51 protein-coding genes and 1 tRNA gene (2 of these 52 running past the window's edge) are annotated in these 54957 nt (G+C 68.5%); 28 read left to right on the top strand and 24 right to left on the bottom strand.

Annotation, left to right across the window (positions count from 1 at the left end; all coding sequences use genetic code 11):
- A protein-coding gene (locus J7654_RS00790) for a sulfate/molybdate ABC transporter ATP-binding protein (protein WP_209737378.1) crosses the window boundary here: on the top strand, positions 1 to 777 show its 3' portion. 240 nt of this gene lie to the left of the window's left edge; the window shows 777 of its 1017 coding nt (coding positions 241-1017); the start codon falls outside the window, past its left edge; its stop codon occupies positions 775 to 777.
- Between the two features lie 13 nt (positions 778 to 790).
- On the opposite strand, the gene J7654_RS00785 is transcribed toward J7654_RS00790, so the two are convergent.
- The 5 genes from J7654_RS00785 to J7654_RS00765 form a co-directional block, all read right to left on the bottom strand.
- A complete protein-coding gene (locus J7654_RS00785) occupies positions 791 to 2413 on the bottom strand; it encodes an ABC transporter ATP-binding protein (RefSeq protein WP_209737377.1) in 1623 nt (540 codons plus the stop codon).
- Between the two features lie 2 nt (positions 2414 to 2415).
- The gene (locus J7654_RS00780; protein WP_209737376.1) at positions 2416 to 3579 is read right to left on the bottom strand and encodes an ABC transporter permease subunit; all 1164 of its coding nucleotides are present in this window, start codon (positions 3577 to 3579) and stop codon (positions 2416 to 2418) included.
- Positions 3572 to 4495, bottom strand: coding sequence for an oligopeptide ABC transporter permease OppB (gene oppB, locus J7654_RS00775; RefSeq protein WP_209737375.1), 924 nt, complete (start codon positions 4493 to 4495; stop codon positions 3572 to 3574). The genes J7654_RS00780 and oppB overlap by 8 nt, the downstream gene beginning before the upstream one ends.
- Before the next feature lie 60 nt (positions 4496 to 4555).
- Positions 4556 to 6151 (bottom strand): peptide ABC transporter substrate-binding protein, encoded by a 1596-nt coding sequence (locus J7654_RS00770; RefSeq protein WP_209737374.1) that lies wholly within the window; start codon positions 6149 to 6151, stop codon positions 4556 to 4558.
- Positions 6152 to 6327: 176 nt separating this feature from the next.
- On the bottom strand, positions 6328 to 7116 hold the full coding sequence (locus J7654_RS00765) for an SDR family NAD(P)-dependent oxidoreductase (protein WP_209737373.1): 789 nt from the start codon (positions 7114 to 7116) through the stop codon (positions 6328 to 6330).
- 170 nt (positions 7117 to 7286) lie between these two features.
- Here J7654_RS00765 and J7654_RS00760 point away from each other — a divergent pair, with 170 nt between their 5' ends.
- Positions 7287 to 7895, top strand: a complete 609-nt coding sequence (locus J7654_RS00760) for a cysteine hydrolase family protein (protein ID WP_209737372.1) — start codon at positions 7287 to 7289, stop codon at positions 7893 to 7895.
- A 3-nt stretch (positions 7896 to 7898) separates the two neighbouring features.
- Here the strand turns inward: J7654_RS00760 and J7654_RS00755 are convergent, their stop codons facing one another.
- Positions 7899 to 9965 (bottom strand): NAD(+) synthase, encoded by a 2067-nt coding sequence (locus J7654_RS00755; protein ID WP_209737371.1) that lies wholly within the window; start codon positions 9963 to 9965, stop codon positions 7899 to 7901.
- 227 nt (positions 9966 to 10192) lie between these two features.
- On the opposite strand from J7654_RS00755, the gene J7654_RS00750 reads away from it, so the two are divergent.
- The gene (locus J7654_RS00750; RefSeq protein ID WP_209737370.1) at positions 10193 to 11611 is read left to right on the top strand and encodes an NAD(P)-dependent oxidoreductase; all 1419 of its coding nucleotides are present in this window, start codon (positions 10193 to 10195) and stop codon (positions 11609 to 11611) included.
- A gap of 12 nt (positions 11612 to 11623) precedes the next feature.
- A complete protein-coding gene (gene preA / locus J7654_RS00745; protein WP_209737369.1) occupies positions 11624 to 12970 on the top strand; it encodes an NAD-dependent dihydropyrimidine dehydrogenase subunit PreA in 1347 nt (448 codons plus the stop codon).
- Positions 12971 to 12978: 8 nt separating this feature from the next.
- Here preA and J7654_RS00740 read toward each other — a convergent pair whose 3' ends face one another.
- Complete coding sequence (locus J7654_RS00740) at positions 12979 to 13626, bottom strand: TetR family transcriptional regulator C-terminal domain-containing protein (RefSeq protein WP_209737368.1); 648 nt, start codon at positions 13624 to 13626, stop codon at positions 12979 to 12981.
- 288 nt (positions 13627 to 13914) lie between these two features.
- On the opposite strand from J7654_RS00740, the gene J7654_RS00735 reads away from it, so the two are divergent.
- The 7 genes from J7654_RS00735 to J7654_RS00705 all read left to right on the top strand — a co-directional run bounded on the left by J7654_RS00735 (position 13915) and on the right by J7654_RS00705 (position 21044).
- Entirely contained in the window at positions 13915 to 15162 is a 1248-nt protein-coding gene (locus J7654_RS00735; protein ID WP_209737367.1) for a Zn-dependent hydrolase, read from the top strand.
- A gap of 13 nt (positions 15163 to 15175) precedes the next feature.
- Positions 15176 to 15811 carry a LysE family translocator gene (locus tag J7654_RS00730; RefSeq protein ID WP_209737366.1) on the top strand — a complete coding sequence of 212 codons (636 nt, stop codon included), beginning with the start codon at positions 15176 to 15178 and terminating at the stop codon, positions 15809 to 15811.
- A gap of 31 nt (positions 15812 to 15842) precedes the next feature.
- On the top strand, positions 15843 to 17291 hold the full coding sequence (gene hydA, locus J7654_RS00725; RefSeq protein WP_209737365.1) for a dihydropyrimidinase: 1449 nt from the start codon (positions 15843 to 15845) through the stop codon (positions 17289 to 17291).
- On the top strand, positions 17291 to 18130 hold the full coding sequence (locus J7654_RS00720; RefSeq protein WP_209737364.1) for an ABC transporter ATP-binding protein: 840 nt from the start codon (positions 17291 to 17293) through the stop codon (positions 18128 to 18130). Before hydA ends, J7654_RS00720 begins: the two co-directional genes overlap by 1 nt.
- Positions 18131 to 18220: 90 nt before the next feature.
- Positions 18221 to 19090 (top strand): ABC transporter permease, encoded by an 870-nt coding sequence (locus J7654_RS00715; RefSeq protein ID WP_245195802.1) that lies wholly within the window; start codon positions 18221 to 18223, stop codon positions 19088 to 19090.
- Positions 19087 to 20037, top strand: a complete 951-nt coding sequence (locus J7654_RS00710) for an ABC transporter permease (protein WP_209737363.1) — start codon at positions 19087 to 19089, stop codon at positions 20035 to 20037. Before J7654_RS00715 ends, J7654_RS00710 begins: the two co-directional genes overlap by 4 nt.
- Positions 20038 to 20048: 11 nt before the next feature.
- Positions 20049 to 21044 (top strand): ABC transporter substrate-binding protein, encoded by a 996-nt coding sequence (locus J7654_RS00705; protein ID WP_209737362.1) that lies wholly within the window; start codon positions 20049 to 20051, stop codon positions 21042 to 21044.
- A 127-nt stretch (positions 21045 to 21171) separates the two neighbouring features.
- Here the strand turns inward: J7654_RS00705 and hmuQ are convergent, their stop codons facing one another.
- Positions 21172 to 21486: a heme-degrading protein HmuQ gene (hmuQ, locus tag J7654_RS00700; protein ID WP_209737361.1), complete on the bottom strand. Its 315-nt coding sequence runs from the start codon at positions 21484 to 21486 to the stop codon at positions 21172 to 21174.
- Between the two features lie 177 nt (positions 21487 to 21663).
- Between hmuQ and J7654_RS00695 the strand changes: the two genes are divergently transcribed.
- Positions 21664 to 23394 (top strand): ABC transporter ATP-binding protein, encoded by a 1731-nt coding sequence (locus tag J7654_RS00695; protein ID WP_209737360.1) that lies wholly within the window; start codon positions 21664 to 21666, stop codon positions 23392 to 23394.
- Here the strand turns inward: J7654_RS00695 and J7654_RS00690 are convergent.
- Positions 23391 to 24314 (bottom strand): LysR family transcriptional regulator, encoded by a 924-nt coding sequence (locus tag J7654_RS00690; RefSeq protein WP_377946552.1) that lies wholly within the window; start codon positions 24312 to 24314, stop codon positions 23391 to 23393. The two genes, J7654_RS00695 and J7654_RS00690, sit on opposite strands and share 4 nt — an antisense overlap.
- Positions 24315 to 24454: 140 nt before the next feature.
- Between J7654_RS00690 and J7654_RS00685 the strand changes: the two genes are divergently transcribed.
- The 4 genes from J7654_RS00685 (at position 24455) to J7654_RS00670 (ending at position 28558) form a co-directional block, all read left to right on the top strand.
- A complete protein-coding gene (locus J7654_RS00685; RefSeq protein ID WP_209737358.1) occupies positions 24455 to 24901 on the top strand; it encodes a DoxX family protein in 447 nt (148 codons plus the stop codon).
- Between the two features lie 319 nt (positions 24902 to 25220).
- Positions 25221 to 25745, top strand: coding sequence for a cell wall hydrolase (locus J7654_RS00680; protein WP_209737357.1), 525 nt, complete (start codon positions 25221 to 25223; stop codon positions 25743 to 25745).
- A 165-nt stretch (positions 25746 to 25910) separates the two neighbouring features.
- The gene (locus tag J7654_RS00675; RefSeq protein WP_209737356.1) at positions 25911 to 27083 is read left to right on the top strand and encodes a peptidase C39 family protein; all 1173 of its coding nucleotides are present in this window, start codon (positions 25911 to 25913) and stop codon (positions 27081 to 27083) included.
- A 20-nt stretch (positions 27084 to 27103) separates the two neighbouring features.
- Positions 27104 to 28558 carry a RimK family protein gene (locus J7654_RS00670; protein ID WP_209737355.1) on the top strand — a complete coding sequence of 485 codons (1455 nt, stop codon included), beginning with the start codon at positions 27104 to 27106 and terminating at the stop codon, positions 28556 to 28558.
- Here the strand turns inward: J7654_RS00670 and J7654_RS00665 are convergent.
- From J7654_RS00665 to J7654_RS00655, 3 genes are all read right to left on the bottom strand, one after another.
- Entirely contained in the window at positions 28536 to 29513 is a 978-nt protein-coding gene (locus J7654_RS00665; RefSeq protein ID WP_245195580.1) for an SDR family oxidoreductase, read from the bottom strand. The genes J7654_RS00670 and J7654_RS00665 overlap by 23 nt on opposite strands.
- On the bottom strand, positions 29497 to 30633 hold the full coding sequence (queG, locus tag J7654_RS00660; protein ID WP_209740078.1) for a tRNA epoxyqueuosine(34) reductase QueG: 1137 nt from the start codon (positions 30631 to 30633) through the stop codon (positions 29497 to 29499). Before queG ends, J7654_RS00665 begins: the two co-directional genes overlap by 17 nt.
- 109 nt (positions 30634 to 30742) lie before the next feature.
- Positions 30743 to 31435, bottom strand: coding sequence for a glutathione S-transferase family protein (locus J7654_RS00655; protein ID WP_209737354.1), 693 nt, complete (start codon positions 31433 to 31435; stop codon positions 30743 to 30745).
- Between the two features lie 208 nt (positions 31436 to 31643).
- On the opposite strand from J7654_RS00655, the gene J7654_RS00650 reads away from it, so the two are divergent.
- Positions 31644 to 32447 carry an undecaprenyl-diphosphate phosphatase gene (locus tag J7654_RS00650; RefSeq protein WP_209737353.1) on the top strand — a complete coding sequence of 268 codons (804 nt, stop codon included), beginning with the start codon at positions 31644 to 31646 and terminating at the stop codon, positions 32445 to 32447.
- A 6-nt stretch (positions 32448 to 32453) separates the two neighbouring features.
- Here the strand turns inward: J7654_RS00650 and J7654_RS00645 are convergent, their stop codons facing one another.
- The gene (locus J7654_RS00645; RefSeq protein ID WP_209737352.1) at positions 32454 to 33458 is read right to left on the bottom strand and encodes a complex I NDUFA9 subunit family protein; all 1005 of its coding nucleotides are present in this window, start codon (positions 33456 to 33458) and stop codon (positions 32454 to 32456) included.
- 145 nt (positions 33459 to 33603) lie between these two features.
- Between J7654_RS00645 and J7654_RS00640 the strand changes: the two genes are divergently transcribed.
- A tRNA-Leu gene (locus J7654_RS00640) sits at positions 33604 to 33688 on the top strand.
- 166 nt (positions 33689 to 33854) lie between these two features.
- Positions 33855 to 34481 (top strand): ribonuclease D, encoded by a 627-nt coding sequence (locus J7654_RS00635; RefSeq protein WP_209737351.1) that lies wholly within the window; start codon positions 33855 to 33857, stop codon positions 34479 to 34481.
- A 22-nt stretch (positions 34482 to 34503) separates the two neighbouring features.
- Here the strand turns inward: J7654_RS00635 and J7654_RS00630 are convergent, their stop codons facing one another.
- Complete coding sequence (locus tag J7654_RS00630; protein WP_245195579.1) at positions 34504 to 35115, bottom strand: GNAT family N-acetyltransferase; 612 nt, start codon at positions 35113 to 35115, stop codon at positions 34504 to 34506.
- A 214-nt stretch (positions 35116 to 35329) separates the two neighbouring features.
- On the opposite strand from J7654_RS00630, the gene J7654_RS00625 reads away from it, so the two are divergent.
- Genes J7654_RS00625 through J7654_RS00615 form a run of 3 tightly spaced genes read left to right on the top strand, consistent with a single transcriptional unit; the run spans position 35330 to position 37893 of the window.
- Entirely contained in the window at positions 35330 to 36424 is a 1095-nt protein-coding gene (locus J7654_RS00625; protein WP_377946568.1) for a methionine ABC transporter ATP-binding protein, read from the top strand.
- A complete protein-coding gene (locus J7654_RS00620) occupies positions 36414 to 37079 on the top strand; it encodes a methionine ABC transporter permease (RefSeq protein ID WP_209737350.1) in 666 nt (221 codons plus the stop codon). Before J7654_RS00625 ends, J7654_RS00620 begins: the two co-directional genes overlap by 11 nt.
- Positions 37080 to 37110: 31 nt before the next feature.
- Positions 37111 to 37893, top strand: coding sequence for a MetQ/NlpA family ABC transporter substrate-binding protein (locus J7654_RS00615; protein ID WP_209737349.1), 783 nt, complete (start codon positions 37111 to 37113; stop codon positions 37891 to 37893).
- 48 nt (positions 37894 to 37941) lie between these two features.
- Here the strand turns inward: J7654_RS00615 and J7654_RS00610 are convergent, their stop codons facing one another.
- From J7654_RS00610 to J7654_RS00590, 5 genes are all read right to left on the bottom strand, one after another.
- Positions 37942 to 38787, bottom strand: coding sequence for an alpha/beta hydrolase (locus J7654_RS00610; protein ID WP_209737348.1), 846 nt, complete (start codon positions 38785 to 38787; stop codon positions 37942 to 37944).
- The gene (locus tag J7654_RS18405) at positions 38780 to 39733 is read right to left on the bottom strand and encodes an energy transducer TonB (RefSeq protein ID WP_209737347.1); all 954 of its coding nucleotides are present in this window, start codon (positions 39731 to 39733) and stop codon (positions 38780 to 38782) included. Before J7654_RS18405 ends, J7654_RS00610 begins: the two co-directional genes overlap by 8 nt.
- Before the next feature lie 19 nt (positions 39734 to 39752).
- Positions 39753 to 40229 (bottom strand): TonB system transport protein ExbD, encoded by a 477-nt coding sequence (gene exbD / locus J7654_RS00600; protein WP_209737346.1) that lies wholly within the window; start codon positions 40227 to 40229, stop codon positions 39753 to 39755.
- Between the two features lie 5 nt (positions 40230 to 40234).
- Complete coding sequence (gene exbB / locus J7654_RS00595) at positions 40235 to 41335, bottom strand: tonB-system energizer ExbB (protein ID WP_209737345.1); 1101 nt, start codon at positions 41333 to 41335, stop codon at positions 40235 to 40237.
- A 292-nt stretch (positions 41336 to 41627) separates the two neighbouring features.
- A complete protein-coding gene (locus J7654_RS00590; RefSeq protein WP_245195577.1) occupies positions 41628 to 42728 on the bottom strand; it encodes a glycosyltransferase family 4 protein in 1101 nt (366 codons plus the stop codon).
- Positions 42729 to 42815: 87 nt separating this feature from the next.
- On the opposite strand from J7654_RS00590, the gene J7654_RS00585 reads away from it, so the two are divergent.
- Positions 42816 to 44006, top strand: a complete 1191-nt coding sequence (locus tag J7654_RS00585) for an NAD-dependent epimerase/dehydratase family protein (RefSeq protein ID WP_209737344.1) — start codon at positions 42816 to 42818, stop codon at positions 44004 to 44006.
- Positions 44007 to 44041: 35 nt separating this feature from the next.
- Here J7654_RS00585 and J7654_RS00580 read toward each other — a convergent pair whose 3' ends face one another.
- Positions 44042 to 46225: a malate synthase G gene (locus tag J7654_RS00580; RefSeq protein ID WP_209737343.1), complete on the bottom strand. Its 2184-nt coding sequence runs from the start codon at positions 46223 to 46225 to the stop codon at positions 44042 to 44044.
- Positions 46226 to 46408: 183 nt separating this feature from the next.
- Between J7654_RS00580 and J7654_RS00575 the strand changes: the two genes are divergently transcribed.
- The 3 genes from J7654_RS00575 to J7654_RS00565 all read left to right on the top strand — a co-directional run bounded on the left by J7654_RS00575 (position 46409) and on the right by J7654_RS00565 (position 49923).
- Entirely contained in the window at positions 46409 to 48004 is a 1596-nt protein-coding gene (locus J7654_RS00575) for a bifunctional metallophosphatase/5'-nucleotidase (RefSeq protein WP_209737342.1), read from the top strand.
- Positions 48005 to 48085: 81 nt separating this feature from the next.
- A complete protein-coding gene (locus J7654_RS00570; RefSeq protein ID WP_377946548.1) occupies positions 48086 to 49201 on the top strand; it encodes a catalase family protein in 1116 nt (371 codons plus the stop codon).
- Positions 49201 to 49923 carry a glutathione S-transferase gene (locus tag J7654_RS00565; RefSeq protein ID WP_209737341.1) on the top strand — a complete coding sequence of 241 codons (723 nt, stop codon included), beginning with the start codon at positions 49201 to 49203 and terminating at the stop codon, positions 49921 to 49923. The genes J7654_RS00570 and J7654_RS00565 overlap by 1 nt, the downstream gene beginning before the upstream one ends.
- A 40-nt stretch (positions 49924 to 49963) precedes the next feature.
- On the opposite strand, the gene J7654_RS00560 is transcribed toward J7654_RS00565, so the two are convergent.
- From J7654_RS00560 to J7654_RS00550, 3 genes are all read right to left on the bottom strand, one after another.
- Complete coding sequence (locus J7654_RS00560; protein ID WP_209737340.1) at positions 49964 to 50785, bottom strand: lytic murein transglycosylase; 822 nt, start codon at positions 50783 to 50785, stop codon at positions 49964 to 49966.
- A gap of 142 nt (positions 50786 to 50927) precedes the next feature.
- Positions 50928 to 52448: an SLC13 family permease gene (locus J7654_RS00555; protein ID WP_209737339.1), complete on the bottom strand. Its 1521-nt coding sequence runs from the start codon at positions 52446 to 52448 to the stop codon at positions 50928 to 50930.
- 193 nt (positions 52449 to 52641) lie between these two features.
- Positions 52642 to 53394 (bottom strand): L,D-transpeptidase, encoded by a 753-nt coding sequence (locus tag J7654_RS00550; RefSeq protein ID WP_245195576.1) that lies wholly within the window; start codon positions 53392 to 53394, stop codon positions 52642 to 52644.
- 235 nt (positions 53395 to 53629) lie between these two features.
- On the opposite strand from J7654_RS00550, the gene cueR reads away from it, so the two are divergent.
- Both cueR and J7654_RS00540 read left to right on the top strand, forming a co-directional pair.
- The gene (cueR, locus tag J7654_RS00545) at positions 53630 to 54043 is read left to right on the top strand and encodes a Cu(I)-responsive transcriptional regulator (RefSeq protein ID WP_209737338.1); all 414 of its coding nucleotides are present in this window, start codon (positions 53630 to 53632) and stop codon (positions 54041 to 54043) included.
- A gap of 59 nt (positions 54044 to 54102) precedes the next feature.
- Entirely contained in the window at positions 54103 to 54600 is a 498-nt protein-coding gene (locus J7654_RS00540; RefSeq protein ID WP_209737337.1) for an MmcB family DNA repair protein, read from the top strand.
- A gap of 4 nt (positions 54601 to 54604) precedes the next feature.
- Here J7654_RS00540 and J7654_RS00535 read toward each other — a convergent pair whose 3' ends face one another.
- A protein-coding gene (locus J7654_RS00535) for an ActR/PrrA/RegA family redox response regulator transcription factor (RefSeq protein WP_209740070.1) crosses the window boundary here: on the bottom strand, positions 54605 to 54957 show its 3' portion. Its footprint extends 208 nt past the window's final position; 353 of the gene's 561 nt are visible here — the last part of the coding sequence; its start codon lies beyond the right edge, outside the window — the gene reads right to left on this strand; the stop codon is at positions 54605 to 54607.

Here is a 54957-nt window from a genome sequence, read left to right as displayed (position 1 = left end):
CAGCATTATGCGCTGTTTCCGCATATGAGCGTTTCGCAGAACATCGCCTTCGGCATGGAGGCGCGGGGCGGGCGGTCCAAGGCGCAAATCCGGGAAAGGGCGCGAGAGCTCCTCTCCGTCGTGCGGCTGGACGGGCTGGGGGACCGCTATCCGAACCAGATTTCCGGCGGCCAGCGCCAGCGCGTGGCGCTGGCGCGCGCGCTGGCCGTCGATCCGAGCGTGCTGCTTCTCGACGAGCCCTTCGGGGCGCTGGACGCGGCCGTGCGCCGGGACCTTCGCCGCTGGCTGCGCGAGCTGCACGAAGAGATGCCGATCACCACGCTCTTCGTCACGCACGACCAGGAGGAGGCGCTGGACCTGGCCGACGAGGTGGTGATCCTCGACCAGGGCGGCATCGTCCAGCGCGGCACGCCGGAGGAGGTGACGCGCCGACCGGCCTCGCGCTTCGTGATGGGCTTTCTGGGCGACGCCAACAGCTTTTCCGCCACCGTGGAGGGCGGGCAGGCGCGTGTCGGCGAATTCCGCTGGCCGGCGCCCGGCCTGGCGGACGGGCCGGCCGACCTTTTCGCCCGGCCGCGCGACCTCGACTGGGCCAAGGCCGGGCCGGGCATTCCCGCCCGCGTGCTGCGCGTTCTGGACCGGCCCGATTCCCGCCGCGTGGTGGCGCAGGCCCAGGGCGGCGAGACGGTGGAGCTCGATGCGCCCTTCGACCTTGCGATCGCCAGGGGCGAGGAGGGCGTGCTGGCGGTCTCGCGCGCGCAGGTCTTCGCGCGCTGACGCTCCGCGCTTTCTACGCAGCGATCCCGCGCGGGCGCTTGGCGTCGAATGCCGCGGCGATCAGCGTTCGCGTATAATCCTGCCGGGGGTCGGTGAAAATCTGCGGCGTCTGGCCTTCCTCCACCACCTTCCCGTCCTTCATCACCAGAATGTAGTCGGAGAGTGCGCGCACCACGCCCAGATCGTGGCTGATGAAGAGGTAGGAGAGGCCGTGGTCGCGCTGGAGCCGGCGCAGAAGCTCCACGATCTGCACCTGCACCGAGCGATCCAGCGCCGAGGTTGGCTCGTCCAGCACCACGACGCTGGGCTTGAGGATCATGGCGCGCGCGATGGCGATGCGCTGGCGCTGGCCGCCGGAGAATTCGTGAGGGTAGCGGTTGCGCACCGAGGCGGTGAGTCCGACCTCTTCCAGCGCCGAGCCCGCCCGCCTGTCCCGCTCGGCCCGCGAAAGCTGCGGCTCGTGCACGAGCAGGCCCTCGGTGATGATCTCGCCCACGGTCAGGCGCGGGGAGAGCGAGCCGTAGGGGTCCTGGAACATGAGCTGGAGCCGGCGCCGCAGGGGGCGCATACCGGCACGGTCGAGATGGGTGATGTCGCGGCCGGCGAAGGCGTAGGTGCCCCCGCTCGGCAGGAGGCGCAGCACGGCGCGCCCGAGCGTGGACTTGCCCGAGCCCGATTCGCCGACGACGCCCACCGTCTGCCCCTCGGCGAGGCGCAGCGACACGTCATCCACCGCGCGGAAGGTCCTGGCGCCGCCCCCGAAGAGGCCCTTGCTGCGAAGGTCGTAATCGACCGTCACGTTCCGGGCGACGAGGATGGGGGCCGCGCCCGATGGCGGCGGGGCTTTCTCGCCCTCCGGCTCGGCGGCCAGCAGCATCTTCGTGTAGTCATGCCCCGGGCGCTCGAAGATGTCCTCCGTCGAGCCCGTCTCCACCACTTCGCCGCGCCGCATGACGACCACGCGCCCGGCGAAATGGCGCACCACGCCCAGATCGTGCGTGATGAGCAGGATCGCCATGCCCAGCCGCTTCTGGAGATCGGCCAGCAGGGCCAGGATCTGCGCCTGCACCGTCACGTCGAGCGCCGTCGTCGGCTCGTCGGCGATCAGCAGCTCGGGATCGTTGGCGAGCGCCATGGCGATCATCACGCGCTGGCGCTGGCCGCCGGAAAGTTCGTGCGGGTAGGAATCCACGCGCCGCGCGGGATCGGGAATGCCGACGAGTTCCAGAAGTTCCAGCGTGCGGGCCCGTGCCGCCCGGCCCTTGAGCCCGCGATGGTGGCGGATGACCTCGCCGATCTGGCGCCCGACCGAATAGAGCGGGTCGAGCGAGGTCATGGGCTCCTGGAAGATCATCGAGATCCTGGCGCCGCGATAGCGGTTCAGCGCGCGGGGCTTCAGCCCGATCAACTCGTCGCCGCGATAGGTGGCGGAGCCCTGCGCGCGGCCGTTGGCGGCCAGCAGGCCCATCACCGCCATCATGGTCTGGCTCTTGCCCGAGCCGGATTCGCCCACGACCGCCAGCGTCTCTCCGGGATACACGTCGAAGGAGACGCCCTTCACCGCGTCGAGCAGCCCGTCCTCCGTGTCGAAGGAGACGCGAAGGTCGCGCAGGGAGAGAACCGTTTCAGCGCCCATCGTCAGCGATCCTTGGGGTCGAAGGCGTCGCGCAGGCCGTCGCCTATGAAGTTGAGCGCGAACAGCGTGACGCAGAAGAAGGTGGCGGGGAACACCAGCAGCCACGGCGCGGCCTGGATCGTCTGCGCGCCGTCGGAGATGAGCGCGCCCCAGCTCGTCAGTGGCGCCTGCACGCCGAGGCCGAGGAAGGAGAGGAAGCTCTCCAGCAAGATCACCTTGGGCACGACGATGGTGACGAAGACCACCACGGGGCCGATCGTGTTGGGCACGATGTGGCGGCGAATGATCTGCCGGTCGGTGAGGCCCATGGCCTCGGCGGCGGCCACGAATTCGCGCCGCTTGAGCGAGAGCGTCTGGCCGCGCACGATGCGCGCCATGTCCAGCCACTCCACCATGCCGATGACGATGAAGATCAGGACGAAGGAGCGCCCGAAGAACACCACCAGCATGATCACGAGGAAAACGAAGGGCAGGGAGTAGAGAATCTCCACGAAGCGCATCATCACATTGTCGACCCGCCCGCCGACATAGCCCGCGATGGCGCCGTAGGTGACGCCGATGGCGAGCGCCACGAGCGAGGCGAGGATGCCGATCACCAGCGAGATCTGCCCGCCCACCATGACGCGCACCATCAGGTCGCGCCCGTTGCGGTCCGTGCCGAAGGGGAAGAACTGGCGCGCGACGGTGCCTTCCACCACGGCCAGGCGCCCCTCCTCGCCGGTCTCGACGATCCGGCTGCCGGTGCCGAACTCGTTCACCCTGTCGAAATAGCGCGTGGTGCGCGGGTCCACCGGTTCCGCCCCGCGCACGGTGGCGCGGAAAATGGAGCCCTCCACGTCGAACTCCACGAGATCGACCCGCGCGCGGGTGGCGACGCCCTCCACCACGCGCTGCAGGTCGGCCTCGCGGGGCAGGGGCTCGAGGCTGGGCGGCACGGCGACGTAGGAGGTGAACACCTGGTCGTAGCGGTGGCTCACGAAAGAGGGACCGGCGAAGCAGAACACCGCGACGAGCGCGAGCACGAGGAAGCCGGCCATGGCCGCGCGGTTGCGGCGAAGGCGCAGCAGCGCGAGCTGGAACAGGCTGCGCCCGCCGCCATCGCGCGCCGCCGCGGTGTCGCCCGGCAGCGGGCCCGGATCGGGCGTGGTGGAGGACAGGTCAGTCATGGCGAATCCTCGGGTCGAGAAGGGCATAGAGGATGTCGACCAGGAGATTGAAGACGATGATGAAGACCGAGATCATGATGACGGTGCCCATCACCAGCGTGTAATCGCGGTTCAGCGCTCCCTCTACGAAGTAGCGGCCGACGCCGGGAATGGTGAAGATCGTCTCCACCACCGTGGAGCCGGTGAGGAGCGCCGCGCAGCAGGGCGCGAGATAGGAGACGGCCGGCAGCATCGCGCCGCGCATGGCGTGGACCACGACCACGCTGCGGGCCGGCAGGCCGTAGGCCTTGGCGGTGCGCACATGGTCGGTGCGCATGGCCTCGATCATCGAGCCGCGCACGAGCCGCGCGAAGACGGCGAGCTGCGGAAGCGCGAGCGCGATCACCGGCAGGACCAGATTGGAGAAGCCGCCCGGCCCCCAGCCGCCCGCCGGCACGAGCGAGAGCGTGATGGCGAAGACGAGGGTGAGCACCGGGCCGACGACGAAGTTGGGAATGGTGATGCCGATAGTGGCGACGCCCATCACCAGATAGTCGACCCAGCCGTTCTGGCGCAGCGCCGCCGTGACGCCGGCCGCCACGCCCCCCACGATGGCGACCACCAGCGCCCAGAGGCCGAGGGTGATCGAATAGGGCAGCGCCTGGCCGATCAGCTCGGCTATGGAATAGTCGCGATAGATGAAGCTCGGCCCGAAATCGCCGCGCAGCGCGTTGGTGATGTAGGTCCAGTACTGGACGTAGAGGGGCTGGTCGAGCTGGAACGTGGCCATCAGATTGGCCATGGTCTGCGGCGGCAGGGGGCGTTCGAGATTGAACGGCCCGCCGGGCGCAAGCCGCATCAGGAAGAACGAGATGGTCACGACGATGAAGATCGTCGGCACCGCGCTCAAAAGGCGGTTCAGTACGAAACGAAGCATCGGAGACCTTCGAGAGCAAAGGGTGCGGCGGGCCGGCCCGGCCCGCCGCCTCGCGGCGCCTTAGCGCTCGACCGAGAGATACTTGGAAAGATGCTCGTCGGACGAATTGTCCGCCCAGCCCGTCACCCGGTCGGAGACGAGCCAGAGCGAGGCGGAGTTCAGGATCGGCGCGTTGGGCTGCTCGGCGAGGAGGATCGCCTCTGCTTCATGCAGCAGTGCCATGCGGCGCTCCGGGTCCTGCTCGTCGTAGCTTTCGGCGACAAGCCGGTCATACTCCGCGTTGGACCATTTGGAATAGTTGAAGGTGCCGTTGGCCGTGGTCGCCAGCGCCAGGAAGTTCTCAGGGTCCGCATAGTCGCCGACCCAACCGGCGCGCGCCACGTTGAACGTGCCGCCTTCCTGCAGGTAGGCGTAGTGGGAGGACACGTCGAGATTGGTCATGGTGACGTTGGCGCCCAGCGCGGTGGACCAGTTGTCGGCGATGGCGGTGGCCACGCGCTCGTGGTCGGTATTGGTGTTGTAGCGGATCTCGATGTTCAGCGGCTGGCCGCCCGGGCCGTAGCCGGCCTCCTCCAGCAGCCGCAGCGCCTCGTCCTCGCGGTCGAGCTGGTCGAGTTCGGCGAAATCGGGCTGCGACGGTTCCTCGTAGCCCTCGATGCCCGGAGGCACCATGGAGTATTGCGGCAGGCGGGCGCCGTTGAAAATCTCGTCCGAAAGGAACTGACGGTCGATGACCATCGAGAGGGCGCGGCGCACGTTCGCGTTGTCGAACGGCGCGGTGCGGGTGTCGAAGGCATAGTATTCGGTCGAAAGGCGCGGCGCGACGCGCACCTGCTCGCCGAACTGCTCGCGCAGGAAGTCGATCTGGTCCGCCGCGAAATTGAGGACGACGTCCAGTTCGCCAGCCTGGAAACGACGCTGCGATGCGGCGACGTCGTCGATGGGATAGAACATCACCGCTTCGAGCTGGACGTTCTCGGCATCCCAGTATTCGGGGTTCTTCTCCACGCGGATATGGTCGTTGGCGACCTGGGCGGCGAGGGTGAAGGCGCCGTTCGAGACCATGGTGCCGGGGCGCACGAAGTTCGCCCCTTGCGCCTCCACCGTGGCGGGGTGCACCGGCAGGCCCGTCTGGTGGGTCAGAAGCTCGATGAAGAAGGGAGTGGGGCGCTCCAGCGTGATCTCGAGCGTCTTGTCGTCCACGGCGCGCACGCCGAGCTCCTCGACCGGCGTCTCGCCCTTGTTGACGCTTTCGGCGTTCTTGATCGGGTAGAGGATATTGGCGTAGCCGGCCGCCGTTTCGGGGTTCTGCAGGCGGCGCATGGAATAGACGAAGTCCTCGGCCACCACCGGGTCGCCGTTCGACCAGTTGGCGTCGGCGCGGATGGTGAAGGTGTAGACCGTTCCGTCCTCCGAAATCTCCCAGCTTTCCGCCGCCCCGGGCACAACCTCGCCATCGGCGCTGTAGATCACCAGTCCCTCGTAGAGATCCTTCAGGATGAACGCCTCGACATTGATCGAGGTCTGAGCCTGGTCGAGCGTCTGCGGTTCGCCGCCATTCCCCCGATGGAGGGTCTGCGCCATGGCCTGGGAGGCCATCATCGTCGAGGAAAGAAGCGCCGCGACGGCAAGGCGGGACAGAAGTCTAGAGGTCATCGGGAAGGCTCCAACTCTTGCGCAAAGCCGAATCGGCCGCGCGTACCGCAAGATGCCGCCACGAAGCCATGGCCGACGCAAGCCTTCGTTCCTTAAAGTCTTCCGCCAGCCTAAGCAAATCCCCAACGCGTCCCGGATCGACGGATTCGTTACGCCCCTTGATTCGGTCGGATGCCTCAATCCTGGCCGGAACCGGGCTCTGCCATCTTCCGGTGATGCTGCGCGAGGATCGCCTGCGGCGTGATGTTGGCCACGGCCGACTGGATCTTGTTCTTCCAGCCGCTCGCCGCGTCCGCCTCGCCCTTCATCATCGCGTCGAAGCCGGTGCGGGCCACGTCGGCCGGATCGTCCTTGCCGGCCTGGCCGACATCGGTGTCCAGCATGTCCGCCCGGCGGAAGAACTCGGTCTCGGTCGGCCCGGGCATCAGCACGGTGACGCTGACCTTCGTGTCCTTCAACTCGTTGCGCAGGGCGAGGGCGAAGCTGTTGAGGAACGCCTTCGTGCCGTTGTAGACGGCCTGGAAGGCGCCCGGAATGAAGCCGGCGATCGAGCCGGTGACGAGGATGCGCCCGGCATCGCGGGCGCGCATGTCCTGCCCGATCTTCTGGATGAGGTAGAGGGTGCCGGTGATGTTGGTGTCCACCACCCGGCGCGCCGTGGCGAAGTCCTGGTCGAGAAAGCCGTGGCCGAGGCCCCGCCCGGCATTGGCCAGCAGCGCGTCCACGCGGCGCCCGCCGAGGCAGGCCAGCAGCGCATCGACGCCCTCGACGCTCGCAAGATCGGTCTCGATCGCCTCGACATTGCCTCCCGCGCGTCGAAGCTCGGCGGCCGCTTCCTCGATCTGCGGCTCGTCCGCCGCGATGAGGAGGTCATACCCCTCGGCGGCGCAGATCCGGGCGAGCTCGAAGCCGATGCCGGTGGAAGCGCCGGTGACGACGGCGAGCGGTGTTGCGGTGGCGGACATGCCGATTCTCCTCGAAGACACCGCAGGGGGAACGCTCCGATGCGCGAAAGGCGCGAGGAGGCCGTTGGGGGTCGAGAGGGGAACGCGCCGACGGGCGCCCGGTTGCCGAGGCTCCGCCTGTTCGTTGGCGGCATGGCGAACCGAGGGGGGGTGCCGAACGTTTCCCCTCCATGCCCGATCACCTGGAACAGACCCAAGCCTTCCTTGCCTTCCCCACGGTGCATCTTTGCGTCGACATGCAGCGCATGTTCGCCGAAGAGACGGACTGGCGCACGCCCTGGATGAGCCGCGTGCTGCCGCGCGTCGAGCGCCTCGTGGCGCATCGGCTGGCCGACACGGTGTTCACCCGCTTCATCCCGCCGCGAACGGCACAGGAGGCGAAGGGCGCGTGGTGCGAATATTTTACGCGCTGGCACCAGTTCACCCGCGCCGAGATGGACGAGGGGCTGACCGAGCTGGTGCCGGAGCTTGCCCGTTTCGCTCCCCCCGCCATGGTGGTCGACAAGGTGGTGTACTCGCCTTTCCAGACGGGCGATCTCGATGCGCTGCTTGAAGAGCGCGGGGCGCAGACGCTGATCGTCACCGGTGCGGAGACCGATGTCTGCGTGCTGGCCGCCGTGATGGGGGCGGTGGATCACGGCTACCGCGTGGTGCTGCCCAGGGACGCGCTCTGCTCCTCCACCGACGAGACGCATGACGCGCTGATCGCGCTTTACGACCGGCGCTACAGCCAGCAGATCGCGCTCACCGATGTGGAGACGGTCCTCTCCCTGTGGTGAGCCTCACGCGAGGGGCACGCGCTCCAGCTCCCGGAGCCAGGCGTCCGCCCGCGCGTCCGAGGGGGCCCGCCAGTCGCCGCGCGGGGAGAGGGCGCCGCCGGCCGAGACCTTCGGCCCATTCGGCAGAGCCGAGCGCTTGAACTGCGAGGTGGCGAAGAAGCGGATCAGGAACTTCTCCAGCCAGTGGCGGATGGTGGCGAGGTTGTAGGCGTTCTTCGCCTCCTCGGGAAAGCCGGCGGGCCACAATCCGGCCGAGGCATCGCGCCAGGCGTGAAGGGCGAGGAAGGCCACCTTGGAGGGCCGCTGGCCGTTGCGCAGGATGTGGAACAGAAAGAAGTCGTTCAGCTCATAGGGCCCGACCTTCGATTCCGTGCTCTGGATCAACCCGTCCTCGCCGGGCGGCACCAGCTCGGGCGAAATCTCTGTGTCGAGGATGGCGGTCAGCACCTCGCCGGTCTCCCCGTCGAACTGGCGCGAGGACACGGTCCAGCGAATGAGATACTGGATCAGGGTCTTGGGCACGCCGGCATTGACGCCGTAGTGACTCATATGGTCGCCCACGCCGTAGGTGCACCAGCCGAGCGCCAGCTCCGACAGGTCGCCCGTGCCGATGACGAAGCCGTGGCGCTGGTTGGCGAGGCGGAAGAGGTAGTCGGTGCGAAGCCCCGCCTGCACGTTCTCGAAGGTCACGTCGTAAGCGGGCTCGCCGCTGGCGAAGGGGTGGTCCATATCGGCGAGCATCTGGCGGGCGGCGGGGCGAATGTCGATCTCCTGCGCCTCGACGCCGAGCGCGGTCATCAGCCTCCAGGCGTTCGCCTTCGTCGTCTCGCCGGTGGCAAAGCCCGGCATGGTGAAGCCGAGGATGGTCTGGCGCGGCAGGCCCAGCAGGTCGCAGGCCTTGGCGGCGACGATGAGGGCATGGGTGGAATCGAGCCCGCCCGAAACGCCGATCACCATGTGCCGGCCGGGCGTCGATTCGAAGCGCCGGGCGAGCGCGCAGACCTGGATGTTGAACGCCTCGTAGCAGTCGAGATCGAGGCGCTCGGGCGCGTTCGGCACGAAGGGGAAGCGCCGCAAGGGGCGCTTGAGGCCGAGATCGGCAAAGCTCGGCCGGTGTTCGAAGGAGATGCGGCGGAATGCTTTTTCCGGGTCGTCGGCGAGCGCGGCGGCGTCGTCGAAGGTCGGCATCCGCATCCGCTCCTGGCGCAGGCGCGAGAGGTCGACATCGGCGACGATGCGCTGCGGCTCGCGCGAGAAGCGCTTCGATTCGGCCAGGAGGTCGCCGAGTTCGGAGATCGCGCCCTGCCCGTCCCACGAAAGGTCGGTGGAGCTTTCGCCCGTCCCGGCCGCCGAGTAGACATAGGCCGAGAGGGTGCGCATGGCCTGGCTGGCGCACAGCAGATGCCGGTCCGCCGCCTTGCCGACGGTGATGTTGGAGGCCGACAGATTGCACAGCACCAGCGCGCCGGCGAGCGCCCCTCGGCTGGAGGGCGGCAGCGGCGCCCAGAAGTCCTCGCAGATCTCCACATGGAAGACGAAGTCGGCAAGGTCGCTCGCCTCGAACACGAGGTCGGGGCCGAAGGGCACGCTCTGCCCCAGGAGGGAGATGGAGAGGCCCGTCAGCCCGCCGCCGGAGGCGAACCAGCGCTTCTCGTAGAATTCCCGGTAATTGGGCAGATAGGTCTTGGGAACCACGCCGAGAATGGAGCCGCGCGAGATGGCGACGGCGCAATTGTAGAGCCGCCCGTTGCGGCGCAGCGGCGCGCCGACGAGGAGGACGGGGCTCAGCTCGCCGCTCGCCTCCACCACCTGCGCCAGCGCCTCCTCCACGCCGTCGAGCAGCGCATCCTGCAGATGCAGGTCGTCGATGGCGTAGGCGGAAAGGTTCAGTTCGGGAAAGACGAGAAGGTCGCAGCCCTCCCCGCTGGCGAGCCGAGCCTCCATGATGGTGGCTTCGGCGTTGCGGGCGGGGTCGGCCACGAAGACGCGCGGCGTAGAGACGCCCACGCGCAGGAAGCCATGCGCATGCAAGGCATGGAAATCGCCACGTGTTGAGGGGGTCGAACGCATCCGCGTGATCTCCGGGAAGAAGAGTCGGGGTTTCCGCAGTTGTAGGCTTCGGAGCGCGTGGCGCAAAGGTGGCGCAGTGCTGGGCGTTCTTCTGCCGATTTTTCGATCATTTTGCATGATCGGCTCGCACATCGGCATTTCTTGATCGGATGGTCAAAAAACGCGTTGACGCGATTCGCTCTTTGGGACCAATCTACCTTGGAACGGTTCGAAGAAGGCGCATCCGCATGAACGAGCTTTCTCCCCCTCTTCCCGACATCGCCGCAGGCCGTCTCGACGCCGAGACGCTGGCGGGCAACTTCTCGGACCTGCATCCTCCCCTGGAGGGCCACGAGGCGCTGGTCGAGGCGGATCGCTGCTATTTCTGCTTCGACGCGCCCTGCATGCAGGCCTGCCCGACCTCCATCGACATCCCGCTCTTCATCCGCGAAATCCAGTCGGGCAACCCGGTGGGCGCGGCCAAGACGATCCTGCGCTCCAACATACTGGGCGGCATGTGCGCCCGCGTCTGCCCGGTGGAGACGCTGTGCGAGGAGGCCTGCGTGCGCGAGAAGGCGGAGGGCAAGCCGGTGAAGATCGGTATGCTCCAGCGCCATGCGACCGACAGCGTGGTCGGCGTGCGCGAGCATCCCTTCACGCGCGCCGAGCCCACGGGCAAGCGTGTGGCGGTGGTGGGCGCGGGCCCCGCCGGCCTTTCCTGCGCCCATCGCCTCGCCATGCTGGGCCACGAGGTCGTGCTCTACGACGCGCGCCCCAAGGCCGGCGGGCTGAACGAGTACGGGATCGCCTCCTACAAGGCGACGGGCGATTTCGCGCAGAGGGAAGTGGAGTTCGTCCTTTCCATCGGCGGCATCACGCTGGAGACGGGCAAGCGGCTCGGCCGCGACCTCGATCTCGACGATCTGCGCGACATGTACGATGCGGTTTTCCTCGGGATCGGCCTTGCGGGCGTCAACGCGCTGGGCGGGGAGGCGGGCGAGGCCGCAGGCCAGCACGACGCCGTCGCCTGGATCGCGGAGCTTCGCCAGACGCTCGACCTTTCGCGACTGCCCATCGGCCGCCGCGTCGCCGTGATCGGCGGCGGCATGACGGCGATCGATGTCGCCGTGCAGGCCAAGGCCCTCGGCGCCGAGGAGGTGACGCTTCTCTACCGGCGGGGCCGCGAGGCGATGAGCGCCTCGCGATACGAGCAGGAGATCGCCGCCGCGCGAGGGGTTCATATCCGCTGCAACCTCAGCCCGAGGCGCATTCTGGCCGAGAACGGCCATGTGCGCGGCATAGAGATGGAGCGCACGCGCCAGGACGAGGGGCGGCTCGTCCAGACCGGCGAGACGACCCTGATCGAGGCCGACCAGGTGTTCCGGGCCATCGGCCAGAGCTTCCGGCTGGAGGGCGTCGATCTGGAGGAAGTGGGCGTCAGGACGGAAGACGGGCGCATCGCGGTGGACGAGGAGCGGCGCACAAGCCTTCCCGGCGTTTGGGCGGGCGGCGATTGCGTCGCCGGAGGCGAGGATCTGACCGTCGTGGCGGTGGAAGACGGCAAGCGCGCCGCCCTGTCCATCCACGCAGCCCTTTCGCGCGAGGCGCCGGGCTTCCTGGCGCGCGCGAGCCAGACGCTGTCCGGCCTCGTCCACGGCCGGCTTTAGGAGATCGCGACCATGGCAGACCTCTCCACCAATTTCATCGGCGTCTCTTCCCCGAACCCTTTCTGGCTGGCCTCCGCGCCGCCGACCGACAAGGAATACAACGTCCAGCGCGCCTTCGAGGCGGGCTGGGGCGGCGTGGTGTGGAAGACGCTGGGCGCGGCCGGCTCGCCGGTCGTCAACGTGAACGGGCCCCGCTACGGCGCCATCCACGGCCCGGACCGCCGCCTGCTCGGCCTCAACAATATCGAGCTGATCACCGACCGGGACCTGGAGATCAACCTGGAGGAGATCGCGCGCGTGAAGCGCAACTGGCCCGACCGGGCCATGATCGTCTCGCTGATGGTGCCGTGCGAGGAGGAGGAGTGGAAATCCATCCTCGCCCGCGTGATGGAGACCGGCTGCGATGCGGTGGAGCTGAATTTCGGCTGCCCGCACGGCATGAGCGAGCGCGGTATGGGCTCGGCGGTGGGGCAGGTGCCCGACTATATCGAGATGGTGGCGCGCTGGTGCAAGCAGCACTCGAACCTGCCCGTCATCGTCAAGCTGACGCCCAACATCACCGATATCCGCTACCCGGCGCGTGCGGCCAGGAAGGGCGGGGCGGACGCGGTGTCGCTCATCAACACCATCTCCTCCATCGTCTCGGTGGACCTCGACAATTTCGCCCCCACACCCACCATCGACGGCAAGGGCAGCCATGGTGGCTATTGCGGGCCGGCGGTGAAGCCCATCGCGCTCAACATGGTGGCCGAGATCGCGCGCGACCGCGAGACCTACGGCCTGCCGATCTCCGGCATCGGCGGGGTGACGACATGGCGCGACGCGGCCGAGTTCATCGCGCTCGGATGCGGCACGGTGCAGGTCTGCACCGCCGCCATGACCTACGGTTTCAAGGTGGTGCAGGAGATGGCCTCGGGCCTGTCCGAGTGGATGGACGAGAAGGGCTATGCCTCGATCGAGGACTTCCGCGGCAAGGCGGTGCGCAACGTCACCGACTGGCAGTACCTCAACCTCAGCTACGTCACCAAGGCGCGGATCGACCAGGATCTGTGCATCGAATGCGGGCGATGCCACATCGCCTGCGAGGACACCTCGCATCAGGCGATCACCGCCATGGTGGACGGCAGGCGCCATTTCGAGGTGATCGACGAGGAATGCGTCGGCTGCAATCTGTGCGTGAATGTGTGTCCGGTGGAGGACTGCATCACCATGGAGCGGATCGAGGGGACGGACCCGCGCACCGGCAAGCCCATCCCCGCCGCCTATTCCAACTGGACGGCGCACCCGAACAACCCGATGCGCAAGGAAGCGATGCAGTTCGCGCCCGAGCCCGTGACGCTGCCCGAGCCGGCGGAGTGAGGCTCATGTCAGCGCGGGGAGACGCCGTTCATCACGATGGAGAGGACGGCCCTCGCGGCCTCCTCGCCGAAGGTCGGGCGATCGACGCGCTCATCGAGGATCGCGCGGACCTGCACGTCGAAATCGGCGTAATGCTGGGTCATCGCCCAGATCATGAAGAGAAGATGCACGGGGTCGACGGGCGCGAGCCGCCCCTCGTCGATCCAGCGCGTCAGGACGGCGGCCTTCTGCGCGACGAGCGCCTTCAACCGCGTCCTGAGGAAGGTGCCGACCACCGGCGCGCCATGCAGGATCTCGTTGGCGAAGAGCCGCGAGGCTTCGGGCTGCTCGGCCGAGAGGCGCATCTTGGCCAGGATGTATCCGCGCAGCTCGTCGAGCGGGTCGCCGGCGGCATCGAGTGCTTCCAGCGGCGCCAGCCAGGCCTCCAGCGTGCGCTCCAGAACGGCGGCGTACACGTCTTCCTTGCGGCGGAAATAGTAGAGGAGGTTCGGCTTGGACATGCCGGCCGCCTGCGCGATTCGCTCCACGGTCGCGCCCCGGAAGCCGTGCGAGGAGAAGACCGGCAGCGCCGCCTCCAGGATCAGCTCGCGGTTGGCGGCCTGGATGCGCGTGGCCGCGCGCGGCCTGGCGGCTTTTGTCCCGGTCAAGAGCGACATGGCATCCTGCCTCAAAAACTTGCGCCGTGGATCGCTGCCTTGAAAGGATGCAAAGCCGCTTGACCACCCTCTGGCGACCTTCTAGCCTCCCTTTTGACCGGATAGTCAATAACGCTTCGCGGCCCAGGCGAAAGCGCCTTCCGGCTTCCGGGATGGAACGGATGAACGATCAGCCCCCTCTGACCGAAGCGTTCGGGACGACGCTCGCCGCCAAGGCGCGGGCGGGCTCGTCGAGCCGCTTCGCCCCGTCCTGAGGCCGCAGAGAAAACGCGAAGGAAAGCGGCACCCATGAGCCTTGCCACCAATCTCCAGACCGACGGCGACCGGCTTTGGGACACGCTGGCCGAGATGGCGAGGATCGGCCCGGGCGTGGCCGGGGGCAACAACCGGCAGGCGCTGACGGACGAGGACGGGCAGGCGCGGCGTCTCTTCCAGTCCTGGTGCGAGGCTGCGGGCCTTTCGATGGCCGTGGACACGATGGGCAACATGTTCTTCCGCCGCGAAGGCGCCGAGCCGGAGCTGCCCCCCGTCTATATGGGCTCGCATCTCGACACCCAGCCCACGGGCGGAAAATATGACGGGGTTCTGGGCGTGCTCGGCGCGCTGGAGGTGGCGCGCACGCTGAACGATGCGGACATCCGCACCAGGCACCCTATCGTCGTCGTGAACTGGACGAACGAGGAGGGCGCGCGCTTCGCGCCCGCGATGCTGGCCTCCGGCGTCTTCGCCGGCCTGCACGAGGAGGCCTGGGCCAAGGAGCGCGTGGACGCCAAGGGCAAGAGCTTCGGCGAGGAGCTGAGGCGCATCGGCTGGGAAGGCGACGAGCCGGTCGGCCTGCGGCCCATCCATGCGCTGTTCGAGCTGCATATCGAGCAGGGGCCGATCCTGGAGGACGAGGGGATCGACATCGGCGTCGTCACCCACGGGCAGGGGCTCTACTGGCTGGAGGTCACGCTGACCGGCCGGGACACGCACACCGGTTCCACGCCCATGCTCAAGCGCCGCAATGCCGGGCTCGGCATGGCGCGCGTCACCGAGCTGGTCCACGCGGTGGCGATGAGCCACCAGCCCCATGCGGTGGGGGCCGTCGGGCATGTGGACGTCTATCCCAACTCGCGCAACGTGGTGCCGGGCAGGGTGGTCTTCACGGTGGACATCCGCTCTCCGGATAAGGTGGTGCTGGACGACATGCGCGCCCGCATCGAGGCGGGCATCGCCGAGATCGCGGAGGAGCTCGGCCTTCAGTCGAGCGTGGAGGAGGTGGGGCATTTCGACCCCGTGGCCTTCGACGAGGGCTGCGTGGCGGCGGTGCGCGATGCCGCCGGCAAGCTCGGCTACTCCCACCGGGACATCGTCTCGGGCGCGGGCCACGACGCCTGCTGGATCAACCGCGTGGCGCCCACCGCCATGATCTTCTGCCCCTGCGTGGAAGGGCTGTCGCACAACGAGGCCGAGGAGATCACGAAGGAGTGGGCCAAGTCCGGCGCGGACGTGCTCTTCCACGCCGTGGTCGAGACGGCGGGGATCGTGGAGTGAACGGGGACCGGCCATGACATTCGAGACGCTCGGCAGCTTCGCCGTGATCGCCGCGCTCCTGGTGATGTCGCCGGGGCCGAACGGCGTTCTGATCGCCAAGACCGTTCCGGCCTCGGGCCGGGCGGCTGGCTTTGCCAATATCGCCGGCTTCGTGGCCGCCTTCTACGTCCATTGCACGCTGGCGGTGTTCGGGCTTTCGGTCATCCTGGTGCAGTCGGCCAACGCCTTCCTGGCGGTGAAGCTTGCGGGCGCGCTGTATCTGGCATGGATCGGCATCAAGGCGCTGCGCGAGGCGTTTTCCGCAAGGCGGCTGGTGCCGGCCGGCCCGGCCCCCTCGCGCCGGCCTCGAGGCCTGGCGCTCGCCTTCGGTGAGGGGTTCCTGACCAACGCCCTCAACCCGAAGGTCGCCCTGTTCTATCTTGCGGCCTTCCCCCAGTTCATCGGACTGGAGGGAAATCCGGTCGCGACCGGGTTCGGGCTGGCGAGCATCCACGCGCTGATCAATGTCGTGTGGTTCACCGGCATCCTCCTCCTGGTGGACCGTGCCTCGGGCTTCGTGCGCAGCGAGCGCTTCACCCGCCTTCTGAAGGGCGCGACGGGCGTCGTCTTCCTCGGCTTCGGCTGGCGTCTCGCCACGATGCGGCCATGACGAGAGAACAGCAATCCAGGAGAGGACGTCCATGACCCTCGTCATCAAGGGCGGCACGATCGTCACCGCCGACCGGACCTATCGGGGCGATATCCTGATCGACGGCGAGACCATCGCTCGGATCGGCGAGGATCTTTCCGGCGACGAGACCATCGACGCCTCGGGCGCCTATGTGATGCCCGGCGGCATCGACCCGCACACCCACATGGAAATGCCCTTCATGGGCACCCATTCGGCCGACGATTTCGACACCGGCACGGCGGCGGGGCTGGCCGGCGGCACGACGATGACGGTGGATTTCTGCCTGCCCGCACCGGGGCAGGGGCTGATCGAGGCCTTGCAGGAATGGCACCAGAAGGCCGGCAAGGCGCGGGCCGACTATTCCTTCCACATGGCCATCACATGGTGGGGGCAGCAGGTCTTCGACGATATGCCCAAGGTGGTGGCGGCGGGCGTCAACAGCTTCAAGCATTTCATGGCCTACAAGGGCTCCCTGATGGTGAACGACGACGAGATGTTCGCCTCGTTCCAGCGCTGCGCGGAGCTGGGCGCGCTGCCGCTCGTCCATGCCGAGAACGGAGATGTCGTCGCCTCGCTCCAGCAGCGGCTTCTGGCGGCCGGCAACGACGGCCCGGAGGCTCACGCCTATTCGCGCCCGCCGCAGGTGGAGGGCGAGGCCACCAACCGCGCCATCATGATCGCCGACCAGGCCGGCGTGCCGCTTTATGTCGTGCATGTCTCCTGCGAGGAGAGCCACGAGGCGATCCGCCGCGCGCGCCAGAAGGGGATGCGCGTCTTCGGCGAACCGCTGATCCAGCATCTGACGCTGGACGAGGGCGAATACGCCCATGCCGACTGGGACCATGCCGCGCGCCGGGTGATGAGCCCGCCCTTCCGCGACAAGGCGAACCAGGATTCGCTCTGGGCGGGCCTCGCTTCCGGCTCGCTGCAGGTGGTGGCGACGGACCATTGCGCCTTCACCTCGGAGCAGAAGCGCTATGGCGTGGGCGACTTCACGAAGATTCCGAACGGCACCGGCGGGCTGGAGGACCGGCTGCCGGTTCTCTGGACGAAGGGTGTGCGCACCGGCAGGCTGACGATGAACGAGTTCGTGGCCGTCACCTCCACCAACATCGCCAAGATCCTCAACGTCTATCCCCGGAAGGGTGCCATCCTGCCCGGCGCGGACGCCGATCTGGTGATCTGGGACCCGGCGGCGACCAAGACCATTTCGGCTGCATCGCAAGCTTCGGCCATCGACTACAACGTCTTCGAGGGCATCGAGGTGACGGGTCTGCCCGCCATCACCCTGTCGCGCGGGCGCATCGCCTGGCGCGACGGCGAGCTGCGGGCCGGGAAGGGCGACGGGCGCTTCGTCGAGCGGCCGGCCGGCGCGCCCATCAGCAAGGCGCTCTCGACCTGGAAGGAGCTGGTCGCCCCGCGCAAGGTCGAGCGTTCCGGCATTCCGGCGGGGGTCTGATGTCGCTGGCCACCGCACCGGTCGACCTGCCGCGCGGCCATGCCCTCGCCACGCCGGTGACGGGCGATTTCGCCGTGGAGGCCCGGCGGCTTTCGCTGACCTTCCAGACGGCGGACGGGCCGGTGAACGCGCTGAAGGACGTGGACCTGACGATCCGGCGGGGCGAGTTCGTCTCCTTCATCGGCCCCTCGGGATGCGGGAAGACGACGCTGCTGCGCGTCATCGCGGACCTCGAAAAGCCCACGGAGGGCTCGATCCGGGTGAATGGCCTGTCGCCCGAGCAGGCGCGGCTTGCCCGGGCCTACGGCTACGTGTTCCAGGCCGCCGCCCTCTATCCCTGGCGCACCATCGAGAAGAACGTCGCCCTGCCGCTGGAGGTGATGGACATTCCAAGGTCCGAGCGCGGGGCGCGCATCGCGCGCAATCTGGAGCTCGTCGGCCTGAAGGGCTTCGAGCGCAAATATCCCTGGCAGCTTTCCGGCGGCATGCAGCAGCGCGCCTCCATCGCCCGTGCGCTCTCCTTCGACCCAGACCTGCTTCTCATGGACGAGCCCTTCGGGGCGCTGGACGAGATCGTGCGCGACCGGCTGAACGAGGAGCTTCTCAAGCTCTGGGCCAAGACGCGCAAGACGGTGGTCTTCGTCACGCATTCGATCCCCGAGGCCGTGTTCCTCTCTACCAGGATCGTGGTGATGAGCCCGCGTCCCGGGCGCATCCACGAGGTGGTCGATTGCGACCTCGGCCCCGATCGCCCGCTCGACATCCGCGAGACGCCTCGCTTCCTGGAGATCGCCCACCGTGTGCGCGAGGGGCTGCGGGCGGGGCACTCCTATGACTGAGGCCGGAGGGTCGCCGTGACCACCGCCGCGCCCATTCTCGCGCCGGGGGCCGGGGCCGGCCGGGCGGCCGGCGGCGGACTTGGGCGCCGGTTGGCGCAGGGCCGGGCGGTGCCGGTGCTCTGCGTCCTCGCCGTGCTGGCCCTCGTCTGGTACGCGGGCGCGGTTTTGATGAACTGGCAGACCAGCGGCGAGCGGCTGCTGCGGGAGAACCCGGCCGCCACGCTGGCCGAGCGCGTGGGCGCGACATGGAGCGCGGAGCGGCCGATCCTGCCGGCCCCGCACCAGATCGCCGCCGAAATCTGGCGCACCACGGTGGAGGTGCGGCCCACTTCGCCGCGCTCGCTGGTGTTCCACGCGCAGGTGACGCTCTCCTCCACGCTGCTCGGCTTCGCCATGGGCACGCTGCTCGGCATCGCGCTGGCGGTGGCCATCCTGCATTCGCGCACGCTGGACCGGAGCCTGATGCCCTGGCTGGTGGCCAGCCAGACCATCCCCATCCTCGCCATCGCGCCGATGATCGTGGTGGTCCTGAATTCGGTCGGCGTTTCGGGCCTTCTGCCGAAGGCGCTGATCTCGACCTATCTTTCCTTCTTTCCCGTCGCGGTGGGCATGGTGAAGGGGCTGCGCTCGCCCGATGCGATGCATCTCGACCTGATGCGCACCTATGGCGCCAGCGGCGGGCGGGTGCTCTCCAAGCTGCGCCTGCCGGCCTCGCTGCCCTTCCTCTTCGCCTCGATGAAGGTCGCCGTGGCGGCCGCGCTCGTGGGCGCCATCGTCGGCGAGCTGCCGACCGGGGCGGTGGCGGGGCTCGGCGCGCGGCTCCTTGCCGGTTCCTACTACGGGCAGACGATCCAGATCTGGTCGGCGCTCGTCACCGCCGCGCTGCTGGCGGGGCTGCTCGTGGGGCTGGTCGGCCTGGTCGAGCGGCTGGTGCTGAAACGCATGGGGCCGGTGAAATGAGCGTGCGGGCCGCGCCCCTGCAAGGCGTGCTGGCCGCCGGCCTTGCGCTGGCCGCCGCCTGGGCGTTGTTCGACATCGTGCCGCAAGGGGCGGGGCCGCTCTTCTGGGCGCTGCTCATCGCCTTCTGGCTGGCGGCCTGGCGGCTGACGGCGCTTCTCTCCGCCCTTCCGGAGCGCTCGCCCGCCGGGCGCCTGGCCGGCCTTGCCGTGCCGCTGCTTTTCGGCGCGACGGTTCTGTTGCTGTGGGAGTTCCTCGTGCGCGGGCTGGCCGTGCCGGTGGTGCTCCTGCCCGCGCCCTCGCAGATCGCAGCGCGGTTCGCCGCCTCGACCTCCATCCTCTGGGCCGATTTCGTCCAGACCTATCTGAAGGCGGTGCTGGCGGGCTACGCCATCGGCTGCGGTGCGGGCTTTCTCGCCGCGATCCTGGTGGATCGCTCGCCCTTCCTGAAGCGCGGCCTGCTTCCCATCGGCAACCTCGCCTCGGCGCTGCCGGTCATCGGCGTGGCGCCCATCATGGTCATGTGGTTCGGCTTCGACTGGCCCTCCAAGGCCGCCGTGGTGGCGCTGATGACCTTCTTCCCCATGCTGGTGAACACGGTGGCGGGGCTGGACGCGGCGGGGGCCATGGAGCGCGACCTGATGCGCACTTATGCCGGCGGGCCGTGGCAGACGCTCCTCAAGCTGCGCCTGCCCGCCGCGCTGCCCTTCATCTTCAACGCGCTCAAGATCAATTCCACGCTGGCGCTGATCGGGGCCATCGTCGCCGAGTTCTTCGGCACGCCCATCGTCGGCATGGGGTTTCGCATCTCGGCCGAGATCGGCCGGCTCAACACCGACATGGTCTGGGCCGAGATCGCGGTCGCGGCCCTGGCGGGCTCGCTTTCCTACGGCCTGCTGGCGCTTGCCGAGCGGGCCGTCACTTTCTGGCATCCCTCCCAACGACGTTAAGGAGCACCGGCATGCGCATCCGCACCATCCTCATGGCCACCGCCGCGCTGGCGGCCGCGAGCCTGCCCGCCGCCGCGCAGGACGCGCTGACGCTTCAACTGAAATGGGTCACGCAGGGCCAGTTCGCCGGCTATTACGTGGCAAAGGACCAGGGCTTCTACGAGGAAGCGGGCCTGGACGTCACGATCAATCCCGGCGGGCCCGACATCGCGCCCCCGCAGGTGATCGCGGGCGGCGGGGCCGATGTCATCGTGGAGTGGATGCCCGCCGCGCTGGCGGCGCGCGAGCGCGGCCTGCCGCTCGTCAACATCGCCCAGCCTTTCGCACGTTCGGGCATGCAGCTCACCTGCCGCGCCGACACAGGCATAGAGAGCCCGGAGGATTTCGCCGGCAAGACGCTGGGCGTGTGGTTCTCCGGCAACGAATATCCCTTCCTGTCGTGGATGTCGCGGCTCGGCCTCTCCACCGAGGGCGGCGAAGGGGGCGTGACGGTGATCCGCCAGGGCTTCAACGTCGATCCGCTGATCCAGCGGCAGGCCGACTGCATCTCGACGATGAACTACAACGAATACTGGCAGGTCATCGACGCGGGAATCCCGGAGGACGAGTTGACCGTCTTCTCCTATTCCGACGAGGGCGTGGCGACGCTGGAGGACGGGCTCTACACCACCGAGGCCAATCTGGAAGACCCCGAAATGGTGGACAAGCTCGCCCGCTTCGTCAAAGCCTCGATGCGCGGCTGGGAGTGGGCGCGGGAGAACCCGGAGGAAGCGGCCGGGATCGTGCTCGACAACGACATGACCGGCGCGCAGACGCAGGAGCACCAGGTGCGCATGGTGGGTGAGATCGTCGGGCTCCTTGGCGATGAAAGCGGCGCCCTGGACGAGGCCGCCGCCGAGCAGACGGTGGACGTGCTGATGTCGGAGGGATCGGACCCCGTCATCACCGCCCGGCCCGAAGGCGCCTGGACCGCCGCCGTCACCGACAGGGCCGCCGAGATCGACTGAGCGCCTTGCCGGGGCGAGGAACGGGCATGACGCGAGGCGGCCTTCGGGCCGCCCTTCGCGGAAAACCGGCCCCGCGCACCGGCTTCCCGCCTCAGCCGCCGGTCGAGAGGCGCGGGGTCCGGGTGGCTCAGGCCGAAATCGTCTGGATGACCTCGAAGCCCTCGAACTGCGGCGCGCCGAGATAGAGGGGCTTGGTGGAGCGCGCGCCGCTATGGGCGGCGCGGAACGCGTCGGACCGCGTCCAGGCCTCAAACGCCTCCTTCGAGGCCCAGACCGTGTGCGAGGCGTAGAGGCGATGGTCCTCGCGCTCGGGGCCCTTGAGCATGTGGAACTCGACGAAGCCCTCCATCTTGTGGAGGTGCGACTCGCGGTTGGCCCACAATGCCTCGAATTCCTCTTCCGAGCCGGGCACGACCTTGAAGCGGTTCATCGCGATGAACATGGGAAATCTCTCCTTTTATCCGCACCCCTGGCAAAGCCTGCCGAAGGCGCCGCCGTCAAGGCCTGAACTTGAGGATCGTGGTCAAGAATACGCCGCGCGCATCTTGCGCGCCGCGCCGGTTTGGGCGAGGGGGCTGTAGCGAGGAGGCGGGGTCTCCATTCATCGGAAGGTTGAGCCATGCTGGCGCGCTTTTTCTCCTATTATGCCCCCTGGCGCGGGCTCTTCGTGCTCGACTTCTCCTCCGCGGTGATCGCGGGCCTTCTCGAACTGGGCTTTCCCATCGCCGTAAAGCTCTTCGTCGACGAGCTTCTGCCTTCCGGCCAATGGGGGCTGATCCTCGCGGCCTCGGCCGGGCTCCTGCTCATCTACGTGCTGAACACCGGGTTGATGGCGGTCGTCACCTATTGGGGCCACATGCTGGGCATCAATATCGAGACGGAGATGCGCCGGCGCGCCTTCGAGCACCTTCAGAAACTCTCCTTCGGCTATTTCGACAACGTCAAGACCGGCCATCTTGTCGGCAGGCTCACCAAGGACCTGGAGGAGATCGGCGAGGTTGCCCATCACGGGCCGGAAGACCTCTTCATCGCGATCATGACCTTCATCGGCGCCTTCGCGCTGATGCTTTCCGTGCACGTGGAACTGGCGCTCATCACGGGCATCGTGGTGCCGGTGGGCTCATGGGTGACGACGAAGTACGGCGCGCGCATGACCAACACCTGGAGAGCGATCTATTCCTCCATCGGCGAGTTCAACGCCCGGATCGAGGAGAATGTCGGCGGCATCCGCGTGGTGCAGTCCTTCGCCAACGAGGCGCACGAGCGCTCGCTCTTCGCGCGCAACAACGGGCTCTACCGAGAGCGCAAGCTGGACGCCTACCGCATCATGGCGGTCTCGCAGTCGCTGAACTACTTCTCCATGCGCCTGACGCAGGTCATCGTGATGGTGGCCGGCACCTGGTATGTGATCCAGGGAGAGCTCTCCTATGGCGGCTTCATCGGCTTCCTGCTCCTCGTCGGCGTCTTCTTCCGCCCGGTGGAGAAGATCGCGGCCGTGCTGGAGACCTATCCGAAGGGCATTGCCGGCTTCCGGCGCTATGCCGAATTCCTCGACACCGAGCCCGACATCGCCGATGCGCCGGACGCGCGGCCCCTGAACGGCGTGACGGGCGCGGTCTCGCTGCGCGACGTGCATTTCGCCTATGCCAACGGGCGCCCGGTGCTGAACGGGATCGACCTCGACATCGCGCCGGGCGAGACGCTGGCCTTCGTAGGACCCTCGGGCGCGGGCAAGACGACGATCTGCTCGCTGGTGCCGCGCTTCTACGATGTCACGCAAGGGGCGATCCTGCTGGATGGCCGCGACATCCGCGAGGTGACGCTGGAATCGCTTCGCCGCCATATCGGCGTCGTCAGCCAGGACGTGTTCCTTTTCGGCGGAACGGTGCGCGAGAACATCGCCTATGGCCGGCTCGACGCCAGCGAGGAGGACATCATCGAGGCGATGGAGCGGGCGCATCTGACGCAGACCGTCGCCGCGCTGCCCGAGGGGCTGGAGACGGTGGTGGGCGAGCGCGGCGTCAAGCTTTCGGGCGGCCAGAAGCAGCGCCTGTCCATCGCCCGCATGTTCCTGAAGGACCCGGAGATCCTGATCCTGGACGAGGCGACCTCGGCCCTCGATACCGAGACCGAACGGGCGATCCAGGCCTCGCTGGCGGAGCTCTCGAAGGGGCGCACCACGCTGGTCATCGCGCACCGCCTGTCCACCATCCGGCACGCGGACCGGATCGCGGTGGTGGCCGGCGGACGCATCGCGGAACTCGGCAGCCATGCCGAGCTTGTCTCGCGCGAGGGCCCCTATCGGCGGCTCGTGGCGGCGCAGGAGATCGCGTTCACGGCGTCGGCCTAGAGGCCGCGATCCCATGGCGGGGTCGGGCCCCATCGCGCGGCGAGGAAGTCGATCATCGTGCGGACCTTGGCGGAGGGGTGGCGCGTGGCGGGATAGACGGCGTGCACCTCCGATATCTGCACCGGCGGATGGTCGAGCGCGATGGGCACCAGCGCGCCCCGGCGCAGGGCCTCGCCCACGATGAAGCTCGGCTGGTAGACGATGCCGAGCCCCTCCATGGCCGCGCGGGCAACGGCATCACCATTGTTGGCGCGCATAGGGCCTGAGATGCGCACCTTCACCTCGCCCGTCCGGCCGAACGACCACTGCTCCGGCCCCGTCATCTCCGAGAGCGTGTAGCCGAGGCAATCGTGATCGGAAAGCTCGGCTACGCGCCGCGGCGTGCCGCGTGCCGCCAGATAGGCGGGCGAGGCACACAGGATGATGCGGCAGGGCGCGAGCCGGCGGGCCTTGAGGGCGGAATCCTTCAGCCGGCCGATGCGGATGGCCAGATCCCAGCCTTCGTCGAGGATATCCACCACACGGTCGTTCAGCCCCAGTTCCACCCGCACGCCGCGATGGGCCCTGGCATGGTCGGCCAGGATCGGCGCGATCTCGCGGATGCCGAAGGAAAGCGGCGCGCTGAGGCGTAGCAGGCCTCGCGGATCGGCCCGGTCGGACGCCGCCAGCGCTTCGGCGTCGAGCACGTCCTCCAGGATGCGCTCGCACGACTGGCGGAAGCGCGCGCCGGCCTCCGTCGGCGTCACGCGCTGGGTGGAGCGCTTGAGAAGCTGCACGCCGAGCCGTTCCTCCAGCGCCACCACATGCTTCGTGACCATGGTCTGCGACAGGCCGAGGGCCCGGCCGGCGGCCGAGAAGCTGCCGAGCTGGGCAACCTTTGCGAAGACCTCCATGGAGCGAAGCCGGTCGGGCAAGAGCATTCCTTTATAACCAGGAGTGTGAGAGCATATGACCTATTGCATGGTTCTCAAAGCGCCGATTGGAGGCGATAGTCTGCCCGATCATGCGGGGGCGAGCCGCCACGCCGCAGCCTGTCGTCATGCCGCATCGAGGAAGTCCTATGTCCCACTATACCCAAGACCGCCGGCTCGTGGTGCCCGCCCTCGGGAGCCTTTACGCCAGCCTCGACACCGTCGCCTTCGCGGTGCTGCGGGTCGTCACGGGCATCGCCCTGATCGCCCACGGCTGGGGCAAGATCACCAACCCGTTCGGCGCGGCCGGCATGGTCGAGTCGCTCGGCTTCTATCCCGGCGCCCTGTTCTCGCCGCTGCTGGCCGGCGCCGAGTTCTTCGGGGGCATCCTGCTCGTCCTCGGCCTTCTCACCCGCCCGGCGGCCTTCGTCACGCTCTTCGTGCTGCTCGTCACGGTCTATGCGCACTGGATCGCCTGGGGCGAGGGATATTCGGGCGCGGAGCATTCCATCCTCTGGTCGGCCGTCCTGTTCCTCTTCGCCGTTCGGGGCGGCGGGCGCTGGTCGGTGGACGCGCGGATCGGCCGCGAGATCTGAGGGGCCTTGCGCCATTGTCTCAACCTGCGGTAGTGTAGAGCGGGGTCGGCTTTCGTCCGACGCCGGCCCTGACATTTCATGCCTCCCGTCCAAAGGCCGGTGCGCTTCGTGCGCACCGGCTTTTTTCATGCGCCGACCTCCAGCCCCGCGCGGGCGGGTGGCTCCGCAGGGTTCCTGATTGTCCGGATTGCGCGCCTGGCGCCGGCTTGACGCTGGCTTGGGGCTGGCCTCGGCGGCGAGCGTTCTCCCGCCTGCCCCGATCTCGCCCCAACTGGGGAGTAACGGGCGGGTGAAGGGGAAACCTGTCGGGGGACAGACCATGAACCGTCTCAGCTTGGCCGCGTGCCTCGTGTCGCTTGCCGCGCTCGGCGCCTGCCAGACCAGCAAGGTGGAGCCGATGGCCTTCGCGCCGCCGGTGGACCCGCGCTCGCAGGAGTGCCTTGCGCGGGCGATGTATTTCGAATCCATCCGCTCCAGCCGCGAGGGAATGCTGGCCGTCGGCTCGGTGGTGATGAACCGGGTGGATTCGGAGGCCTATCCCGACAGCGTCTGCGCCGTCGTGTCGCAGGCGAACCAGTTCGCGCCCGGCGTGATGACGCGGGCCATGGGCAATGGCAAGGAACTGGCGATGGAGGTGGCCAAGGACGTCCTGTCCGGTGCCCGCCACAAGGATGTCGAGCAGTCCGACGCCATGTTCTTCCACACCGCCGGCCTGACCTTCGGCTACGGCAACATGAACTATGTGGCCATAGCCGGCGGCAACGCCTTCTACGAGCGCGTGCGCCGCTCGGAGCGCAAGGGACCGCTGACCACGCAGGCGGACCTTCGCGCCGGCCGCTCCTGACACGAAGCGAATCGCTTGTGGGGTGGAGAGAGACGGAGCCCGGCCTGCGCGATAAGGCGCGCCATGCGGCTTTAGCCGGCGCGGGATGCTGGAGCCGGGGGCGGGAAGGCCTTATATTGCGCTAACGCGCCGGCCGCCCGCCGCGCCCAAGGCATGAAGCCGCCAATGTCCGTCTCCTCCTCCTTGTCCGATCCCGCCCGCCTGGCGACGGGGGAGGCTCTCGTCCCTCCGGCCCGCCTGCGCCCCGCCTGTCCTGACGATCTCGATGCGCTGGTGGCGCTGGAGAACGCCGCCTTTGAGGCCGACCGCATTTCCCGGCGCTCCTTCCGCAATCTGCTCGGCTCCAGAAGCGCCGCGCTTCTGGTGATGGAAGGCGAGGGGGCGCAGGCTCCGCTCGCCGGCTATGCGGCGATCCTGTTTCGCGCAGGCACGGCGCTCGCCCGGCTCTATTCCATCGCGGTCGCGCAGTCGGCGCGGGGGCAGGGCGCCGGGCGCGCTCTCCTGAAGGCGGCCGAGAACGCCGCTTTCGAGCGGGATCGCATCGCGCTTCGGCTGGAAGTGCGCGAGGACAACGAGAAGGCCACCGCCCTCTACAGGAGCGAGGGCTACCGGCCCATCGGCCGCTATCTGGATTACTATGCCGACCACATGCCCGCCCTGCGCTTCGAGAAGACGCTGCGCGGGGAGCACGCGGTGGAGACCGGCGTTCCCTATTACGAGCAGTCCACCGACTTCACCTGCGGCGCCTGCTGCCTGATGATGGCGATGGCCCGCGACGTGCCGGGGTTCGTGATGAGCCCGGTGGCCGAGATTCGCCTGTGGCGCGAGGCGACGACCATCTTCATGATGTCAGGCCCCGGCGGCTGCGAGCCCTATGGGCTGGCGGTGGCCGCGCATGAGGCGGGTCTCGGCGCCGAAATCCATGTTTCGGAGGCCGGAGACCTCTTTCTGGAGGGTGTGCGAAGCCCCGAGAAGCAGGTGGTGATGGGGCTGGCGCAGGAGGATTTCCGCACCCGCGCGGAGGCCTACGCCATTCCCGTCTTCATCCGCCCCTTCACCATCGAGGACATCCGCAAGGCGATCGGCGAGGGCGCGACGGCCATCGTCCTCGTCTCCGGCTACCACATGTTCGGCAAGAAGGTGCCGCACTGGATTCTCGTGCATGGCGATGACGGCCGCCATCTCATTGTCCACGACCCGTGGGTGGAGGACACGCGCGGCGAGACGGTGGCCGACGCGGCCTCGCTGCCCATCCCGTATGTCGCCTTCGATCGCATCGCACGTTTCGGCAAGATCGGCCTTCGCGCCGCCGTCTTCCTGAAGAAACGTGCGGCCTGATTCCCGTTTCGAGAGAACCGATGTCCCAATGGGTCATTCTGGTCGGACGCAGCTCCGACCTCGACAATGCCGCCACGCCCCACAAGATCATGACGAGCCGCGACTATCTTGCGCGGCCGGCCCTGTTCGGGGGGCAGCGGCCCAAGATCATCAACCTTTCGCGTTCCTACGCCTATCAGAGCCGGGGTTATTACGCCTCGCTTCTGGCCGGCGCACGCGGCCACCGGGTGATTCCCTCGGTGGAGACGATGATCGACCTCTCGGAGAGGAAACTCTACGAGAACGCCCTCCCTGAGCTGGAAGCCACGCTCGCCAAGGTCTTCCTCGGCCCGGCCGACCTGCCGCAGGGGCCCATCCGCGTCTATTTCGGCTATGCGCAGGACGGGCGGCTGGAGCGCTTCGCAAAGCTCCTGTTCGACTGGTTCCGCGCGCCCGCGCTGGAGGTCCTCGTGGAGTTCAAGGACCGGGTGCGCATCCGCAAGATCGGATTCGCTTCGCTCGGTAAGCTGGACGAGACGCAGTTGGAGCACCTGATGGGCGCCATGGAGCGCCATACGGCGCGCGAATGGCGCGACGCGCGCGGCAAGACCCCGGCCAAATACGCCTTCGCCACGCTCTACGACCCGCGCGAGGAGATGCCGCCGACCTCCGTTTCCAGCCTGAAGCACTGGGCGCGCATCGCCGCGCGCATGGGGGTGGACGTCGAGCCGGTGACGAAGAAGGACCTGCCCCGGCTGGCCAATTTCGACGCGCTCTTCATCCGCGAGACGACCTCCATCTCCAACCACACCTATCGCTTCGCACGGCGCGCGGTGCAGGAGGGGATGCCCGTCATCGACGATCCGGTCTCGATGATCCGCTGCACCAACAAGGTGTATCTGAACGAGCTGATGATGGCCAACGGCGTGGCCGTGCCGCCCTCGGTCATGATCGGAGCCAAGGAGGATCTCACCCGGGCGGCCGACACGCTCGGCTTCCCCATGGTGCTCAAGATTCCCGACGGCTCCTTCTCGCGCGGGGTCAAGAAGGTGGACGACGCCAGGGCGCTGGAGGCGCTGGCCGGTGCGTGGCTGGAGGATTCCGACCTCCTGATCGCCCAGAAGTTCATGCCCACGAAATTCGACTGGCGCATCGGCGTGCTCGGCGGCCAGCCGCTCTTCGCCGTGCAGTATCTGATGGCCAAGAGCCATTGGCAGATCATCAACCACGATGCCGGCGGGCGGGCGATGGAGGGCGGCTTCAACGCCTTCTCGCTCGGCGACGCGCCCCCTCACGTGCTCGACGCCGGCCTGCGGGCGGCGCGTTGCATCGGAGACGGCTTCTACGGCGTGGACCTGAAGGAGACCGAGGACGGCGTCTTCCTGATCGAGGTCAACGACAACCCGAATCTCGAGCACGGCGTGGAGGACTTCGCCGAGAAGGACGAGGTCTGGACGCGCCTGACGCGCTGGTTCATCGACCGGATCGAGGGGTGAGCACGGCCTCGCCCTTCAGCGCCTCCAGCCCCTCGCGATAGGTGGGATAGCGGAAGCGGTAGCCTGCGGCCTTGATGGCCGCGTTTCCCACGTGCTTGTTCTCGCCCCAGAAGCTGCGGCCCATGGGCGATAGCTCGGCGTCCTCGAAGGGGGTTGCCGGCGGCACAGGCAGGCCGGCGAGGCACGCGGCGTGTTCCACCACGCCCTGTGGCGGGGCGGGCTCGTCGTCGGAGATGTTGAAGACGCCGCCCAGGCGCCGCTCGGCCAAGAGGGCCGCGGCGCCCGCGATGTCGTCCACATGGATGCGGTTGAAGATCTGGCCGGGCTTCACGATCCGCCGCGCCTTGCCCTCGCGCAGATTGACGAAGGCATTGCGGCCCGGCCCGTAGATGCCCGACAGCCGCAGCACGGCCAGCGGCACCCCGCGCTCGCGGGCCACCCCGGCCCAGGCTTCCTCGGCCGCGACGCGCGCCGTGGAGCGTGCCGAGACGGGGCGCAGTTCGGCCGTCTCGTCCACCTGTGCCCCCTCATGGTCGCCATAGACGCCCACGGTGGAGAGGTAGCCGATCCATTCGAGTGCTGGCGCTCCGTGGACGATCTCGTCGCGATACCAGCGCAGCACCGGATCGCCCGGATGTGCGTTGGCCCCGCCGACCGAGGCGCCCTCCGGGGCCTCGTGGCCGGGCGGCACGGAAACCAGGAGGTGGGTGGCGCGGTGGAGCCCGGCGTCCACGCCTTCGCCGGGATGCGTCCCGTCGAAGACGAAGGGCGTCAGTCCGTGGGCGGCCAGGCTCGCCGCCTTTTCCGGCGAGCGCGTCGTGGCGCCCACCACGCGCTGCGTGCCGAGGCGGTCCACCAGGCGGCTGGCGGAATAGCCGCAGCCGAACACGAACAGCCGCATGGCCTGCGCCTTCGCATCGTCGTTGGCCGCATGGCGCTCAGGTCCCGAGGTCATGCCATTCCCCTCTCACGGTTTCGTCCTTCTCCCTATGGAGCGCGCCGTCGCGCCGTTCCAAGGCGCGGGGGGCGCAAATCCGCCCCAGCGCCCACACCGCCATGGCCCGAACGAGGGGGGAAGCATCGGCGAGAAGCGCTTCGACGGCTGGCAGGAGCGCCGTTTCGCCGGAATTGCCGGCGGCGATGAGGCAGTTGGAGACGAACTTGTCACGCCCCACCCGCTTGATCGGCGAGCCGGAGAAGAGGGCGCGGAACCTTGCATCGTCGAGCGCGAGGAGGTCGGCGAGCGGCGGGCTTCTCAAATCCTCGCGCGCCCTCAGCTTGGCCTCCCGCGCCGCCACGGCGAACTTGTTCCACGGGCAGGCGGCGAGGCAGTCGTCGCATCCGTAGATGCGGTTGCCCATCGCGGCGCGGAACTCGCGCGGCACGGGGCGCCGGGTCTCGATGGTCAGGTAGGAGATGCAGCGCCGCGCATCGAGCTTGTAGGGCGCGGGAAAGGCATCGGTCGGGCAGGCGTCCTGGCAGGCGCGGCAGGAGCCGCACAGGTCGCGCCCGGCCGTATCGGGCACGATGTCGAGCGTGGTGACGATCGAGCCGAGGAACAGCCAGGAGCCGAAATGGCGGCTGACGAGATTGGTGTGCTTGCCTTGCCACCCGAGCCCTGCGGCCTGCCCGAGCGGCTTCTCCATGACGGGGGCGGTGTCCACGAACACCTTGGCGTCGTGGGGGGCTGGGTCGCTCTCGCGCGCCCGCGCGATCAGCCGGCCTGCCAGCTCCTTCAACTTGCCCTTGACGACGTCGTGATAGTCGCGGTGGCGCGCATAGACCGAGATGGCGCCGTTGGCGGGCCGGCGCACGGCGTTCATCGGGTCCTCGTCCGGCCCGTAATTCATGCCCAGCACGATGACGCTGCGGGCCTGCGGCCACAGCATGTGGACCGAGCGGCGGCGCTCGGCCGTCTCCGGCATCCAGCCCATCGTGCCGAAGCGGCCTTCCTCGATGAATTCGTCGAGCCCTGCGCTGGCAATTGCGTCCTCGCGCGCGGCGGCGACGCCCACGGCATCGAAGCCCAGGCGCGCGGCGTCCTCCTCCAGAAAGCGTCGAAGCCGGGTCGTCATCGCATCGAGATAGGGCGAGGCGGTCCTCGAACGCAAGAAAAGCGGGCTCGCCCCGCCGCTGCTCTCATGCCTTGCGGCGGTTCCTGCCGGCGCCTTCGTGCCGGCCGGGTCAGAAGTCGAGTTCGGAGTAATGCGCGGCCGGGGAGATGCCGCGCAGGCGCTCGGCCAGAAGGGGGCGGAAGGACGGGCGCGACTTCATGCGCATGTACCAGTCCTTGGCGGCCGGCTCCTCGTCCCAGGCCACTTCGCCCAGATAGTCCAGGATGGAAAAGGCCGCTCCCCCCGCCAGGTCGGCATAGGAGAGGCGCGGGCCCGACAGCCAGTTGCGGCTTTCGGCGAGCCAGCCGAGATAGCGCATATGGTTCTTCAGATTGGCGCGGGCGGCGCGGATGGCCGAGGAATCGGGCGCGCCGCCGCCGTGCTCGGCGCGCATCTCGCGCTTGAACACGCGCTCGCGCACAAGATAGCGCGTCACCTCCGCGTCCATCTTGACGAGGAACCACTCGGTCAGGCGGCGGATCTCCGCCCGTTCGGCCGGCTTGTCGGCGAAGAGCCGGTGCTCGCGCTGGAAGGCGCCGCGCGTCTCGTCGAGATATTCGCCGGCCACCGTGCCGCCCACGATGGGCGGCCCGTTGTCTTCCACCAGGATCGGCAGGCTGGCGGCGGGGTTGAGCGCGAGCAGCTCTCGCCGCCGCTCCCAGGGCCGCTCCTCGATCAGGTCGATCCGCTCGCCATACTCGCCCAGAACCAGCCGCACGAAGCGCGACCCGGCCGACATGGGGTGGTGGTGGAGCTTCAGCATGGGGCGGGGCCGTTCCTTCCTGCCTTTGGCCTGTCGGGCAAAGGATCACCCATTCGGAGATAACGAAACATATGGCTTTCGCAAGGCGGTGGCCGGTGCGAGGCTTTCGCGGCGGGCGGCACCATGCTTCCGCTTCATTCTCCCGTAAGGAGGGCAAGGTAGGTCGGAAGGCTCCGGCTTTCCCGTGCCAAGAGGATTCTTCTGCATCATGGCGAGCGATCTTTTCAGTGCGACGCTTCTGGGCGTCGTAGAAGGGCTGACCGAGTTCATCCCGGTCTCCTCCACGGCCCATCTGATTCTCATCGGCAACGCCATCGGCTTCCAGTCCACCGAGAACACGTTCGAGGTGCTGATCCAGCTCGGCGCGGTGCTGGCGGTGGTGTCGGTCTATTTCACGCGGCTCTGGCAACTTGCCACGACCCTGCCGTCGAGCCCGGCGAGCCGCCGCTTCGTCACCGGCATCCTCCTCGCCTTCCTGCCGGCCGCCGTGATCGGCGCCGTTCTTCACCCGTTCATCAAGGGCGTCCTGTTCCAGTCGCCGGCGCTGATCTGCATCGCCCTCATCCTCGGCGGCCTCGTGCTGCTCGTGGTGGACCGCATGACGCTGGCGGAGCGCTACGACAACGCCATGACGTTTCCGGTCTCGATGTATCTGAAGATCGGCTTCTTCCAGTGCCTGGCGATGATTCCGGGCGTCTCGCGCTCGGGCGCGACGATCGTGGGGGCGCTGCTTCTGGGCGCGCAGAAGCGGGCGGCGGCCGAATTCTCGTTCTTCCTCGCCATGCCCACCATGGCGGGGGCGTTCGCCTACGACCTCTACCAGAACCAGGCCGCGCTCTCGGGCGACGACGCGCTTCTCATCGTGGTCGGCTTCCTCGCCGCGCTCGTCTCGGGCATCGTCGTGGTGCGATACCTGCTCGACTTCGTCTCGCGCCATGGCTACGCGCCCTTCGCCTGGTGGCGAATCGCGGTGGGCGCGCTCGGGCTGGTCGCGATCCTCGCCTTCGGCTGAGGCGCGTCAGGCGCGGGGCGCGATCTCCGGGTCGACGGTCTTGTCGGAGGTGCGCGAGCCCCGCGTGAACTGCCCCTGCGGGCGGAAGCGCACGAGATAGGTCGGCAGGATCGCCTCCAGCGTGCGGGGATGGATGCCGAATGCCTCGAAGGTGCGCCCCTCCGCCTTGGCGGCGTCGGACACGACGTTGTCATGCTGGAGCTGGAGCACCTGATCGGAGGTGAGTGGCGCGCCGGGCAGCTTCTCCATCAGGCCGGCCAGCCGCGAGGCGATGCCTTCCGGGATCGACAGGATGCGGCGCTTGCGGTCGATGACGAGGAGCATCTCCTCCATCAGGCGCTGGAAGGACAGGACTTCCGGCCCGCCCAGCTCGTAGATTCGCCCGCCGGCCACCTTGTCATCCACCGCCACGCCCACGGCCTGCGCCACGTCGTTGACGAAGACGGGCTGGAAGAGCGTCTGCGCGCCCACCAGGGGCAGGACGGGGGAGAGCCGCGCCATGCCGGCGAAGCGGTTGAAGAACTGGTCTTCCGCACCGAAGACGATGGAGGGGCGCAGCACGACGGCGTCCGGCCTGGCCGCGAAGACATGGCGCTCGCCCAGCGCCTTGCTGCGCGCGTAGCGGCTGGAGGCATTCTCGTCGGCGCCGATGGCCGACATGTGCACCAGGCCCGCCCCTTGGGCCGCGGCGGCCTCCGCCACGTCCTTCGCCCCCTGTGCCTGGAGGGCATTGAACTTCTGCTTGCCCGCTTCTGTCAGGATGCCGACGAGATTGACGACATGGTCCGCCCCCTCCACGGCCCGCTCGATCGACCACGGATAGCGCAGATTGGCCTGGATGGGCTGTATCTGTCCCAGCCGCCCGGCGATCTGGAGGTGGTAGGCGAGGTCGGGCCGGCGGCAGGCCACGCGGACGCGATGGCCGCGGCTGGCGAGCTCCTGGACCACATAGCGGCCGAGAAAGCCCGAGCCGCCGAACACGGTGACGAGTTTCCGGGTGTCGAGCTTCATGGCTGCCACTGCTCCTGCCGTGCCTTCGAGGAAGACCATATGTGTCGCGCCACGATGTAGCGGCAAACGGCGCGCGCGAAAAGTCGCTTGGCGCGCACTCTCGCCGTTGACAGGCGGGAGATGCGAAACTAAAGCTCCGGCCCGTGCCCAGGTGGCGGAATTGGTAGACGCGCACGGTTCAGGTCCGTGTGCCGCGAGGCGTGAAGGTTCGAGTCCTTTCCTGGGCACCAATTCCCCTGATTCGTCAGGGAAGCCATGATACCCCCTCGATGAATCAATGTGCTTGCCCCTTGTGGGCTCCGGCCAGGCGCGTGGCGCGCGGGGCGGCTTCACTGCGCCTGTGAAAGCGTTTAAGCGGAACGCTCGTTCAGGAGCGGTGACAAGGAACATGCCTCGATGACCATCCGCGTGCACAAGGGCGACCTGCCCGACCTCTCGCGCTACACCGGCTCGGTTGCGATCGACACCGAGACGCTGGGGCTCGACACGCGGCGCGACAGGCTGTGCGTGGTGCAGCTCTCGCCCGGCGACGGCACCGCCGACCTTGTCCAGATCGCGCGCGGCCAGCGCGAAGCGCCGAACCTTACCGCGCTTCTCGCCGATACGAGCAAGACCAAGATCTTCCACTATGCGCGATTCGACATCGCCGCGCTGTTCCACGCCTTCGGCGTGATGACGCAACCGGTCTTCTGCACCAAGATCGCCTCCCGCCTGACGCGCACCTATACCGACCGCCACGGGCTGAAGGACCTGACCAAGGAACTGATCGGCGTCGATATCTCCAAGCAGCAGCAATCCTCCGACTGGGCGGCCGAGACGCTCTCGCCGGCGCAGATCGAGTATGCGGCCTCCGACGTCCTCTACCTGCACGATCTGATGGGCGTGCTGCTCAAGCGCCTGGAGCGCGAGGAGCGGCTGGACCTGGCCAAGGCGAGCTTCGCCTATCTGCCCACGCGCGCGCGCCTCGACCTTCTGGGCTGGGACGCCGAGGACATCTTCTCGCACTCGGTCAATCGCGGATGAGGCCCGTTCCGCCCCGCGTCCGTCAAAGAATCGGAACCTGCGGGGCGCAGTCCATCGGCAGCAGCCCGGAGAGGCGCGGGTCGGGCGCGGTCTCGATCCGCCGTTCCACCGGCCGGAAGCCGGAGCGAAGGTAGAAGTCGAGCGCGCGCGGGTGGTCGAGCGTGTTGGTGTGCAGCCATACGCGCTCCACGCCGCGCGGGAATGCAAGCTCCAGCGCGCGGTTCATCAGCACGCGCGCAGCCCCGCTGCCGACGAGGCGGGGCGTGACGCCGAAATAGACGATCTCGCAGGCGCCCTTCTGGCGAAAGTCCAGCTCGAGGATGCCCTCCGCGCGGCCATCAAGGAAGAGGGCATGGAGCGAGACATCGGGATCGGCGAGGATCGCCGCCAACTCCGCCTGCGGCATCACGAGACGCGAATACCACAGATGCGGCGCGCCGACGCGGCGGTAGAGATCGAGATAGAAGGCGAGGGAGGGCGTCTCCACCGGTTCCACGCGCCAGCCGCCATCGGCGCGCTGGGGCCGGGGCGCGGGGCGCTCGCGCATCTCCAGAACCGTCACCACGGCGGCGATGGACCCGGCCGGCACGGCCGAGAAGCGGTTGTCCTGATGCTGCATCGTATCCTGCGCCATCCCTGTCGCCCTGCCTGATGGCCGCTGGTTTCCAGCTTTCGTGCCCTCCGCGCAAGGCCCCGGGCCGTCCATGGCAGGTGCTGCGGGAATTTCCTTCCTCGCCGAGCCCCGTGGAGCGAACAAGCGTTCCTTGCCTTCGGGGCGGCGAAGCTCCAAAACCCGGCGCAATGACAAAGATTCGAATGGAATGCCGGAGAGGCCGGCGCGGTTCGCCATGCTGACAACGCCCCAGACGTCGCCGGTCCTCGAAGGCCAGTCTCCCGCCGCCGAGCCGGTCATCCGGTTCATGGGCGTGGAGAAGCGCTTTCGCGCGCCCTCGGGCGGGCAGGACTTCGTGGCGCTGAACGGCATCGACCTCGATATTCCGGCGGGCTCGATCACCGGCATCATCGGGCGCTCAGGCGCGGGCAAATCGACCCTCGTGCGGCTCGTCAACGGGCTGGAGCGGCCGAGCGCGGGGCGCGTGGTCGTGGACGGCGTCGACGTGGCCCCGCTGGAGGAGCGGGCCCTGCGGGACGTGCGCCGGCGCGTCGGCATGATCTTCCAGCATTTCAACCTTCTCTCCTCGCGCACCGCCTTCGACAACGTGGCGCTGCCGCTGGAGATCGCGGGCGTCTCGCGCCGGGAGATCCGGGAAAGGGTCGCCCCGCTGCTCGACCTCGTGGGGCTGGCCGACAAGGCAGGCAACTATCCGGCCGAGCTTTCCGGCGGGCAGAAGCAGCGGGTGGGCATCGCGCGCGCGCTGGCCACGCGCCCCAAGGTGCTGCTCTCCGACGAGGCGACCTCGGCGCTCGATCCGGAAACCACGCGGCAGGTGCTCGCGCTCCTGAAGAAAGTCAACCGCGAACTCGGCCTCTCCATCATCCTCATCACCCACGAGATGCATGTGGTGCGCGAGATCGCCGGGCGCGTGGCCGTCATCGAGGCGGGCCGCATCGTCGAGGAGGGCGATACCTATTCGGTCTTCTCCCAGCCCCGGCATCCCACCACGAAGACCTTCCTCGAGGGCGTCACCGGCGTTCGCCTGCCGCAGTTCCTCACCGAGCGGATGGTGCAGGACGCGGCGGGGGCGAGGGAGGCGGTGCTCAAGATCGTCTTCACCGGCCCGACGGCCACCGACCCGATCCTCTTCGAGCTTGGGCGGTCGCTCGACCTGCGGGTGAACATCATGGCCGGCGCGGTGGAGGAGATCGACGAGCGGCCCTACGGCACGCTCGTGGTGACGCTCGACGCCGCGCGGCTGGAGGAGGCGCGCCGCTTCATCGAGGCACGGGGCCTGACGACGGAGGTGCTCGGACATGTCCGCTAACATGGTCTGGCTGATCTGGGCGGCGACGCTCGACACGCTCTTCATGGTCGCCGTCTCGGGGGCCATCGGCATCGCCCTCGGGGCGCCGCTCGGCGTGTTTCTGGCCACCTCGCGCAAGGGCGAGCTGTTCTCGGCCCCTTACGTGAACCGCCTGCTCGGGCTCGTGGTCAACGCGACCCGGTCCACGCCCTTCATCATCCTCGTCGTGGCGATCATTCCGTTCACGCGGCTCGTCACCGGCACCTCCATCGGCACGACGGCGGCCATCGTTCCGCTCACCGTCGCGACGATCCCCTTCGTCGCGCGGCTTGTCGAATCCTCCATCCGCGAGGTCGATCCCGGCCTGGTGGAGGCGGCGCGGGCCATGGGCGCGAGCCCGGCGCAGATCGTCTGGAAGGTGCTGGTGCCCGAGGCGCGGCCCTCCATCGTGCTCGGGCTGACGCTGACCATCGTTTCTCTCATCGGCTATTCGGCCATGGTGGGCGCGGTGGGCGGCGGGGGGCTGGGGGATCTGGGCATCCGCTACGGCTACCAGCGCTTCATGCCGGAGATGATGCTCGCCGTGGTCGTCGTCCTCATCGTCCTCGTCCAGATCGTGCAGACGAGCGGCGACCTCCTCGCCAGGCGCTTCGACAAGCGCTCCCGCAAGAATTGACCGATCCATTCGCCACGCAAAGGAAAACCGGATGCTTCTCAAATCCACCCTGCTCGCCGCCACTGTGCTGGGCCTCACGGCCACCGGCGCCCTCGCCGAGACGATCCGCATCGGCGTCACGCCCGGGCCGCACGCCCAGATCGTGGAAAAGGTGAAGGAACTGCTGGCCGATGACGGCGTGGAGCTGGAGATCCTCGAATTCTCCGACTACGTGGTGCCGAACCAGGCGCTGGCGGACGGCGATCTGAACGTCAACTCCTTTCAGCACCAGCCCTATCTCGACAACCAGGTGGCCGACCGGGGCTACGACATCGTCTCGGTCGCGCAGACGGTGAACTACCCGATGGGCGTCTATTCGCAGTCGCTTGCCTCGCTGGACGAGCTGGAGGACGGCGCGTCCATCGCCATCCCGAACGATCCGACCAATGGCGGGCGGGCGCTGCTGCTGCTCGAATCCCTCGGCCTGATCGAGATCGACGATTCGGTCGGCCTTCGCGCCACGCCGCTCGATATCGAGACGAACGAGAAGAACCTGCGGATCGTGGAACTGGACGCCGCGCAGCTTCCCCGCTCGCTGGCCGACGTGGCGGCCGCGGCGATCAACACCAACTACGCGCTGGAGGCGGGCCTCGACCCGCAGGAGGACGCGATCGCCCGCGAGGAGGCGCAGAGCCCCTATGTGAACGTCATCGCCGTGCGTTCGGAAGATGCGGAGGCCGAGTGGCTGAAGAGCCTGATCGCGGCCTATCACAGCGACGAGGTGAAGGCCTTCGTGGAGGAGACCTTCAAGGGCTCCGTCATCGCCGCCTGGTAAGGCCGGGACGCGCGAAAAAGGCCGGTGGAGCGATCCGCCGGCCTTTTTTCAGGTCAGTGCCAGGGCCACGGCGGCCTCGACCGATCGCGGAATCATCGATCCGTGGGTCTCGCCGGCATAGACCTCATGGCCAACCTTGAGGGCAGGATCGTCCCTCAGGGCCCCGGCCATTTCGGCCCCGCCCGGCCCGCTGCGCCTTACGTCGAGCAAGGGCCGGCCGGTGGGCGCCGGGCGTTCCCCGGCGGTGACGATGGAAAGACGGCGCGCCATTTCGCTGCCGCCCGCTTTGCGGAAGGCCTCCAGTTCCCGCATCAGCCCGTAATCGTTCCACCACACGGATGGGTCGGCGGAGAGGATGCGCGCGAAGAGGGGGCTGTGGGCGAACACCATGTGAAGCGCGAAATGGCCGCCCAGCGAATGGCCGAACAGGGTCCGCCGGCCGGCGGCGACCTCATGGTCGCGCTCGGCGATGCCGACCGAAGCGGCGAGGACGCCTGCGAAGAAATCACGGCCGCCGGTCTCGCGCGCCGGCCCGCCCGGAGGGGCGGGCACGGCTTCGGGCGGCGTGGGTGGCGTGAAATCGAGGAAGCGGCGGCGGATGATCTCCTCTCCATCCACGACAGGATAGCCGAGGCCGACCAGAAGCAGCGGCCGGTCAGCTCTCAGCGCCGCCTCACGGGCGAGCGGGAACGTGCGGTTGCCGTCGAGGAGATAGAGGGCCGCGAGCGGCCCCTCGCCGCCCATGCGCTCGATGAACAGCCGGTAGTCGTGCGGCGCGCCGGCCGGCTTCAGGTCCCGCGTGATCGTTTGCGCGCTTGCGGGCGCGAGCGGCAGGGAGGCCGCCAGACCCAAACCGAGGGCAAGGGCATGGCGGCGCGTGAGTGGCTCAGTCATAGCGGATGGGCACGGTGAGCGAGATCGACCTGCCGCCCGGCGGGGCGGGGAAGGGGCTGGCGCGCTGCACGAGCTGGAGGGCGGCCTGATCGAGATTCGCATTGCCGCTGGAACGCGCCAGGCGCACGCCGCTGGCCGCGCCCGAGCCGGAGATGGTGAAGGCCACCTGCACCGTTCCACGCCCTCCGCCGCGCGGCGGGCGCTTGAAGCGGTTCAGCCGGGCCTGCACCTGCTGCTGCCAGCGCGCGGGCGAGACGGAGGAGCTGCTGGCGCCCTGCGAGGCCTGGCGCGACTGCTGCCCCTGCGAGGCGGCCGAAGGGGCGGGCGCTTGCCTGCGCTGTTGCTGCTGCCGGGGCGGTGTCGCCTCCTGGCGGCGGGGCTGCTCGCGCCGGGTCTCCTGCCGGCGCGGCTCCTCGCGCTGTGCCTGGCGGCGCGGCGGCGGGGTGGGGCGGATGGTGGGAACCGGCACGTTGATGACGGCCTCCGCCTCCGCAGGCGGCTCGGGTATCTCCTCGGGAGCGGGTTCCGGCTCCGGCTCGGGAAGCGGTTCCTCGATCTGGGGTTCGGGTTCCACGATCTCCGGTTCCGGCTCCGGCAGCGGAGGGGGCTCCACCGGCTCGGGCACAGGCTCAGGCTCGGGTGGAGGAGGCTCGTCGGGCACAGGCTCCGGTTCGGGCTGCGGTTCGGGCGCGGCCTCGTCGGGCGCGTCCTCCACCAGCTCCTCGCCCTCCGGCGCGTCCACCGAGGCGATGGCCGGCGCGGCGGCCGGGGGCGCCAGGTCGATGAGGATCGGCGCCTGCTCGACGCCGGCGGGTGGCGGTGCCTCCGGCGTCACGTTCATCAGCGCCATGGCCCCGGCGGAATACATGGCCGCGACCAGCCCGACGGCCGTCGTCCAGCGCAGCGCCGCAAGGCCGACCGATCTGTCGTCAGGCCGAGGATTCACACCGTGCCCGGCCACCGGATCAAGGTGTCCCGGTGGTGGGCGCCGCCGGGGCGGCCGCGGCCTGCTGGGCGGCGGCGGCCGGGTCCTCGACGCCGACCAGCGCGATCTTGAGGTAGCCGGCGCGGCGCAGCTCGTTCATCACACCCATCAGGTCGCCATAGGCCACCACCTCGTCGGCACGCAGGAAGATGCGCTGCTCGCGGTCGCCCTGGGTGCGCGCGTCCAGCGCGGCCTGGAGCGTCTGGGGCGCCAGCCGCTCCTCGCCCAGCGAGATGGAGAGGTCGTCCTGCACGGTGAGGTAGATCGGCTCGTCGGGCCGCTCCTGCGGCACCGCGTTGGAAACCGGCAGGTCGACCGGCACGTCCACGGTGGAAAGCGGGGCGGCGACCATGAAGACGATGAGCAGGACCAGCACCACGTCGATGAACGGCGTGACGTTGATCTCCGACATCTCGTCGCCGCCCTCGGCGTCGCTGTCCTTGAGATTGACGGCCATGGCTCCTACTCCGCCGGCGCGTGGTGCGGGGCGTAGCCCGCGGCGTTGCGGTCGAGATCGCGCGACAGATGCCGCATCACCAGCGCCGAGCCATCGGCCAGGACGGCGCGATAGCCGGCGATGGAGCGGGAGAAGGCGTTGTAGATGATGACGGCGGGAATGGCCGCGACCAGGCCGATGCCGGTGGCCAGCAGCGCCTCGGCGATGCCCGGCGCCACCACCGCCAGATTGGTGGTGTTGGATTCGGAGATGGCGATGAAGGAGTTCATGATGCCCCAGACGGTGCCGAACAGGCCGACGAAGGGCGAGACCGAGCCGATGGTCGCCAGGAGGCCCGTGCCCCGGTTCATGGACCGGCCGGCGCGCGCCTCGATGCGCGACAGCGCGATGGCCGTGCGCTCCTTGACGCCCTCGGCGGACAGGTTGCCGGAGCGCTCGGCCTCCTCGGCGGCCGTGGCGGCCAGCGCGGCGACGGGGCCGCGCCAGCGGCGGCGGCCGTTGCCGTTCAGCGCGTTGTCAAGCGTCTGCGCCCGCTCCAGCCGGGCGACGCCGGAGCGGGCGCGCCGCTTGGCGAAGGACAGCTCCATGGCCTTGGCGAAGGCGATGATCCAGGTGACGAAGGATGCGAGGACGAGGCCGATCATCACCGCCTTCACCACCCAGTCGGCGGCCATGTACATGCCCCAGGGCGTCAGGTCGTGGGGCAGCGTCTCGTCGCGCCCGTCCACCTCGGCAAGCGGCAGCGGCTCGCCTGCCGGCGCGGGATCGGCCGGCTCGGCCGGTGCCGTCACCGCCGGTCCGGTGCCTTCCCCGATCGGGGCCTGTGCCGGGGGCGCGGGGGGGGGCGGCGTTGCCGGGGCGGGCTCGACGGCGGTTCCGGCTTCCGGGGCGGCCGGGCTCGCTGGCGCCGGGGCGGCAGGCTCCGCGGGAGCAGGGGCAAGGCCGGGCGCCGGAGCCTCGGGGGCGGTCTGCGCCGGCGCAGGCTGCGCTTGCTGCGCCTGCGTCGGCGCGGCGGGCGGCGTTTCCTGCGCGCCGGCCGGCGCGATGAGGGCCAGGGCGGCGAGGGCGGCGAGGAGGCCGGTGCGGTGGGCCGGGCGGATCGTCATCGGCGACTCGTTTCTTCCAATCGTCGGAGCGAGAATTCACTCTTTCGCGGGGGCTCCGCGCAGCCGGGCTGCGGGTGTGTGCGAAGACCTCTAGGGAGGAGGCGCCATCTCGCGGGCTGGGCAAGCGCGGCGTCCCCGTCAGGCTGTAACGAAACATGACTTTTGAAGTCAACTTCCTCAGCTTGGCACAAGGGGGTTTTTCAAAGAAAAAGACCGGCGCGCGCTGTCTCTGCCCCTCTTTTGGAATGGTTCTACTTCGAGTCTGCTTGCCGGTTCCCCTTCGGGAAGCGTGTCAGGCTTGTTCCGCGTCGCGCCCGCCCGCCCGGAGCGACCAGACCGCGCGCGGAATGCGCTCGAGATTCGCCTCGAACTGCCGCGTGCATTCCTCCCAGGAAAAGGTTTGGGCGAAGGCGCGGCATCCGCCCCTGTCGATCCCCAGCGCGGCAAGGGCGGCCTGGCGCAAATCCTCGCCCAGCGCCGCGTGCGGCGCGTCACCCAGTATGTCCAGCGGCCCGGGAACGGGGAAGGCTGCCACCGGCGTGCCGCAGGCCAGCGCCTCCAGCACGACCAGCCCGAAGGTCTCGAAGCGCGAGGGGAAGACGAAGACGTCGGCCGCCGACAGGTGCCGGGGCAGGTCCTCGCCGGTGCGGTAGCCAAGGAAATGGGCCGCCGGATAGGATTTCTTCAACGCCGCGGCCGCCGGCCCGTCGCCCACCACCACCTTGGAGCCCGGCAGTTCGAGATCGAGAAAGGCCTCGAGGTTCTTCTCGGACGAGACGCGGCCCAGATACATGAAGATCGGGCGCGGCAGGCCGAGGAAGTCGGCGTCGAAGCGCGGCTCGTCGCGCATCGGGCGGAAGGATTGCGTGTCCACCGCCCGGCCCCAGCGGCGGATGGGGCCGAAGCCGCGCCGGGAGAGCCCCTCCTCCAGCGTCCTCGTCTGCACCATGATGGCCGCACCGGCGGAATGGAACCAGCGCTGCGCCGCATAGGCCAGATCGACGCCCCCGCCGATCCGCTTCTCGAAATAGTCGCCGAATCGCGTGTGGAAGGAGGTGGTGAAGGGGATGGCGTGCTTGAGGCAGTAGCGCCGCGCGGCCAGCCCGATCGGACCTTCCACCGGCACGTGGATGGCGTCCGGCGCGAAGTCGCCGATCATGCGCGAGAGCGCGCGGCCCGGCGCGAGGGCAAGCCGCACTTCCCTGTAGCCGGGGGCCGGAATGGTGCGGAAACGCTCGGGGCCGATCACCTCCACCACGTGCCCGCGGGCACGCAGAATCTCCGCCGTTGTCTCGAAAACGCGCACCACGCCGTTGATCTGGGGGTGCCATGCGTCGCTGGCGATGAGAATTCGCATCGCCTGTGGCTGGAAAATGGAGGCGCTTGTGCTCATTTCACCTTCGCCGACAAAATGTCATCGCGATAACGTGATCGAGGCATAGAGCAGCGGCACGATGCGAACAACGGAACGCGGACGATCATGAACATCATCATTCTGGGGGGCGACGGCTTTTGTGGATGGGCCACCTCCCTCCATCTCTCCGCGCTCGGCCATGACGTGACCATCGTGGACAATCTGGTCCGCCGGCGCACCGACGAGGAGCTGGGCGCGGCGAGCCTCACCCCCATCCGCCCCATCGAGGAGCGGCTGGAGGCCTGGCGCGAGACCCGCAACACGCCCATCGACTTCGTTCCGATCGACGTCGCGAAGGACTATGACGCGCTGGAGGGGCTGCTCGCCCGCAAGCAGCCCGACGCCATCGTGCACTTCGCCGAGCAGCGGGCGGCGCCCTATTCGATGAAGTCCCCCTGGCACAAGCGCTACACGGTGGACAACAACGTCAACGCCACCTCCGCACTCCTCTGCGCCATGGTGGAGGCGGCGCCGGACGCGCATCTGGTGCATCTGGGCACCATGGGCGTCTACGGCTACGGCAAGACGAAGGGGATGATGATCCCGGAGGGCTATATCGACGCGACGCTGCGCTCGGGCGGCGAGGAGGCCAATGTCGAAATCCTCTATCCGGTGGATCCGGGGTCGATCTACCACATGACCAAGACGCTCGATCAGCTTCTCTTCGCGTACTACGCCAAGAATGACGGCCTGCGGATCACCGATCTGCACCAGGGCATCGTCTGGGGCACCTCGACGCGCGAGACCGACCTCGACGAGCGCCTCGTCAACCGCTTCGACTATGATGGGGACTACGGCACGGTCCTCAACCGCTTTCTCATGCAGGCCGCCATCGGGCATCCGCTGACGGTTCACGGGACGGGCGGCCAGACGCGGGCCTTCATCCACATCCGCGACACGGTGCGCTGCATCGAGCTGGCGCTGGGCTCCGGCCCGGCGCGGGGCGAGCGGGTGCGCATCCTGAACCAGATGACGGAGACGCACCGGGTGCGTGACCTGGCGCAGCTGATCTCGCAGAAGACCGGCGTGCCGGTGGAGTTCATGGACAACCCGCGCAAGGAAGCGCCGGAAAACGAGCTGGTGGTGGCCAACGACACGCTCCTCAAGCTCGGACTTGAGCCGACGCGCCTTTCGGAGGGCCTTTTGGACGAGGTGGTGAACGTGGCAGCGCGCTATCGCGACCGCTGCGATCCGAGCCGTATCGTCTGCTCCAGCCGCTGGGTGCGGCCGGAGCCGGCCAGCATCGCGGCCGAGTAGGAGGAAAGGGGCCGCCTTCGCGGCCCCTTTTCCGCTCAGCCCCCGGCGCGCGCGCGCGCCTTCTTTTCCAGCCGGCGGCGGTGCAGGACGGGCTCGGTGTAGCCGTTCGGCTGCTCGCGCCCCTTGAGGACGAGGTCGAGCGCGGCGTGGAAGGCGATGGAGGCCTCGAAATCGTCCGCCATGCGCTCGTAGGAGGGGTCGGCGGCGTTCTGCCCGTCCACCACCCTGGCCATGCGCCGCATTGTCTCGACGACCTGATCCTCGCTCACCACGCCGTGGCGCAGCCAGTTGGCGATGTGCTGGGAGGAGATGCGGCAGGTGGCGCGGTCCTCCATCAGGCCGACATCGTTGATGTCGGGCACCTTGGAGCAGCCGATGCCGGCGTCCACCCAGCGCACGACATAGCCGAGAATGCCCTGCGCGTTGTTGTCGAGCTCGGCCTGCACGTCCTGCGGCGTCCAGTTCGGCCGCGTGGCGACGGGGATGGTGAGGATGTCCGACAGGCTGGCGCGCGTGCGCCCGGCGATCTCGGCCTGCCGCTCGGCCACCGAGATGCGGTGGTAATGCGTGGCATGGAGCGTGGCGGCGGTGGGGGAGGGCACCCAGGCCGTGTTGGCGCCGGCCTGCGGGTGGCCGATCTTCTGCTCCAGCATCGCGGCCATCATGTCGGGCATGGCCCACATGCCCTTGCCGATCTGCGCCTGCCCCTTCAGCCCGCAGGCCAGGCCCACGTCGACATTGCGGTCCTCATAGGCCTTGATCCAGGTCGAGGCCTTCATGTCGCCCTTGCGGATCATCGGGCCGAGTTCCATCGAGGTGTGCATCTCGTCGCCGGTGCGGTCGAGGAAGCCGGTGTTGATGAAGACGACGCGGTGGCGGGCCTGCCGGATGCATTCGGCAAGGTTCACCGTGGTGCGGCGCTCCTCGTCCATGATGCCCATCTTGATCGTGTTCTCGGCAAGGCCGAGGGCGCGCTCCACGCGGGCGAAGGTCTCGTTCGCGAAGGCGACCTCGTCCGGCCCGTGCATCTTCGGCTTGACGATGTAGATGGAGCCGGCGCGGGAGTTCTTGTCCCCCTCCACCTTGTTGAGGTCGTGCATGGCGATGAGGGAGGTGAACAGGGCGTCCATGAGCCCTTCGGGCGCTTCGGAGCCGTCCTTCAGGCGCACCGCCGGGTTCGTCATCAGGTGCCCGACATTGCGCACCAGCATCAGCGAGCGGCCCGGCAGGGCGAGGGGCCGTCCGTCCGGCGCGGTGTATTCACGGTCGGGGTTCAGCCGCCGCGTCAGCGTCTTGCCGCCCTTCTCGAACGTGTCGGCGAGGTCGCCCTTCATCAGGCCGAGCCAGTTGCGATAGACGAGGACCTTGTCCTCGGCATCGACGGCGGCGACCGAATCCTCGCAGTCCTGGATGGTGGTGAGCGCCGATTCGAGGATCACGTCCGAGATGCCCGCCTTGTCGGTCGAGCCGATGGGCGAGGAGCGGTCGATCACCAGCTCGGCATGGAGCCCGTTGGTGCGCAGGAGCACGCTGGTGGGCGCGGAAGGCTCGCCCCGGTAGCCGGCGAACTGGGCCGGGTCGGCCAGCGGAATGCGGCGTCCGCCCTCGATTGCGATGTCGAGCCGGCCGTTCTCCACCGCAAAGCCCGTGACATCGGCCCAGGACGTGCCGTTCAGCGGCGCGGAGGCGTCCAGGAACTCGCGCGCCCAGGCGATGACCCTGGCGCCGCGCGCCGGGTTGTAGCCCTTGCCCTTCGCCGCGCCGCCGTCCTCGGAAATCGCGTCCGTGCCGTAGAGCGCATCGTAGAGCGAGCCCCAGCGGGCGTTGGCCGCGTTCAGCGCGTAGCGCGCATTCGTCACCGGCACCACGAGCTGGGGTCCGGCGATGGAGGCGATCTCGGGATCGACATTGGCGGTCTCGACCGAGAAGGCCGGGCCCCCATCCACGAGATAGCCGATCTCGCGCAGGAACGCCTCCACCTCGGCTCCGTCCACCGCCCGGCCCTGCCGCTCGGCGTTCCACGCGTCGATACGCGCCTGCAATTCGTCGCGAACGGCCAGCAGCTCCCGGTTCCTGGGCGCCAGCTCGTGCAGGAGGTCCGACAGCGCCTTCCAGAAGGCGTCCGGCTCGATCCCCGTGCCGGGCAGCGCCTCGTTCTCCGTGAAGGCCTTCAGTTCGGGCGCGATCGCCAGCCCGTGGATCTCGATATGGTCGTTCATCGCCAGTCCCCTCCGCATGATGGTGAGAAGGGGGAATCGGACATGCGCGCCCTCCTGTCAAATGCGCGACACGCAAACCGTGGATGGTGGCGCCGCCGCCTTGACTTTGGTCAGCGCCCGACGTGCAAATGAAAGCAACGGGGGAGGGCGCGCATGTCCGTTCCGGCCAGCTCGAGGATGACGATGACGAACAGAACCCTTGCCGCCGCTCTTTCCGCCCTGCTTGCGGGCGTGGCGCTGCCCGCGCAGGCCTTCGAGCTGACGATCCTGCATACGAACGACGTTCACGACCGTTTCGAGCCGATCAACGCCTCCGATTCCGCCTGCTCGCAGGAGCAGGCCGCCGCAAACGAGTGCTTCGGAGGCGTGGCGCGGCTGGCCACCGCACTGTCGCAGCGCACGGCGGCGGCGGCCAATCCGCTGGTGCTCGATGCGGGCGACTGGTTCCAGGGCACGCTGTTCTTCACCCAGTACGGCGGCGAGGCGGCCGCCGAGATGATCAACCGGCTCGGCTACCATGCGATGGCGGTCGGCAACCACGAGTTCGACAACGGCCCGGCCGATCTCGAAGCCTTCGCGAACGCGCTGGATATCCCTCTGCTCGGCGCCAATATCGACCCGGCCAACGAGCCGGCGCTGGCCGACGGGTCGATCGAAGGCTCCACCATCGTCGAGGTGGGCGGGGAGCGGATCGGCGTGATCGGCGTCGTGGCCGAGGATACGCCCGAGCTGGCCACCACCGGCGAGGTCGCCTTCGAGCGCCCCGCCGTGGCCATCCGGCGCGAGGTGGAGCGCCTGGAGGGGGAGGGCGTCAACAAGATCGTGCTCCTCTCCCATGTCGGCTACGAGTTGGACAAGCGGCTCGCCGCCGAGATCGAGGGCATCGACGTGATCGTCGGCGGCCACTCCCAAACGCTTCTGTCGAACGACGACGAGGATGCCGGCGGCGCCTACCCGACCATGGTCGCGGGGCCCTCGGGCGCCGAGGTGCCTATCGTGCAGGCCTATTCCTATACGAAGTATCTGGGCGAGCTGACCGTGACCTTCGACGAGGAGGGCGTCGTCACCGCCGCCTCGGGCGACCCTATCCTGCTCGACGCCTCCTTCGACGAGGACCCCGAGATCGTCGCGCGCGTCGTCGAACTCGCCGAGCCGCTGGAGGAGATCCGGGCCCGCGTCGTCGCCTCCGCCGCCGGCCCGATCGACGGCTCGCGCGAGACCTGCCGCATCCAGGAGTGCGAGATGGGCAACCTCGTGGCGGACGCCATGCTGGAGCGCACGCAGGGGCAGGGCGTGCAGGTCGTCATCATCAACGGCGGCGGGCTGCGCGCCTCCATCGACGAGGGCGAGGTGACGCAGGGCGAAATCCTCACGGTCCTGCCCTTCCTCAACACGCTCTCCACCTTCGAGGTCTCGGGCGCCGACCTCGTGGCGGCGCTGGAGAACGGTGTCGGACAGGTGGAGGACGGCGCGGGCCGGTTCCCGCAGGTCGCCGGCCTCCAGTACGAGTGGACGCGCGCCGCCGAGCCGGGCAGCCGCATCCGCGAGGTGCGCGTGAAGGACGGCGAGGAATGGGTCGCCATCGACCCGGCCGCGACCTATCTCGTGGCCTCCAACAACTTCATGCGCAATGGCGGCGACGGCTACGACAGCTTCGTCACCGCCGACAATGCCTATGATTTCGGGCCCACCATCGACACGGTCGTGGTGGAGTATCTGGCCGCGCACTCGGGCGGTTACGAGCCCTATACGGACGGGCGCATCACCGAGGTCGAATAGGCCCAGCCGGCGCGGGAAACGGAACGCCCGCCATGGCGCGGGCGTTCGAGCGGTATCCTCCCTCCATGCCAGGGGCCGCTCATGCCGTCGCTCTACCAGAAGATCGCCCGCCGACCCGTCGCCTACGATCCGGCCTTCGAGGTGGAGGAGGAGAACGAGGCGCGGACGGCCGAGGCGTTGCGCGAGGAAATGCGCCGGATCGTCGAGATCACCTCGACCGATTACGGCCATGCGGTGCGCAGCGTCCACGCCAAGGCCCACGGCCTTCTGGTCGGCGAGTTCGAGGTGCTGGGCGGCCTGTGCGCGGAGTTGCGCCAAGGCCTGTTCTCGCAAGCGCGGACCTACCCCGTCATCCTGCGCTTCTCGACCAATCCGGGTGACCTTCTGGACGATTCCGTCACCACGCCGCGCGGCCTTGCGATCAAGGTGGTGGGCGTGGAGGGCGAGCGCCTGCCGGGAGCGGAGGGCGAGCGGACGCAGGACTTCGTCACAGTCAACGGCCCGGCTTTCGTGGCGCCCACCGCAGCGGCCTTCCTGAAGAACCTCAAGCTGCTCTCCCGCACGACGGACCAGCCGCAAATCCTGAAGAAGGTGCTTTCGGCCGCGTTGCGCGGGGCGGAAAGCACGCTGGAGGCCGTGGGCGGGGAAAGCGCGACGTTGAAGGCGCTCGGCGGCCATCCCGATACGCATATCCTTGGGGAGACCTTCTTCACGCAGGCGCCGATCCTCTTCGGCCGCTACATGGCCAAGCTGACCGTTGTCCCTGTTTCGCCCGGCCTCAAGGCGCTCAAGGATGCACCTGTCCATTCCATGGGGCGCCCGGACGCGCTGCGCGAGGCGGTGCAGGCGTTTTTCGAGCGCGGGGAGGGTGTCTGGGAGGTGCGCGCCCAGCTCCTCACCGATCCGAAGACCATGCCGCTGGAGGACGCGTCGGTGGTCTGGCCGCAAACGGGGAGCCCCTATCTGCCGGTGGCGCGCATCCGCGTGGCGAGCCAGGACTCGTGGAGCGAGGAGCGCGCCCGCAAACTCGACGACGGCTTGGCTTTCTCGCCCTGGCACACGCTGGCCGCCCATCGCCCGCTCGGCTCCATCATGCGCGTGCGCAAGCCCTCTTACGAAATGTCGGCCGCCTTCCGGGGGCGCTTCAACGGCTGCCCGATCCATGAGCCGGCCCGGCGCGAGGATATCGGCGTCTGATGGTCTATGATCTCTATTACTGGGCCGAAATCCCGGGGCGCGGCGAGTTTCCCCGCCTCGTGCTGGAGGCGGCCGGCGCGCCCTATCGCGACGTTGTGCGCCTGCCGGAGGAGGAGGGCGGGGGCATGGCGGCGATGAGCGCGTTCCAGGAGGGGCGCGGGCCGCATATACCCTTCGCGCCGCCCTTCCTGGTGGACGGCGATACGGTCGTTTCGCAGGCAGGCGTCATCGCGGCCTATCTCGGCGAGAAGCTGGGGCTGGCGCCGGAGAGCGAGGCGGACCGGCAGTTCGCTCGCTCCATCGCGCTGACGACGGCCGACGCGGTGGCCGAGGCGCACGACGTGCACCACCCGGTCGGCATCGGGCTTTATTACGAAGACCAGAAGCCCGAGGCACGCCGACGCGCGGCGGAATTCCGCGAGGAGCGGATGGTCAAGTTCCTGCGATGGTACGAGAAGCTGATCGAGGCGAACGGCTCCGGCTATCTCGCGGGGCGGCGCCTCACCTATGCCGATCTCGGCCTGTTCCAGCTCGTGGAAGGCCTGCGCTACGCCTTCCCGAAGCGGATGCGGGTGATCGAGGGCGATTATCCAGGCGTGCGCGCGCTCGTGGAGACAGTGCGCGTGCAGGAAAAGATCGCGGCCTATCTGAAGAGCGACCGGCGCCTGCCCTTCAACGAGAACGGCATTTTCCGGCATTATCGCGAGCTGGACGGCGAATAGGAAAGGCCCCGGCGGTTTCTCCGCCGGGGCCTTGCGCGTCCTATTGCGCGAGGCGCGAGGCGAAGAGGGCCAGGGCCTGCTGGTAGACGCCGGCGCGGTTCCAGTCGCGCAGCCGCGCGAAGTTGGGCTGGCCCTCCATGTAGCCGGCGCCCGGCTGCCAGCCGTGCTGGCGCAGGAAGTTGGCGGTGGAGGCCAGAACGTCGGCGCGCGAGCGGATGAGGTCGCGCCGCCCGTCGCCGTCGCCATCCACCGCGTAGCGCAGATAGTTGGAGGCGAGGAACTGGGTCTGCCCGATCTCTCCGGCCCAGGCGCCCACCATGTCCTGCGCGCGCTTGTCGCCCCGGTCGACGATCTGGAGCGCGGCGAACAGCTCGTTGGTGAAGAAGTCCGATCGCCGGCAGTCGTAGGCGAGCGTGGCTAGCGAGCGGAAGATGTTCATGTTGCCGGAATTGGCGCCGAAGCCCGTCTCCATGCCCCAGATGGCGACCAGGATCTCGCGCGGCACGCCGTACTGGCTTTCCACGCGGTCGAGGATCTGGCGGTTTTCGGCCATGATGCGCTTGCCGCGCTGCACGAAGGAGGCGGGCGCGCGGCGCTCCATGAACTCGTCCAGCGACAGGCGGAAGGAGCGCTGGTTGCGGTCGAGACGGATGACCTCCGAATTGTAGGTCACGCCCCCGAGCGCGGTGTTGATCGTGTTCTGCGAAATCCCGGCGCTGGCGGCGGTTCCCTTGAAACCCTCGAGCCACGGGCCGAAGCCCGAGGCCGTGTCCCCGCAGCTCTGCGCAAGAGCCGGCACGGCGCCGAAGAGAAGGGCTCCCGCGACGAGCGCGCCTCGCCCCAGCCTGGCAATCATCTGCATGTTTCACTCCTCGAAGACGGCCGGCCTGCCCGTGGAAGGTGCATGCGGCCGGAGAAAACGCCACTATCGCTGCTAATCGAAACCAAAAGGTTTGCGAACCGGGCGCCGGGCTCACGCTTTCGCCAGCCGCCCGTGAGGGATGTCAGTCGTCCAGCCCCGCGCGTGCGGCCCAGCCCGGGATCTCGCCCGCCGTCACGCCGAACAGCAGCATGACCAGCCAGTAGGCGAAGGTGGAGATCACCACCATGGCCACGATGTTCAGCCAGAAGCCGTTGCGCGCCATCTGCGGCAGGCTGACATGGCCTGAGCCGAAGACCAGCGCGTTGGGGGGCGTGGCGACGGGCAGCATGAAGGCCATGGCGGCGGCGAAGGTGGCGGGGATCGCCAGGATCAGCGGGTTCTCTCCAAGGCTGATGGCCAGCGCGGCCACCAGCGGCACGAAGGCGGCCGCGGTGGCGGTGTTGGAGATGAACTCGGTGAGGAAGAGCACCACCACCACCACCAGCGCGACCACGGCCAAGAGGGGCAGACCCCTGGCGGCATCGCCGAGAAGCGAGCCGATCCATGTGTCGAGCCCGGTGCCCGTCACCGCCGCCGCGAGGCTCAGGCCCCCGCCGAACAGGATCAGCACGCCCCAGGGCAGGCCCATGGCCGTGTTCCAGTCCATCAGCGCCCCGCCCTTCGGCTCGCCGGAAGGCACCGAGAACAGCACCAGGGCGGCCAGGATGGCGATGGAGGAATCGGACAGGCCGGGAATGTAATCGTCGAGGATGGTGCGGAAGATCCAGGCCGTGGCGGTGACGAGGAAGACGATCCCGACGCGCACCTCCGCCGGCCGCCAGGGGCCGAGCTTGGACAGCTCGTCGCGGATGAGCTCGCCCGCACCCTCGATCTCCACGCGAGGCAGGCGGATGGCGAAGCGAGTGAGCAGCAGCCAGCACAGCACCAGCATCACCGCGGCCACCGGCACGCCGATGCTCATCCAGCGCGCGAAGCCGATATCGTAGCCATAGGTCTGGTTGAGAAGGCCGGCCAGAAGCGCGTTGGGCGGGGTGCCGATCAGCGTGGTGATGCCGCCGATGGAGGCGGCATAGGCCACGGACAGCAGCAGGGCCAGGGAGAACCGCCGGCCGTCCGCGCCATCATTGCCCAGGAGGCCGGCGACCGAGAGCGCCACGGGCAGCATCATCACCGCCGTCGCCGTGTTCGATACCCACATGGAGCAGAAGGCGGTGGCGGCCATGAAGCCGGCGACGACGCGATGCTGCTGCGTGCCGGTGCGGGCCACGATGTTGAGCGCGATGCGGCGATGGAGGTTGGAGCGCTCCATCGCCAGCGCCAGCACGAAGCCGCCCATGAAAAGGAAGATGACCGGGTCGCCATAGGGCGCCGTGGCGGCGCCGATGGGCGAAACGTTCAGCATGGGAAGCGCGGCGATGGGGACGAGCGCGGTGACGGGCACCGGAATCGCCTCGCTGATCCACCATGCGATCATCAGGACGGCCGTGGCGACGACGCGCCAGCCTTCCGGAGAGAGGCCGGGGGGAGGCGGCAGCAGGAGGACGAGGGCAAAGAGGGCAAGGCCGCCGAAGATCGGCAGGGGCTTCCAAGGCAGGCTCGGTGCCTCGGTCTCCTTGCGTTTCGTCTGTGCTGCTTCGGCCATGCTCACTCCCGTCCGAGTTGCCGGAACGCCGCTCCCGCCCCGCCGGGCGGGGTGTGAAAGCGGCGGCCGGCAATGTTCCTTTGGGTGGCCGATGGCCGCTCGCCGTGCGTTCGTCAACCCCGCCGTGTCATGAAAAAGGGCCGGGCGCTTCCCCCGAAGCACCCGGCCCGCGCGGTTCCCCCGCTTTCAACTGTCAGCTGACGGCGCGTTTGGACTCCAGCGTTTCGCCCGGTTGCAGGACGATGACGCGCGCGTTCAAGGGCACGCGATCGTGAAGATCCATCACGTCCTGGTTCAGGAGGCGGATGCAGCCGGAAGAGACGGACTTGCCGATCGACCACCATTCCGGCGTGCCGTGCAGGCGGTAGAGCGTGTCCTTGTTGCCCTGCCAGAGATAGAGGGCGCGCGAACCCAGCGGGTTCATCAGGCCCGGATTCATGCCCACCTCGTTGCCGTAGGGTGCCAGTTCAGGCCGGCGCTCGATCATCTCCTTGGGCGGAAACCATTTGGGCCAGTGCTGCTTGTCGCGCACATAGGCCTCGCCGGACCATTCGAAGCCGGCCTTGCCGATGCCGATGCCGTAGCGCATCGCCGTGCCGCGCGGCTCGATGACATAGAGGAAGTGGTCGTTGGTATCGACCACCACCGTTCCGGGCTCGAAGCCGCGCCCGTCATAGACGACGCGCTGGCGCAGGAACCTGGGCTCGATCCGCTCCACCGGGATGGCCGGCAGGTTGAAGCCGCCATCCTGGACCGCCGCATAGGCCGTCAGCTCCACCGGCCCGAGGGGCCCGCCCGCCAGCATCGGCGCGGCCTCGCCCGAGAAGGCGGTGGCCACGGCCGCATCGGTGGCCCGGCTGGCCTGGTTCTGATGGGTGTTGCAGCCGGCCAGCAGCATGCCGGAGGCCAGGAGGGCGAAAGGGAGAATCTTGGATGCGAGGGTCATGGGTATCCAGCGGCCGAGGGGCAAGCGACGCGGAAGCAGGACGACGCGCGGCGCCAAAACCCTTGAAGTCTCATGAAGCGTCGTAAGCGGAGCTCTTCCGCCTGACAACGCCGCCCATCAAAGCAGGCGAGGGTTAAGATGTGCTTGTTGCCGCAAGGGCACAGTTGACGCCGCCTTCGCGCGCGACATCTCGTGCATCGAACGAGGGACCGGTTCCGGCATCGAGGATTTCGGCATGAATATCGGTGAGGCGTCGCGGCGCTCCGGCCTGCCGCCCAAGACGATTCGCTATTACGAGGAGATCGGGCTCATCCGCCCGGCGCGCGCGCGCAACGGCTATCGCGACTATGGGGAGCGGGACATCCATCTGTTGCGCTTCCTGCAACGCTCGCGCTCGCTCGGTTTCTCCATCGAGGAGGCGCGCAAGCTCCTGTCGCTCTACGGCGACGAGAACCGCCACTCCAAGGATGTGCGGCACCTGGCGGCGCGCCGGATCGGCGAGATCGAGCGCAAGATCGCGGAGCTGGAATCGCTGAAGAAGGCACTCGGCGAGCTGACGGAGGCCTGCGCGGGCGGGCAGGGCCCCGATTGCCCGATCCTGGACGAGATCGCGGGGGAGAGCGCCAGGGTGGCGCGCCCGGCGCATTGAGAACGAAACGAGGCCAAAGCGCTTGATCGAACCCGGCGCATGGCGTTAACCATGCCCCCATGCCGATCGTTTCGCCCCACAGGTTCGAGCCTCTCATCGACGGACGCCAGTCCGAGCGCGCCATGCTGGTTCGCCGGGGCGTCCAGCGCCTGATGATCGAGCACCGCGTGTCGCTCCTGCCGGAGATACCGCTCGTCTCGGGCCGAAGGGCCGATCTGCTCTGCCTTTCTGAGAAGGGTGAATTCTCCATCGTGGAGATCAAGACCTCCGTGGAGGACTTTCGCTGCGACCGAAAATGGCCGGACTACCGCCTGCATTGCGACAGGCTGTATTTCGCCACGCATCCGGGCGTGCCTGTCTCCATCTTCCCGGCGGAATGCGGGCTGATCGTCTCCGACGGCTATGGCGCGGAGATGCTGCGCGAGGCGCCCGAGCACCGTCTGGCGCCCGCCACCCGCAAGGCCCTGACGCTGCGCTTCGCCCGCCTCTCGGCCGACCGGCTGCTCCAGGCCGAATGGGCGGCCAACCCCTACATGACGGGAAGCGGGATGGACTGAGCCCTCAGCGCGGCGCGCGCTTGGCCAGAATGCGCTGGAGCGTGCGCCGGTGCATGGACAGGCGGCGCGCGGTTTCGGACACGTTGCGCTCGCACATCTCGTAGACGCGCTGGATATGCTCCCAGCGCACCCGGTCGGCCGACATGGGGTTCTGCGGCGGCTCGGCCGGCGCTGCGCCCTCGCGGGTGAGGGCGGCGACGATCTCGTCCACATCCGCAGGCTTGGCCAGATAATCGATGGCGCCGAGCTTCACCGCCGTCACGGCGGTGGCGATATTGCCGTAGCCGGTGAGAACCACGATGCACGCGTCGGGGCGCGCGGCCCGCAGCGCCTCGATGATCTGAAGGCCGTTGCCGT

It is taken from the genome of Aureimonas populi (assembly GCF_017815515.1).
Lineage (GTDB): Bacteria > Pseudomonadota > Alphaproteobacteria > Rhizobiales > Rhizobiaceae > Aureimonas > Aureimonas populi.
This window is presented reverse-complemented; position numbering and strand designations above follow the sequence as displayed.

Excerpts from the sequence above, each read along its gene's own strand:
- J7654_RS00785 (WP_209737377.1), bottom strand. The coding sequence starts at position 2,413 with ATGGGCGCTGAAACGGTTCTCTCCCTGCGCGACCTTCGCGTCTCCTTC.
- J7654_RS00780 (WP_209737376.1), bottom strand. The coding sequence starts at position 3,579 with ATGACTGACCTGTCCTCCACCACGCCCGATCCGGGCCCGCTGCCGGGC.
- oppB (WP_209737375.1), bottom strand. The coding sequence starts at position 4,495 with ATGCTTCGTTTCGTACTGAACCGCCTTTTGAGCGCGGTGCCGACGATC.
- J7654_RS00770 (WP_209737374.1), bottom strand. The coding sequence starts at position 6,151 with ATGACCTCTAGACTTCTGTCCCGCCTTGCCGTCGCGGCGCTTCTTTCC.
- J7654_RS00765 (WP_209737373.1), bottom strand. The coding sequence starts at position 7,116 with ATGTCCGCCACCGCAACACCGCTCGCCGTCGTCACCGGCGCTTCCACC.
- J7654_RS00760 (WP_209737372.1), top strand. The coding sequence starts at position 7,287 with ATGCCCGATCACCTGGAACAGACCCAAGCCTTCCTTGCCTTCCCCACG.
- J7654_RS00755 (WP_209737371.1), bottom strand. The coding sequence starts at position 9,965 with ATGCGTTCGACCCCCTCAACACGTGGCGATTTCCATGCCTTGCATGCG.
- J7654_RS00750 (WP_209737370.1), top strand. The coding sequence starts at position 10,193 with ATGAACGAGCTTTCTCCCCCTCTTCCCGACATCGCCGCAGGCCGTCTC.
- preA (WP_209737369.1), top strand. The coding sequence starts at position 11,624 with ATGGCAGACCTCTCCACCAATTTCATCGGCGTCTCTTCCCCGAACCCT.
- J7654_RS00740 (WP_209737368.1), bottom strand. The coding sequence starts at position 13,626 with ATGTCGCTCTTGACCGGGACAAAAGCCGCCAGGCCGCGCGCGGCCACG.
- J7654_RS00735 (WP_209737367.1), top strand. The coding sequence starts at position 13,915 with ATGAGCCTTGCCACCAATCTCCAGACCGACGGCGACCGGCTTTGGGAC.
- J7654_RS00730 (WP_209737366.1), top strand. The coding sequence starts at position 15,176 with ATGACATTCGAGACGCTCGGCAGCTTCGCCGTGATCGCCGCGCTCCTG.
- hydA (WP_209737365.1), top strand. The coding sequence starts at position 15,843 with ATGACCCTCGTCATCAAGGGCGGCACGATCGTCACCGCCGACCGGACC.
- J7654_RS00720 (WP_209737364.1), top strand. The coding sequence starts at position 17,291 with ATGTCGCTGGCCACCGCACCGGTCGACCTGCCGCGCGGCCATGCCCTC.
- J7654_RS00710 (WP_209737363.1), top strand. The coding sequence starts at position 19,087 with ATGAGCGTGCGGGCCGCGCCCCTGCAAGGCGTGCTGGCCGCCGGCCTT.
- J7654_RS00705 (WP_209737362.1), top strand. The coding sequence starts at position 20,049 with ATGCGCATCCGCACCATCCTCATGGCCACCGCCGCGCTGGCGGCCGCG.
- hmuQ (WP_209737361.1), bottom strand. The coding sequence starts at position 21,486 with ATGTTCATCGCGATGAACCGCTTCAAGGTCGTGCCCGGCTCGGAAGAG.
- J7654_RS00695 (WP_209737360.1), top strand. The coding sequence starts at position 21,664 with ATGCTGGCGCGCTTTTTCTCCTATTATGCCCCCTGGCGCGGGCTCTTC.
- J7654_RS00690 (WP_377946552.1), bottom strand. The coding sequence starts at position 24,314 with ATGCTCTTGCCCGACCGGCTTCGCTCCATGGAGGTCTTCGCAAAGGTT.
- J7654_RS00685 (WP_209737358.1), top strand. The coding sequence starts at position 24,455 with ATGTCCCACTATACCCAAGACCGCCGGCTCGTGGTGCCCGCCCTCGGG.
- J7654_RS00680 (WP_209737357.1), top strand. The coding sequence starts at position 25,221 with ATGAACCGTCTCAGCTTGGCCGCGTGCCTCGTGTCGCTTGCCGCGCTC.
- J7654_RS00675 (WP_209737356.1), top strand. The coding sequence starts at position 25,911 with ATGTCCGTCTCCTCCTCCTTGTCCGATCCCGCCCGCCTGGCGACGGGG.
- J7654_RS00670 (WP_209737355.1), top strand. The coding sequence starts at position 27,104 with ATGTCCCAATGGGTCATTCTGGTCGGACGCAGCTCCGACCTCGACAAT.
- J7654_RS00665 (WP_245195580.1), bottom strand. The coding sequence starts at position 29,513 with ATGACCTCGGGACCTGAGCGCCATGCGGCCAACGACGATGCGAAGGCG.
- queG (WP_209740078.1), bottom strand. The coding sequence starts at position 30,633 with ATGACGACCCGGCTTCGACGCTTTCTGGAGGAGGACGCCGCGCGCCTG.
- J7654_RS00655 (WP_209737354.1), bottom strand. The coding sequence starts at position 31,435 with ATGCTGAAGCTCCACCACCACCCCATGTCGGCCGGGTCGCGCTTCGTG.
- J7654_RS00650 (WP_209737353.1), top strand. The coding sequence starts at position 31,644 with ATGGCGAGCGATCTTTTCAGTGCGACGCTTCTGGGCGTCGTAGAAGGG.
- J7654_RS00645 (WP_209737352.1), bottom strand. The coding sequence starts at position 33,458 with ATGAAGCTCGACACCCGGAAACTCGTCACCGTGTTCGGCGGCTCGGGC.
- J7654_RS00635 (WP_209737351.1), top strand. The coding sequence starts at position 33,855 with ATGACCATCCGCGTGCACAAGGGCGACCTGCCCGACCTCTCGCGCTAC.
- J7654_RS00630 (WP_245195579.1), bottom strand. The coding sequence starts at position 35,115 with ATGGCGCAGGATACGATGCAGCATCAGGACAACCGCTTCTCGGCCGTG.
- J7654_RS00625 (WP_377946568.1), top strand. The coding sequence starts at position 35,330 with ATGCTGACAACGCCCCAGACGTCGCCGGTCCTCGAAGGCCAGTCTCCC.
- J7654_RS00620 (WP_209737350.1), top strand. The coding sequence starts at position 36,414 with ATGTCCGCTAACATGGTCTGGCTGATCTGGGCGGCGACGCTCGACACG.
- J7654_RS00615 (WP_209737349.1), top strand. The coding sequence starts at position 37,111 with ATGCTTCTCAAATCCACCCTGCTCGCCGCCACTGTGCTGGGCCTCACG.
- J7654_RS00610 (WP_209737348.1), bottom strand. The coding sequence starts at position 38,787 with ATGACTGAGCCACTCACGCGCCGCCATGCCCTTGCCCTCGGTTTGGGT.
- exbD (WP_209737346.1), bottom strand. The coding sequence starts at position 40,229 with ATGGCCGTCAATCTCAAGGACAGCGACGCCGAGGGCGGCGACGAGATG.
- exbB (WP_209737345.1), bottom strand. The coding sequence starts at position 41,335 with ATGACGATCCGCCCGGCCCACCGCACCGGCCTCCTCGCCGCCCTCGCC.
- J7654_RS00590 (WP_245195577.1), bottom strand. The coding sequence starts at position 42,728 with ATGAGCACAAGCGCCTCCATTTTCCAGCCACAGGCGATGCGAATTCTC.
- J7654_RS00585 (WP_209737344.1), top strand. The coding sequence starts at position 42,816 with ATGAACATCATCATTCTGGGGGGCGACGGCTTTTGTGGATGGGCCACC.
- J7654_RS00580 (WP_209737343.1), bottom strand. The coding sequence starts at position 46,225 with ATGAACGACCATATCGAGATCCACGGGCTGGCGATCGCGCCCGAACTG.
- J7654_RS00575 (WP_209737342.1), top strand. The coding sequence starts at position 46,409 with ATGACGAACAGAACCCTTGCCGCCGCTCTTTCCGCCCTGCTTGCGGGC.
- J7654_RS00570 (WP_377946548.1), top strand. The coding sequence starts at position 48,086 with ATGCCGTCGCTCTACCAGAAGATCGCCCGCCGACCCGTCGCCTACGAT.
- J7654_RS00565 (WP_209737341.1), top strand. The coding sequence starts at position 49,201 with ATGGTCTATGATCTCTATTACTGGGCCGAAATCCCGGGGCGCGGCGAG.
- J7654_RS00560 (WP_209737340.1), bottom strand. The coding sequence starts at position 50,785 with ATGCAGATGATTGCCAGGCTGGGGCGAGGCGCGCTCGTCGCGGGAGCC.
- J7654_RS00555 (WP_209737339.1), bottom strand. The coding sequence starts at position 52,448 with ATGGCCGAAGCAGCACAGACGAAACGCAAGGAGACCGAGGCACCGAGC.
- J7654_RS00550 (WP_245195576.1), bottom strand. The coding sequence starts at position 53,394 with ATGACCCTCGCATCCAAGATTCTCCCTTTCGCCCTCCTGGCCTCCGGC.
- cueR (WP_209737338.1), top strand. The coding sequence starts at position 53,630 with ATGAATATCGGTGAGGCGTCGCGGCGCTCCGGCCTGCCGCCCAAGACG.
- J7654_RS00540 (WP_209737337.1), top strand. The coding sequence starts at position 54,103 with ATGCCGATCGTTTCGCCCCACAGGTTCGAGCCTCTCATCGACGGACGC.